The 55,015-nt window shown below is 71.5% G+C and carries 57 protein-coding genes, 1 tRNA gene and 1 pseudogene (1 of these 59 cut by a window edge); 26 read left to right on the top strand and 33 right to left on the bottom strand.

The genetic code is table 11. The features are described 5' to 3' along the window. Nucleotides 1–405, bottom strand: partial view of a CarD family transcriptional regulator gene (locus tag J7E94_RS18740; protein ID WP_003953493.1) — the 5' portion only. 78 nt of this gene lie to the left of the window's left edge; the window shows 405 of its 483 coding nt (coding positions 1–405); the start codon lies at nt 403–405; its stop codon lies off the left edge, out of view. Between the two features lie 589 nt (nt 406–994). Between J7E94_RS18740 and J7E94_RS18735 the strand changes: the two genes are divergently transcribed. Further along, nucleotides 995–1,660 carry a copper chaperone PCu(A)C gene (locus tag J7E94_RS18735; protein WP_215016797.1) on the top strand — a complete coding sequence of 222 codons (666 nt, stop codon included), beginning with the start codon at nt 995–997 and terminating at the stop codon, nt 1,658–1,660. 74 nt (nt 1,661–1,734) lie between these two features. Here the strand turns inward: J7E94_RS18735 and J7E94_RS18730 are convergent, their stop codons facing one another. Together J7E94_RS18730 and J7E94_RS18725 are read right to left on the bottom strand one after the other, a co-directional pair. Further along, on the bottom strand, nt 1,735–2,415 hold the full coding sequence (locus tag J7E94_RS18730; protein WP_030387286.1) for a response regulator transcription factor: 681 nt from the start codon (nt 2,413–2,415) through the stop codon (nt 1,735–1,737). Continuing rightward, nucleotides 2,412–3,656 carry a cell wall metabolism sensor histidine kinase WalK gene (locus J7E94_RS18725; protein ID WP_215016796.1) on the bottom strand — a complete coding sequence of 415 codons (1,245 nt, stop codon included), beginning with the start codon at nt 3,654–3,656 and terminating at the stop codon, nt 2,412–2,414. Before J7E94_RS18725 ends, J7E94_RS18730 begins: the two co-directional genes overlap by 4 nt. Nucleotides 3,657–3,876: 220 nt before the next feature. Between J7E94_RS18725 and phoU the strand changes: the two genes are divergently transcribed. The 3 genes from phoU (at nt 3,877) to J7E94_RS18710 (ending at nt 4,990) form a co-directional block, all read left to right on the top strand. Continuing rightward, nucleotides 3,877–4,554, top strand: a complete 678-nt coding sequence (phoU, locus tag J7E94_RS18720) for a phosphate signaling complex protein PhoU (RefSeq protein ID WP_215016794.1) — start codon at nt 3,877–3,879, stop codon at nt 4,552–4,554. A 103-nt stretch (nt 4,555–4,657) separates the two neighbouring features. After that, nucleotides 4,658–4,807: a hypothetical protein gene (locus tag J7E94_RS18715; protein ID WP_167344738.1), complete on the top strand. Its 150-nt coding sequence runs from the start codon at nt 4,658–4,660 to the stop codon at nt 4,805–4,807. A 108-nt stretch (nt 4,808–4,915) separates the two neighbouring features. After that, nucleotides 4,916–4,990, top strand: a tRNA-Trp gene (locus J7E94_RS18710). A gap of 84 nt (nt 4,991–5,074) precedes the next feature. Here the strand turns inward: J7E94_RS18710 and J7E94_RS18705 are convergent. Beyond that, nucleotides 5,075–5,833: a phosphoglyceromutase gene (locus tag J7E94_RS18705; RefSeq protein ID WP_215016792.1), complete on the bottom strand. Its 759-nt coding sequence runs from the start codon at nt 5,831–5,833 to the stop codon at nt 5,075–5,077. Between the two features lie 151 nt (nt 5,834–5,984). On the opposite strand from J7E94_RS18705, the gene J7E94_RS18700 reads away from it, so the two are divergent. After that, nucleotides 5,985–7,271, top strand: coding sequence for an MFS transporter (locus J7E94_RS18700; RefSeq protein WP_215016790.1), 1,287 nt, complete (start codon nt 5,985–5,987; stop codon nt 7,269–7,271). A gap of 93 nt (nt 7,272–7,364) precedes the next feature. On the opposite strand, the gene J7E94_RS18695 is transcribed toward J7E94_RS18700, so the two are convergent. Together J7E94_RS18695 and mshA are read right to left on the bottom strand one after the other, a co-directional pair. Continuing rightward, nucleotides 7,365–7,862 (bottom strand): YbjN domain-containing protein, encoded by a 498-nt coding sequence (locus J7E94_RS18695; protein ID WP_215016788.1) that lies wholly within the window; start codon nt 7,860–7,862, stop codon nt 7,365–7,367. Next, a complete protein-coding gene (gene mshA / locus J7E94_RS18690; RefSeq protein ID WP_374224464.1) occupies nt 7,855–9,237 on the bottom strand; it encodes a D-inositol-3-phosphate glycosyltransferase in 1,383 nt (460 codons plus the stop codon). The genes J7E94_RS18695 and mshA overlap by 8 nt, the downstream gene beginning before the upstream one ends. Before the next feature lie 239 nt (nt 9,238–9,476). Between mshA and J7E94_RS18685 the strand changes: the two genes are divergently transcribed. The 3 genes from J7E94_RS18685 (at nt 9,477) to J7E94_RS18675 (ending at nt 13,697) form a co-directional block, all read left to right on the top strand. Next, the gene (locus J7E94_RS18685) at nt 9,477–10,298 is read left to right on the top strand and encodes a class I SAM-dependent methyltransferase (RefSeq protein WP_215016786.1); all 822 of its coding nucleotides are present in this window, start codon (nt 9,477–9,479) and stop codon (nt 10,296–10,298) included. A gap of 324 nt (nt 10,299–10,622) precedes the next feature. Next, a complete protein-coding gene (locus J7E94_RS18680) occupies nt 10,623–11,672 on the top strand; it encodes a C40 family peptidase (RefSeq protein ID WP_251056863.1) in 1,050 nt (349 codons plus the stop codon). A 702-nt stretch (nt 11,673–12,374) separates the two neighbouring features. Continuing rightward, entirely contained in the window at nt 12,375–13,697 is a 1,323-nt protein-coding gene (locus J7E94_RS18675; RefSeq protein WP_215016782.1) for a PP2C family protein-serine/threonine phosphatase, read from the top strand. 29 nt (nt 13,698–13,726) lie between these two features. Here J7E94_RS18675 and J7E94_RS18670 read toward each other — a convergent pair whose 3' ends face one another. The 6 genes from J7E94_RS18670 to J7E94_RS18645 all read right to left on the bottom strand — a co-directional run bounded on the left by J7E94_RS18670 (nt 13,727) and on the right by J7E94_RS18645 (nt 18,188). Next, complete coding sequence (locus tag J7E94_RS18670; protein WP_215016780.1) at nt 13,727–14,065, bottom strand: DUF2516 family protein; 339 nt, start codon at nt 14,063–14,065, stop codon at nt 13,727–13,729. Nucleotides 14,066–14,155: 90 nt separating this feature from the next. Next, the gene (locus tag J7E94_RS18665; protein WP_215016778.1) at nt 14,156–14,755 is read right to left on the bottom strand and encodes a hypothetical protein; all 600 of its coding nucleotides are present in this window, start codon (nt 14,753–14,755) and stop codon (nt 14,156–14,158) included. Nucleotides 14,756–14,772: 17 nt separating this feature from the next. Then, nucleotides 14,773–15,231 carry a helix-turn-helix domain-containing protein gene (locus J7E94_RS18660; protein ID WP_215016776.1) on the bottom strand — a complete coding sequence of 153 codons (459 nt, stop codon included), beginning with the start codon at nt 15,229–15,231 and terminating at the stop codon, nt 14,773–14,775. Between the two features lie 247 nt (nt 15,232–15,478). Next, nucleotides 15,479–16,240: a putative protein N(5)-glutamine methyltransferase gene (locus J7E94_RS18655; protein WP_374224463.1), complete on the bottom strand. Its 762-nt coding sequence runs from the start codon at nt 16,238–16,240 to the stop codon at nt 15,479–15,481. A gap of 59 nt (nt 16,241–16,299) precedes the next feature. Beyond that, entirely contained in the window at nt 16,300–17,544 is a 1,245-nt protein-coding gene (locus J7E94_RS18650; protein ID WP_215016775.1) for a GNAT family N-acetyltransferase, read from the bottom strand. 104 nt (nt 17,545–17,648) lie between these two features. Then, nucleotides 17,649–18,188: an ABC transporter substrate-binding protein gene (locus tag J7E94_RS18645; RefSeq protein WP_374224462.1), complete on the bottom strand. Its 540-nt coding sequence runs from the start codon at nt 18,186–18,188 to the stop codon at nt 17,649–17,651. Nucleotides 18,189–18,375: 187 nt separating this feature from the next. Between J7E94_RS18645 and dtd the strand changes: the two genes are divergently transcribed. Continuing rightward, nucleotides 18,376–18,801 carry a D-aminoacyl-tRNA deacylase gene (gene dtd, locus J7E94_RS18640; RefSeq protein WP_215016771.1) on the top strand — a complete coding sequence of 142 codons (426 nt, stop codon included), beginning with the start codon at nt 18,376–18,378 and terminating at the stop codon, nt 18,799–18,801. Nucleotides 18,802–18,823: 22 nt separating this feature from the next. On the opposite strand, the gene J7E94_RS18635 is transcribed toward dtd, so the two are convergent. From J7E94_RS18635 to J7E94_RS18580, 13 genes are all read right to left on the bottom strand, one after another. Then, nucleotides 18,824–19,792, bottom strand: a complete 969-nt coding sequence (locus J7E94_RS18635) for a folate-binding protein YgfZ (protein WP_215016770.1) — start codon at nt 19,790–19,792, stop codon at nt 18,824–18,826. Between the two features lie 10 nt (nt 19,793–19,802). After that, the gene (locus J7E94_RS18630; RefSeq protein ID WP_308345286.1) at nt 19,803–20,270 is read right to left on the bottom strand and encodes a Fur family transcriptional regulator; all 468 of its coding nucleotides are present in this window, start codon (nt 20,268–20,270) and stop codon (nt 19,803–19,805) included. 91 nt (nt 20,271–20,361) lie between these two features. Beyond that, nucleotides 20,362–20,934 carry an FABP family protein gene (locus tag J7E94_RS18625; protein ID WP_215016768.1) on the bottom strand — a complete coding sequence of 191 codons (573 nt, stop codon included), beginning with the start codon at nt 20,932–20,934 and terminating at the stop codon, nt 20,362–20,364. A gap of 259 nt (nt 20,935–21,193) precedes the next feature. Further along, nucleotides 21,194–22,102 (bottom strand): hypothetical protein, encoded by a 909-nt coding sequence (locus tag J7E94_RS18620; RefSeq protein ID WP_308345283.1) that lies wholly within the window; start codon nt 22,100–22,102, stop codon nt 21,194–21,196. Next, nucleotides 22,099–22,977, bottom strand: coding sequence for a hypothetical protein (locus J7E94_RS18615; RefSeq protein ID WP_251056862.1), 879 nt, complete (start codon nt 22,975–22,977; stop codon nt 22,099–22,101). The genes J7E94_RS18620 and J7E94_RS18615 overlap by 4 nt, the downstream gene beginning before the upstream one ends. Next, complete coding sequence (locus J7E94_RS18610) at nt 22,974–23,828, bottom strand: hypothetical protein (RefSeq protein WP_251056861.1); 855 nt, start codon at nt 23,826–23,828, stop codon at nt 22,974–22,976. The genes J7E94_RS18615 and J7E94_RS18610 overlap by 4 nt, the downstream gene beginning before the upstream one ends. A gap of 113 nt (nt 23,829–23,941) precedes the next feature. Continuing rightward, nucleotides 23,942–24,274 (bottom strand): DUF3099 domain-containing protein, encoded by a 333-nt coding sequence (locus J7E94_RS18605; protein ID WP_215016831.1) that lies wholly within the window; start codon nt 24,272–24,274, stop codon nt 23,942–23,944. Nucleotides 24,275–24,338: 64 nt separating this feature from the next. Next, nucleotides 24,339–24,629 carry a DUF1416 domain-containing protein gene (locus tag J7E94_RS18600; RefSeq protein WP_215016764.1) on the bottom strand — a complete coding sequence of 97 codons (291 nt, stop codon included), beginning with the start codon at nt 24,627–24,629 and terminating at the stop codon, nt 24,339–24,341. 56 nt (nt 24,630–24,685) lie between these two features. After that, nucleotides 24,686–25,531 (bottom strand): sulfurtransferase, encoded by an 846-nt coding sequence (locus tag J7E94_RS18595; protein ID WP_215016762.1) that lies wholly within the window; start codon nt 25,529–25,531, stop codon nt 24,686–24,688. A gap of 195 nt (nt 25,532–25,726) precedes the next feature. Continuing rightward, nucleotides 25,727–25,810, bottom strand: a complete 84-nt coding sequence (locus tag J7E94_RS35970) for a putative leader peptide (RefSeq protein WP_350206375.1) — start codon at nt 25,808–25,810, stop codon at nt 25,727–25,729. Between the two features lie 161 nt (nt 25,811–25,971). Next, nucleotides 25,972–26,688, bottom strand: a complete 717-nt coding sequence (locus J7E94_RS18590; RefSeq protein ID WP_215016760.1) for a DUF2993 domain-containing protein — start codon at nt 26,686–26,688, stop codon at nt 25,972–25,974. A gap of 87 nt (nt 26,689–26,775) precedes the next feature. Next, nucleotides 26,776–28,149 carry a hypothetical protein gene (locus tag J7E94_RS18585; protein WP_215016758.1) on the bottom strand — a complete coding sequence of 458 codons (1,374 nt, stop codon included), beginning with the start codon at nt 28,147–28,149 and terminating at the stop codon, nt 26,776–26,778. A 10-nt stretch (nt 28,150–28,159) separates the two neighbouring features. Continuing rightward, on the bottom strand, nt 28,160–28,414 hold the full coding sequence (locus J7E94_RS18580) for a MoaD/ThiS family protein (RefSeq protein WP_030718384.1): 255 nt from the start codon (nt 28,412–28,414) through the stop codon (nt 28,160–28,162). Nucleotides 28,415–28,882: 468 nt separating this feature from the next. Here J7E94_RS18580 and J7E94_RS18575 point away from each other — a divergent pair, with 468 nt between their 5' ends. From J7E94_RS18575 to J7E94_RS18555, 5 genes are all read left to right on the top strand, one after another. Further along, nucleotides 28,883–29,665 (top strand): response regulator transcription factor, encoded by a 783-nt coding sequence (locus J7E94_RS18575; RefSeq protein ID WP_215016756.1) that lies wholly within the window; start codon nt 28,883–28,885, stop codon nt 29,663–29,665. A gap of 69 nt (nt 29,666–29,734) precedes the next feature. Next, on the top strand, nt 29,735–30,757 hold the full coding sequence (locus J7E94_RS18570) for a LacI family DNA-binding transcriptional regulator (protein ID WP_215016754.1): 1,023 nt from the start codon (nt 29,735–29,737) through the stop codon (nt 30,755–30,757). Between the two features lie 507 nt (nt 30,758–31,264). Next, nucleotides 31,265–32,485: a S1C family serine protease gene (locus J7E94_RS18565; RefSeq protein WP_215016752.1), complete on the top strand. Its 1,221-nt coding sequence runs from the start codon at nt 31,265–31,267 to the stop codon at nt 32,483–32,485. Between the two features lie 55 nt (nt 32,486–32,540). Next, nucleotides 32,541–33,275, top strand: coding sequence for a response regulator transcription factor (locus J7E94_RS18560; protein WP_215016750.1), 735 nt, complete (start codon nt 32,541–32,543; stop codon nt 33,273–33,275). Further along, nucleotides 33,272–34,753, top strand: a complete 1,482-nt coding sequence (locus J7E94_RS18555; RefSeq protein WP_215016748.1) for a cell wall metabolism sensor histidine kinase WalK — start codon at nt 33,272–33,274, stop codon at nt 34,751–34,753. The genes J7E94_RS18560 and J7E94_RS18555 overlap by 4 nt, the downstream gene beginning before the upstream one ends. Here J7E94_RS18555 and J7E94_RS18550 read toward each other — a convergent pair. Beyond that, nucleotides 34,733–35,752 carry a phosphatidylinositol-specific phospholipase C gene (locus J7E94_RS18550; protein WP_215016746.1) on the bottom strand — a complete coding sequence of 340 codons (1,020 nt, stop codon included), beginning with the start codon at nt 35,750–35,752 and terminating at the stop codon, nt 34,733–34,735. The two genes, J7E94_RS18555 and J7E94_RS18550, sit on opposite strands and share 21 nt — an antisense overlap. A gap of 77 nt (nt 35,753–35,829) precedes the next feature. Continuing rightward, complete coding sequence (locus J7E94_RS18545) at nt 35,830–36,399, bottom strand: TetR/AcrR family transcriptional regulator (RefSeq protein WP_215016744.1); 570 nt, start codon at nt 36,397–36,399, stop codon at nt 35,830–35,832. A 141-nt stretch (nt 36,400–36,540) separates the two neighbouring features. On the opposite strand from J7E94_RS18545, the gene J7E94_RS18540 reads away from it, so the two are divergent. Further along, nucleotides 36,541–37,323 carry an alpha/beta fold hydrolase gene (locus tag J7E94_RS18540; RefSeq protein ID WP_215016742.1) on the top strand — a complete coding sequence of 261 codons (783 nt, stop codon included), beginning with the start codon at nt 36,541–36,543 and terminating at the stop codon, nt 37,321–37,323. A gap of 58 nt (nt 37,324–37,381) precedes the next feature. Here J7E94_RS18540 and J7E94_RS35965 read toward each other — a convergent pair whose 3' ends face one another. After that, nucleotides 37,382–38,011, bottom strand: a complete 630-nt coding sequence (locus J7E94_RS35965; protein WP_374224465.1) for a 5'-nucleotidase C-terminal domain-containing protein — start codon at nt 38,009–38,011, stop codon at nt 37,382–37,384. Between the two features lie 122 nt (nt 38,012–38,133). Between J7E94_RS35965 and J7E94_RS35960 the strand changes: the two are divergent. The 8 genes and pseudogenes from J7E94_RS35960 to pstB all read left to right on the top strand — a co-directional run. Then, nucleotides 38,134–38,184, top strand: a pseudogene (locus J7E94_RS35960) (hypothetical protein); the annotation flags it as partial. A gap of 1,180 nt (nt 38,185–39,364) precedes the next feature. Beyond that, a complete protein-coding gene (mshD, locus tag J7E94_RS18530; protein ID WP_215016737.1) occupies nt 39,365–40,291 on the top strand; it encodes a mycothiol synthase in 927 nt (308 codons plus the stop codon). Nucleotides 40,292–40,892: 601 nt separating this feature from the next. Next, nucleotides 40,893–43,157: an RNA degradosome polyphosphate kinase gene (locus J7E94_RS18525; protein WP_215016735.1), complete on the top strand. Its 2,265-nt coding sequence runs from the start codon at nt 40,893–40,895 to the stop codon at nt 43,155–43,157. Continuing rightward, nucleotides 43,138–44,100, top strand: a complete 963-nt coding sequence (locus tag J7E94_RS18520; RefSeq protein ID WP_215016733.1) for a CHAD domain-containing protein — start codon at nt 43,138–43,140, stop codon at nt 44,098–44,100. The genes J7E94_RS18525 and J7E94_RS18520 overlap by 20 nt, the downstream gene beginning before the upstream one ends. A gap of 244 nt (nt 44,101–44,344) precedes the next feature. Beyond that, nucleotides 44,345–45,481, top strand: coding sequence for a phosphate ABC transporter substrate-binding protein PstS (gene pstS / locus J7E94_RS18515; protein WP_215016731.1), 1,137 nt, complete (start codon nt 44,345–44,347; stop codon nt 45,479–45,481). Between the two features lie 130 nt (nt 45,482–45,611). Continuing rightward, nucleotides 45,612–46,601: a phosphate ABC transporter permease subunit PstC gene (gene pstC / locus J7E94_RS18510; protein ID WP_215016729.1), complete on the top strand. Its 990-nt coding sequence runs from the start codon at nt 45,612–45,614 to the stop codon at nt 46,599–46,601. Then, on the top strand, nt 46,601–47,683 hold the full coding sequence (gene pstA / locus J7E94_RS18505; protein WP_215016727.1) for a phosphate ABC transporter permease PstA: 1,083 nt from the start codon (nt 46,601–46,603) through the stop codon (nt 47,681–47,683). The genes pstC and pstA overlap by 1 nt, the downstream gene beginning before the upstream one ends. A 29-nt stretch (nt 47,684–47,712) precedes the next feature. Further along, nucleotides 47,713–48,489: a phosphate ABC transporter ATP-binding protein PstB gene (pstB, locus tag J7E94_RS18500; protein WP_215016725.1), complete on the top strand. Its 777-nt coding sequence runs from the start codon at nt 47,713–47,715 to the stop codon at nt 48,487–48,489. A gap of 159 nt (nt 48,490–48,648) precedes the next feature. Here the strand turns inward: pstB and J7E94_RS18495 are convergent, their stop codons facing one another. After that, nucleotides 48,649–49,647, bottom strand: coding sequence for an inorganic phosphate transporter (locus J7E94_RS18495; RefSeq protein ID WP_215016723.1), 999 nt, complete (start codon nt 49,645–49,647; stop codon nt 48,649–48,651). A 5-nt stretch (nt 49,648–49,652) separates the two neighbouring features. Further along, entirely contained in the window at nt 49,653–50,273 is a 621-nt protein-coding gene (locus J7E94_RS18490; protein ID WP_215016721.1) for a DUF47 domain-containing protein, read from the bottom strand. 202 nt (nt 50,274–50,475) lie between these two features. Between J7E94_RS18490 and J7E94_RS18485 the strand changes: the two genes are divergently transcribed. Further along, nucleotides 50,476–50,790: a metal-sensitive transcriptional regulator gene (locus J7E94_RS18485; RefSeq protein ID WP_030009310.1), complete on the top strand. Its 315-nt coding sequence runs from the start codon at nt 50,476–50,478 to the stop codon at nt 50,788–50,790. 595 nt (nt 50,791–51,385) lie between these two features. Here J7E94_RS18485 and J7E94_RS18480 read toward each other — a convergent pair. Beyond that, entirely contained in the window at nt 51,386–52,171 is a 786-nt protein-coding gene (locus J7E94_RS18480; protein ID WP_251056864.1) for a hypothetical protein, read from the bottom strand. 183 nt (nt 52,172–52,354) lie between these two features. Here J7E94_RS18480 and J7E94_RS18475 point away from each other — a divergent pair, with 183 nt between their 5' ends. After that, nucleotides 52,355–52,570, top strand: coding sequence for a hypothetical protein (locus tag J7E94_RS18475; protein WP_215016843.1), 216 nt, complete (start codon nt 52,355–52,357; stop codon nt 52,568–52,570). Nucleotides 52,571–52,634: 64 nt separating this feature from the next. Then, complete coding sequence (locus J7E94_RS18470; RefSeq protein ID WP_215016717.1) at nt 52,635–52,826, top strand: hypothetical protein; 192 nt, start codon at nt 52,635–52,637, stop codon at nt 52,824–52,826. A 154-nt stretch (nt 52,827–52,980) separates the two neighbouring features. Here J7E94_RS18470 and J7E94_RS18465 read toward each other — a convergent pair whose 3' ends face one another. Then, complete coding sequence (locus J7E94_RS18465; protein WP_215016715.1) at nt 52,981–53,709, bottom strand: phosphatase PAP2 family protein; 729 nt, start codon at nt 53,707–53,709, stop codon at nt 52,981–52,983. 160 nt (nt 53,710–53,869) lie between these two features. Next, nucleotides 53,870–54,877, bottom strand: a complete 1,008-nt coding sequence (locus tag J7E94_RS18460; RefSeq protein ID WP_215016829.1) for a bifunctional lytic transglycosylase/C40 family peptidase — start codon at nt 54,875–54,877, stop codon at nt 53,870–53,872. Nucleotides 54,878–55,015 lie beyond the last annotated feature (138 nt).

Here is a 55,015-nt window from a genome sequence, read left to right as displayed (position 1 = left end):
CAGGATCTGGCGCGCCTTCGCGAGCATGCGCTTCTCACCCGCGGAAAGCCCGCGCTCACGCTCACGACGCCACAGGTCACGCACCACTTCGGCGACCTTGATGACATCGCCAGAAGCGAGCTTCTCCAGATTTGCCTTGTAGCGCCGGGACCAGTTCGTCGGCTCTTCTGCATACGGTGCGCGGAGCACCTCGAAGACCCGGTCCAGCCCGTCCTGGCCGACTACGTCGCGAACGCCGACGAACTCCGCATTGTCCGCAGGCACACGAACCGTCAGGTCGCCCTGGGCGACCTTGAGCACCAAGTAGGTCTTGTCCACGCCTTTGATCTGGCGAGTCTCAATGGCCTCGATCAGCGCGGCCCCGTGATGGGGATAGACCACGGTGTCGCCAACCTTGAACGTCATGTGACAGGTACCCCTTCCGTGGCTATCCAGGGTAACACGAGAACTGACTGTTATGAATGGCGTTTTCGCAGGTCAGAGCACATCTCAGGGCTTGACAACAGCAACGGGAACGTGCTGCGAAGGGCTTGCGGAAGGGGGTATTCGCAGGTCGGGGGCGCTGTGCGGACCGGGCGAATGGGCCACGCTACACCTGCCCGGCACCCTCGCCAGTGTGACGTACGTCCCGTTTTGCCGGGTTCGGCGCCGAGAAACCGAACTACTCCGTTCGACTGGCGGGCGCCCGTACGGATCCAGTTCCGGCCCAATCGGTAATTGATCACGAAGCGGCGTTCGGGGGAATCCGGGAATTGATCACCGCGGGCGCGGCGGACGGAATGCGGGCGCCCCGCGATCGGCGCGGCGCCACCCGCGCGCGAATGCAAGATCGCGGGTGGCGCCGAGGGCGGCCGCCGCGCTGCGGAGGGTCGGGTGCGGGGGCAGGGCGGCGGCTCGGTAACCTAAGCGCGCTGACACACCCTTCGAGCGGCTTTACCTCGGCCGTTCCGAGAGCCCCCCGCCCGTTCCGTACGTCCAAGGAGTTGCCGCCGCCGTGAGCCGCAGCCTTCGACGCGGCGCCCTCGCCGCCACCGCCGTCGTGTTCTCGATCGCCTCGCTGGCCGCATGCGGTGCGGGCAGCGATGCGCAGACCCTTCAGATCAAGCCGGACAACGCCGCCGTCACCAAGGGCGAGATCAAGATCCAGAACGCACTGGTGATCACCCAGGGCGGCAAGGAGAAGAAGGGCCCGGCCGCCGTCTCGGCGACCGTCTTCAACTCCGGCACCAAGGCGCAGACCCTCGACGGCATCACCCTCGGGGGCGGCAAGGGCAAGGTCACCCTGAAGCCGGCCGAGGGCTCGGGCAAGATCACCGTGCCGGCCGGCGGCTCCCTCGTGCTGGGCGGCAAGGGCAACGCCTCGGCCGTGATCGAGGACGGCGCCGAGGCCGCCAAGGACGGCGACGTCCAGGACGTCACCTTCCAGCTGAGCAGCACGGGCGACGTCGAGCTGGAGGCCCTTGTGGTCCCGGCCACCGGCATGTACGCGGGCTACGGCCCGACGGCGGCCCCGGCCGCCGGCCCCGCCGTCTCCGGCAGCCCCGCGGCGACCCCGTCGGGCACCCCGTCCGGGGCCCCGTCGGGCGCCGCCACCGGCGCGGCCGCGGGCACCCCGTCCGGGACCCCGTCGGGCAGCGCCTCGCACGCCGCGGGCCACTGAGGCGCGGAGCGGCGTAGACACAAGGGAAGGGCCCCGGTCGCATCGGCGACCGGGGCCCTCCTCGTACAGCCGGTTTACGGCTCGAACTTGTAGCCGAGGCCGCGGACCGTGACCAGGTAGCGCGGCGCGCCCGGGTCGGGCTCGATCTTGGCGCGCAGACGCTTCACGTGGACATCGAGGGTCTTGGTGTCGCCGACGTAGTCGGCGCCCCAGACCCGGTCGATCAGCTGCATACGGGTCAGCACGCGGCCCGCGTTGCGCAGCAGCATCTCCAGCAGGTCGAACTCCTTCAGCGGGAGGTCCACCTTCCCGCCGGCGACGGTGACCACGTGGCGGTCGACGTCCATCCGTACGGGGCCCGCCTCCAGGGCCGCCGGGGTGACCTCCTCCGGCTCGCCGCGGCGGCGCAGGACCGCGCGGATGCGGGCGACCAGCTCGCGCGAGGAGAAGGGCTTCGTGACGTAGTCGTCGGCTCCTATCTCCAGCCCGACGACCTTGTCGATCTCGCTGTCCTTGGCGGTCACCATGATCACGGGGACGTTGGAGCGGCCGCGCAGCTGCCGGCAGACCTCCGTGCCGGGCAGTCCGGGGAGCATCAGGTCGAGGAGGACGAGGTCGGCGCCGTTGCGCTCGAACTCGTCGAGCCCGTCGGGCCCCGTCGCGGCGATCGCGACCTCGAAGCCCTCCTTGCGGAGCATGTAGGACAGGGCGTCGCTGAAGGATTCCTCATCCTCGACGACGAGCACTCGGGTCACGGAAGGACCTCCGGGGCAGGTTTGGCTGGTGCTGTTTCGGTTTCAGGCAGGGGTCGGGCGGGTGCGGGGCCCGTCACCGGGGCCGATGCGGCCGCTTCGGGAAGGCGCAGGGTGAACGTGGAGCCCTGGCCCTCGGAGCTCCAGACCGACACCTCCCCGCCGTGCGAGGCCGCCACGTGCTTCACGATCGCAAGGCCGAGGCCGGTGCCTCCCGTGGCGCGGGAGCGGGCCGGGTCCACGCGGTAGAAGCGCTCGAAGATGCGCTCGCGGTCCTTTTCCGGGATGCCGATGCCCTGGTCGGTCACGGCGATCTCGATCAAGTCTCCCCCAGGTGCCGCCACCCTGCGCCCGGCTATGCCGACACGGGTGCGGGCGGGGCTGTAGTTGACGGCGTTCTCGACCAGATTTCCGAGGGCTGCGGCGAGCTGCCCGCGGTTGCCCCAGACGCGCAGCTCGGCGGTGCCTCCCGCGGCCATGGTGATCTGCTTGGAGGAGGCCGTGTGGCGGCAGCGGTCGATCGCCTCCGCGACCAGCGTGTCCACGCGTACGGGCTCGGCGTCCTCCAGCGGGTCGTCGTTCTGGACCCGGGAGAGGTCGATGAGCTCCTGTACGAGGTTGATGAGCCGGGTGGACTCGATCTGCATGCGGCCCGCGAAGCGGCTGACCGCCTCGGGGTCGTCGGCCGCGTCCATGACGGCTTCGGAGAGCAGGGAGATCGCGCCGACCGGCGTCTTCAGCTCGTGCGACACGTTGGCGACGAAGTCGCGGCGTACGGCCTCGATGCGGCGGGCCTCGGTGAGGTCCTCGACCAGGAGGAGCACCAGGCGGGAGCCGAGCGGGGCCACGCGCGCCGACACGGCGAGGGCCTCGCCTCGGCCGGTGCCGCGCCGGGGCAGGTCGAGCTCGACCTGGCGTATCTCCCCGTCGCGGCGGGTGTCGCGGGCCATGTGGAGCATGGGTTCCACGGCGAGCTTGCCGCCGCGTACGAGCCCGAGGGCGTAGGCGGCGGAGCTGGCCTTGACGACCGCGTCCCCCTCGTCCAGTACGACGGCGGAGGAGCGGAGCACGGAGAGGACGGTGTCCACGCCGGGCGGGAGCACCGCGTTGATGTCGGGGCGCATGGAGCTCCGGGTGGGGCGGGCCTGGTCGCGCTCGCTCCAGCGGAACGCCAGCATGGCGATCACACCGGTGCACAGACCGGCGATCGCTGCAGCTGCGGCGACCGCCGCGTTCACGTCCATGCATCCAGGTTAAGCAGGCACGACGACACTTCCACAGCCGTTCGGGTGGCACCTCGAACAGTCGTCGCCCAGAGTTCACCCTGACGACGGGGCTGATTCACTTGTGGTGCCGGAGTCGGACGCGTTCGCGGCTCACCGTGTCACCGTGGGGCCGATGGCCGCCCCGGCCCGCCCCCGGGCAGTACCGCAGTAGTAGTAGGTCGAGAGAGGGACACGAGACATGCGCGACGCGTACCACGAGGAACTGGACTCGATCGGAGAAAGCCTGGTCGAGATGGCCCGGCTCGTCGGTTCCGCGATCGGGCGGGCCACGACGTCCATGCTCGACGCCGACCTGAAGCTCGCCGAGAGCGTCATCGCCGCCGACCAGAAGGTCGACGACCTGCAGCACGACCTGGAGGCCCGCGCCATCGCCCTGCTGGCCCGCCAGCAGCCGGTCGCCACCGACCTGCGCATCGTGGTCACCTCGCTGCGCATGAGCGCCGACCTGGAGCGCAGCGGCGACCTGGCCCAGCACGTGGCGAAGCTCGCCCGGCTGCGCTTCCCGGCCACGGCGGTCCCGCGGGACCTGCACGCCACGATGCTGGAGATGGGGCAGCTGGCACAGCGCCTGATGGCGAAGGCGGCGGAGGTCATCATCACCAAGGACGTCGACCTGGCGCTCCAGCTGGAGCAGGACGACGACGAGATGGACCAGCTGCACCGCACGCTGTTCCAGCACCTGATGGACGACCGCTGGAAGCACGGCATCGAGACGGCCGTCGACGTGACGCTGCTGGGCCGCTACTACGAGCGCTTCGCGGACCACGCGGTGTCGGTCGCCAAGCGCGTCGTCTACCTGGTGACGGGCGAGCACGCGGACGAGCTCCAGCAGCCGACTCAGGTCGAGGGCGCCTGAGCACTGCCGCGAGCCCCAATGCGCCGTTGACGCGCCGGTGGCCCTGGGCATGAATGGGGCGAAGGCAAGTACAACTCCCTGTACCCGCCTGCGAGGAGGAACCATGCCCGATTCCCCCGTCCCCATCACCCCGGAGCAGGAGCAGCCGCCGAGGCCGGAGCCCCTGCGCCTCCCGCTGCTCGCAGCCTGCGGCTGCGGCTCGGGCTGCGGCTGCGGCTGCCAGTCCGGCGCCCCCTGCCAGTGCGGCGGCTGACCCCGCCCACCCCGGCTCGACGCACGCGAAGGCCCCGACCCGGAACACCCCGGGCCGGGGCCTTCGCGTGTCCGGCTGACCGGCACCCTCTACGATGCCTGCGGGGGCGGGGCCGTAGCGCAGAGGTCGTCGCGCGCGGTCTCCAAAACCGCGAGGACGCCGGTTCGATCCCGGCCGGCTCCGTCCCCGCCACCCCGCCCCTCAGACAGCGAAAAGCCCCCTCCCGGCGGGGAAACCGCAGGCAGGGGGCTTTTCCGTGCGTGTGAGCTACTTCTTGCCCTGGTTCTTGACGGCCTCGATGGCGGCCGCGGCGGCGTCCGGGTCGAGGTAGGTGCCGCCCGGGTTGACCGGCTTGAAGTCGGCGTCCAGCTCGTAGGAGAGCGGGATGCCGGTCGGGATGTTCAGCCCCGCGATGTCGGCGTCGGAGATGCCGTCCAGGTGCTTGACCAGGGCGCGCAGGGAGTTGCCGTGCGCAGCGACCAGCACCGTGTGGCCGTCCAGCAGGTCCGGGACGATCGAGTCGTACCAGTACGGGAGCATGCGGACGACGACGTCCTTGAGGCACTCCGTGCGCGGGCGCAGCTCCGGCGGGATGGAGGCGTAGCGCGGGTCCTCGGACTGCGAGAACTCCGTACCGTCCTCGAGGGCCGGCGGCGGGGTGTCGTACGAGCGGCGCCACAGCATGAACTGCTCCTCGCCGAACTCGGCGAGGGTCTGGGCCTTGTCCTTGCCCTGGAGGGCGCCGTAGTGGCGCTCGTTCAGGCGCCAGGAGCGGTGGACCGGGATCCAGTGGCGGTCGGCGGCCTCGAGCGCCAGCTGCGCGGTGCGGATCGCGCGCTTCTGGAGCGAGGTGTGCACGACGTCGGGGAGCAGGCCGGCGTCCTTGAGCAGCTCACCGCCGCGGACCGCCTCCTTCTCGCCCTTCTCGTTGAGGTTGACGTCCACCCAGCCGGTGAACAGGTTCTTCGCGTTCCACTCGCTCTCGCCGTGGCGGAGGAGGATCAGCTTGTACGGTGCGTCGGCCATGCGTACGAGCCTAATGGACGCCCCGGACCGGCCGCGCGCGGTGTCCGCCCCTGCCGATTGACGGCGCTCGTCAATTGAGTGGCGCCGGAAGGCGCCCGCTCGTAACGTGCGGGAAGCCAGAGAGGCACTTACGCATCCGGGGGGATTCCTTATGTCCGTTGCCAGTCTGAGACGGGCCGCCCGGGAGAGCGTGTCGGGGCTGCCCCGCGCGTTCTGGTGGCTGTGGACGAGCACGCTCGTCAACCGGCTCGGGGCCTTCGTCGCCACGTTCATGACCTTGTACCTGACGGTCAACCGCGGCTACTCGGCCTCCTTCGCGGGACTTGTCGTCGCCCTCCACGGGCTCGGCGGTGTGATCTCCTCCCTGGTCGCCGGGGTGATGACCGACCGGCTCGGACGCCGGCCCACGCTGATGGCCGCGCAGGCCTCGACCGCCTTGTCCGTCGCGCTGCTCGGCTTCATGGAACATCCGGCGGCGATCGCGGCGGTCGCGCTGCTGGTCGGCATGACCTCGAACGCGTCGCGGCCCGCGGTGCAGGCGATGATGGCGGACATCGTCCGGCCCGAGGACCGGGTCCGGGCCTTCGCGCTCAACTACTGGGCGATCAACCTCGGCTTCGCCGTCTCGGCGACGGTGGCCGGGTTCGTGGCCCAGTACAGCTACCTGGCCGGCTTCCTGGGCGAGGCCGCGCTCACGCTGGTCTGCGCGGTGCTCGTGTACGTGAAGCTGCCCGAGTCCCGGCCCGAGAAGGGCGATGCGGCGCAGGTGGCCGCCGAGGCGGAGATCAGCCTGGGCACGGTGCTGCGCGACGGGCGCTACATGGGGGTGGTCGGGCTGTCGTTCCTGATCTCGCTGATCTTCATGCAGGGCTCGTTCGGGCTCCCGCTGGCGATGGGCTCCGCGGGTTTCTCGGCCGGGGACTACGGCTTGGTCGTCGCCGTCAACGGGGTCCTGATCGTGCTGCTCCAGATCCCGGTCACCCGGTTCATCGAGCACCGCGAACCGCAGAAGCTGCTGGTGATCTCGGCGCTGCTGGCGGGGTACGGATTCGGGCTCACGGCCTTCGGCGGCTCGATCGGGGTCCTCGCCCTGACCGTCTGCGTCTGGACCCTGGCCGAGATCATCAACTCGCCGACCCAGATGAGCCTGGTCGTCCGCCTCTCCCCGCTGCACGGGCGCGGCCGCTACCAGGGCATGTACACGATGTCGTGGGCGGTGGCCTCCCTGGTGGCCCCCCTGCTGGCGGGCACGGTCATCGACCGGTTCGGCGCGGGCTGGCTGTGGGGCACGACGGCGGCCCTGGGCACGGTCGCGGGCGCCGGCTACTGGCTCCTGATGCGAACCCTGCCGGAGGCCGCGGGCGCGGGCCAGGCCCTGAAGCCCACCACGGCTGCCGCCCCGGGCGCCGCGCCGCTCCCGGCCGCTGCCGAGGCGTAGCCACCCCAGCCCCGCCGGGGACACCCCCGGCCTCGCCGGCGAGTGAGGCGCGGGGCGCGGGCGGAGCCCCGGCAACGGCGCCGCGCCGGTATGTCAGGACGGCTGCGTCAGGTGCTTGAACGCGTCCAGGTTCCGGGTGGATTCGCCACGGGACACCCGCCACTCGTACTCCCGCCGGATCGCGCTCGCGAAGCCCAGCTCCAGCAGGGTGTTGAACGCCCCGTCCGCCGCCTCCAGGGCGGTGCCGAGCAACCGGTCCAGCTCCTCCGGGTTCACCACCGAGAGGGGCAGGCGGCCGGTGAGGTAGATGTCCCCGAGGCGGTCCACGGCGTAGCTGAGGCCGTACAGCTTCAGGTTCCGCTCCAGCAGCCACCGGTGGACCCCGGCCTCGTTCTCGTCGGGGTGCCGGATCACGAACGCGTTGACCGACAGCGCATGCCGGCCGACCCGGAGCGAGCAGGTGGTGCTCAGCTTGCGGGTGCCGGGGAGCTGGACGACGTACGAGCCCGGCTCGGGGCTCTCCCAGCTCAGTTCCGAACCGGTCAGGACGCCCTCGATGATCGCGGCGGTGTCGGTGTCAGCGTCAGCCATGGTGGGAGCGTACGCGACGGCGATGATCATGCATGGCGGCGGTGTAGACGTCCGCCGTGCCGCTCGCGGCGGTGTCCCAGCCGAAGAACTGCGCGTGCCGCGCGGCCTCGGCGCCCATCCGGTCCGCGAGCCCCGGCTCGTCCACGAAACGCCGTAGCTGGCGCGCGTAGTCCACCGGGTCGTGCCCGGGTACGAGGATCCCCGTGACCCCGTCGTTCACGGCGACGGGCAGCCCGCCGACCTCGGCGGCGAGCACCGGCGTACCGCTGGCCTGGGCCTCTATCGCGACGAGCCCGAAGGACTCGCTGTACGAGGGCATGACCAGCACGGACGCCGCCCGGAACCAGTCCGCGAGCCGGTCCTGCGCCACCGGCGGGTGGAAGTGCACGAGATCGGCGATGCCGAGCTTCGCGGCGAGCTTCTGCAGGCCCTCCGGCTTGGCGAGGCCACTGCCGCTGGGCCCGCCGACGACGGGGACGAAGAGGCGTCCGCGCAGCGAGGGGTCCTGGTCGACGAGGACGGCGACGGCGCGCAGCAGGATGTCGGGGGCCTTGAGGGGCTGGATCCGCCCGGCGAAGAGCGGGATGACAGCGTCCTGCGGCAGCCCGAGCCGGGCGCGGGCGGCGGCGCGGCCGTCGCCCGCCGTGAAGCGGTCGAGGTTCACACCGGGGTGGACTACGGCCACCTTGCCCGGGTCGGCCTCGTAGTAGCGGACGAGTTCGTCGGCTTCCTCGGCGGTGTTCGCGATGAGCCGGTCGGCGGCGGCCACGATCTGGGTCTCGCCGATGACGCGGGCGGTCGGCTCAGGCGTGTCGCCCTCGGCGAGCGCGGCGTTCTTGACCTTCGCCATGGTGTGCATGGCGTGCACGAGCGGGACGCCCCAGCGCTCGGCGGCGAGCCAGCCGACGTGTCCGGAGAGCCAGTAGTGGGAGTGGACGAGGTCGTAGTAGCCGGGGCGGTGGCCGGCCCAGGCCTGCATCACGCCGTGGGTGAAGGCGCACAGCTGGGCCGGGAGCTCCTCCTTGGCGAGGCCTTCGTACGGGCCCGCGTCCACGTGCCGTACGAGGACGCCGGGCGCCAGCTCGACCGCGGGCGGCAGCCCGCCGGTGGTGGCCCGGGTGAAGATCTCGACCTCGATGTTGATCGCGGCGAGGCGCTTGGCCAGCTCCACGATGTAGACGTTCATCCCGCCGGCGTCGCCGGTGCCGGGCTGGTGCAGCGGTGAGGTGTGCACGCTGAGCATGGCCACGCGGCGGGGTTTGCGGTGGTGGCCCACGGCGGGCAGGCGCAGCCGCGGCGGCTCGTGGCGGGTGGCGCGGGCGGCGGCGAGCCGGCCGCTGATGCTGCCGCCGAAGCGGGACACGTACTGGCTCAAGGGAGCAGTTCCTCTCGCTCGGACAAGCCGCTCGGACCGGCCGCGCGGACACTGGCGGGCCGTCGGGGAGGCCGGAACGCCGTGCAGAGCACAGACGCACGACATGCCGACAGGAGCGCGGTCGGCGCCCTGCAAGGAGTGCAACCCGGATGGCCGTCCCCCGCATTCCAGGGTGGCCGGTTTTCTCCTCCGTTTGCCGGATTTTTATCCGGCGCGGGCCCTCCGCTTACCCTCGGCACATGGCCTCCCGCAGCACCCCGACCCCGAGCCGCGCCTCCGTGCGCCCCGTGGGCTCGGTGACGCGCGGGACGACGAACCCGAACCGCCTGCGCCGCATGGACCGCTGGATCGCCGCCACGCACGGGGCGGCGCTGCGGCGCGCGCAGGCGCCGGTCGCGGTGGACCTCGGCTACGGGGCGGCCCCCTGGACCGCGGTCGAGCTGCTGGCGCGGCTGCGGGAGGCGGCTCCGCGGGTGCGGGTGGTCGGCATCGAGATCGAGCCGGCGCGGGTCGCGGGGGCGAAGCCGTACGAGCGGGACGGGCTGAGCTTCCGGCACGGCGGCTTCGAGGTGCCCTTGGACGGCGGCGTCCGCCCGGCGCTCATCCGCGCGGCGAACGTACTGCGCCAGTACGACGAGGAGCAGGTCGCGGAGGTGTGGGCGCGGCTGTGCGCGCGTCTGGCCCCGGACGGGCTGCTGGTGGAGGGGACCTGCGACGAGATCGGGCGGCGGCACGTGTGGGTGGCGCTGGGGCCGGAGGGGGCGCGCACGGTGACCTTCGCGACCCGGCTGGGCTCCCTTGAGCGCCCCTCGGACCTGGCGGAGCGGCTGCCGAAGGCGCTGATCCACCGGAACGTGCCGGGCGAGCCGGTGCATGCCTTCCTACGGGACTTCGACCGGGCGTGGGCGGCGGCGGCTCCCTACGCCTCGTACGGGGCGCGGCAGCGCTGGATCCGCACGGCGCGGGCCCTGTCCGGGGATTGGCCGCTGGCGGACGGGCCGGGGCGGTGGCGTCAGGGGGAACTGACGGTGCGCTGGGAGGCGTTGCGCCCGTCGGGGTGAACGGGGCGCGGCGGGGAACCGGTGGCGGGGGGCGGCCCGTTGGGTCGTGAGGGTGGGGCAGCGGGGCCGATGAGTTTCCGGACTCCCGATGAGCTTCCTGATGAGTGATCCGGTGGCGTCCGATGGGGCGGACAAGATCGGCAGGATATCCACAAGGGTGTTGGAATTCATCGACTCGTGGCACCATCCCGAAAGCGAAGACAAGTTACTGATGAATAGTCAGATCTGATGCGGAGCGTTGGGGTCTGACGCGGGATGGCTGGGGGAACCATGGGGGCCGATAGGCGACGGCGGGGTGCAAGTGCTCTCGTGCTGCTGTGCGCGATGGCGATACTGACGGCACCCGGCCTTGCTGCGGGCATCGCACACGCGGCGCCGGGCGCGCCGGCGGCACCGGGCGCGCCTGCAGCGCCCGCCGCGCCCGCGCCGGAGCCGGGCGCCAAGTCCCTGGAGCAGGTCCGCAAGGAAATAGAGGACCTCTACCGCCAGGCGGGCGCCGCCACCGACGCCTACAACCTCGCCGAAGCCGAGGTGAAGGCCCAGTCGGAGAAGATCGTCGCGATCGCCAACCTGGTCGTCGCGGGCCAGGAGCGGATCACCGCCCTGAAGAGCCGCGCGGGCGCCGCCGCGCGCGCCCAGTACCGCTCGGGCGGGCTGCCGGCGGGCGCGAAGCTGGCGCTGAGCGAGGATCCGGGTCAGTTCCTCGACGGGGCCGGCCGGTTGCGCCAGGGCGAGAAGGCCGCCTCGGACCTGCTGACCGAACTGGACCGTACGCAGAACGACTTGAAGCGGTACGCGCAGGACGCGAGCGCCCACTGGGCGACGCTGGAGGCCAATCGCGTCAAGCAGGAGGACGCGAAGAACCAGATCGAGCAGAAGATCAAGACCGCGGAGGAGCTGGAGAACAAGCTGGAGGCCGAGGAGAAGGCCCGGCTGATCCAGCTGGAGCAGGAAGCGCAGTACAAGGCCCAGACGGCGTGGCTGTCGACGGGCGCGATGAAGGACGTCAACGGCGCGGCGACGGAAGCCGGGAAGCGGGCCGTGCAGTACGCCACCGCGCAGATGGGCAAGCCGTACGTCTGGGGCGCCGAGGGCCCGAAGGCGTTCGACTGCTCCGGCCTGACCTCCCAGGCCTGGCTGGCGGCGGGCCGGACCATCCCGCGCACCTCGCAGGAGCAGCTGCGGCTGCTGCCGAAGGTCGCGCTCAAGGACATGCGGCCGGGCGACCTGATCATCTACTTCGACGACGCGAGCCACGTCGCCATGTACGTGGGCGACGGCGCGATGGTCCACGCCCCGCGGCCCGGCCGGAACGTGACGATGGCGGGCGCGGGCTCGATGCCGATCAAGGCGGTGGTCCGCCCCGACGCGTAGCCCCTGCGGGGTCGCTCGACGTACCCCTGGGCGGCGCCGCTCACCGTGCCCTTGGGGTGCGGAGGTGCCTGCCCAGGCGCGGCGCCGCTGCCCTGCCCTTGGGGTGCGGGGGTGCCTGCCCAGGCGCGGCGCCGCTGCCCTGCCCTTGGGGTGCGGGGGTGCCTGCCCAGGCGCGGCGCCGCTGCCCTGCCCTTGGGGTGCGGGGGTGCCTGCCCAGGCGCGGCGCCGCTGCCGGGGCTCCGCCCCGGGCCCCCGTACGTGCGCTGCGCGCCCGTACCCTCAATCGCCGGGCGGGCTGAAATTGCGCTCCGCGCAATCCAGCCCAGGGTGCCCCAGGCCTCGCCGGACATCTCCAGCCCCGCCGGCGTTTGAGGCGCGGGGACCGGGGCGGAGCCCCGAATCTTTGAGCCGCGCCGGCGACCGGCCCGCACCCACCCAGCCCCGCCGACGATTGAGGCGCGGGGGCCGGAGGCCGAGTGAGAAGGGCGCCGGAGGCAACCGAAAGGGCGCGCCGGACGTCTCGCTAGGCGGGACGCGCGGCGCCCCCGCCGTGACGTTGGTCATCAGTAAGGCCGATTTTCCCCCGCGATAAGGGCATATGACGGAGGCCATGGCCGGCCACGGCATTCCGCTCCCCTGCCCAGGACCGCTAGGGTCGCCCGGACGAGCGCACCCTCGGGGGGAGGGAAGGAACCGGAGACGATGCCCGTACCCGTACCGCGGCAGAGGGACACCCCGGCCACGGAGAGCGGTGAGGCCGTTCTGCACACCGCCGCACCGCCCACCGCAGCGGCGCCCGCCGCGCCCCACACCACCCCGCTGACCCTCCTCGTCATCGAGGACGACCCCGCGGGCGGCCTCACCGTCCCCGAGATCCTCGACACCGACGGCCACCGCATCCGGCTCCGCACCGCCCGCAACCTCACCGAGGCCGAGCGGCTGCTCACCCCCGACGTGCACTGCATCCTGCTCGACCTCTCGCTCCCGGACGCGAGCCCCCGCACCCCCGCCGCCGCCACGGCCGCGGCCATGGCCACGGCCACCGCCGTGGACCAGCTCGCCAACCTCCGCCAAGTCCTCCGCATCGCCCCCCGCCACGCCGTCCTCGTCCTCACCGCCGAGGCCGACGCCGAACGCGCCGCCGAAGCCGTTCGGGTCGGCGCCCAGGACTTCCTCTTCCGCGACGAGCTGGACGGCCGCCTCCTCAGCCGCGCCATCCGCTACGCCGTGGAGAGAAAGCGGGCCGACATCGCCCAGTACAAGCTTGCAGAATCGAAACTGCGGGCCCAGGAGAACGCCCGCCTGGAACGCGGACTGCTCCCGAACCCCCTCCTGGAGGGCTCCGACCTCCGCTTCGCCGCCCGCTACCGCCCCGGCCGCAGCCGGGCCCTGCTCGGCGGGGACTTCTACGACACCGTCCGCACCCCCGACGGCACCGTCCACGCCATGATCGGCGACGTCTGCGGCCACGGCCCCGACGAGGCCGCCCTCGGCGTCGAGCTCCGCATCGCCTGGCGCGCCCTGACCCTGGCCGGCCTGTGTGGCGACGACCTGTTGTCCACGCTCCAGCAAGTCCTGGAGGTCGAGCGCCCCTGCGAGGAGATCTTCGCGACGCTGTGCACGGTCGACATCTCCCCCGACGGCCGGCGCGCGGGCCTGTGCCTGGCCGGCCACCCGGCGCCGCTGATCTCCAGGCCGGGGCGCCCCGCGCGCCTGCTCCCGTACGAGAACAGCGGCCCGGCACTGGGACTGCTGCCCCGCGCCCGCTGGCCCCGCCGCCAGGTCGAGCTCGGCGGCACGTGGAGCCTGATGCTCTACACGGACGGCCTGATCGAGGGCCGGATCGGCGAGGGCAAGGAGCGACTCGGGCAGGACGGCATGGTCGAGATGATCAACCGCCACCTGGACCGCGGCCTGAGCGGCGAGAGCCTGCTGGAGGCCTCCGTCACCGAGGCCCGCCGCCTCAACGGCGGCGAACTCACCGACGACGTGGCCGTGGTCCTGCTCTCCCGCGCGGAGGGCTGACGGGGAGCAGGTCCGGAGGTGCGGGAGGGTTACCGTCCGCCGTTGTAGGGCCCGTACGGACCGTCGCTGCTGCTGCCGCCGCGGCGCCGACCGCCGCCCGAGGCCTGCTTGATGGCGGGGCGTACGTCGACGAAGAACACGATGGTCGCGACCAGACCGGCGATCTGCAGGAAGAGCATCCCCAGGAAGGCGTCGACCAGGACGGTGATGCCGAGGATGACCAGCCAGAAGGTCTTGGTCTGCTTGTCGGCCGCCCGGTACGCGTCCTCGCGCGCCAGCACCGCGAACACGAAGGCCACGACGGCGAGCGCCAGCACGGCGAACCCGAGCAACGGGAGCACCCCGTTATCGAACCCGTTCATCAGCATCGCTTCGACCGCCTTCTCATCTTCCGCTGTGCTTCCACGCTACCGGGCCGGACCCACAAAGGGTGCCCGGCCCGGCGGTGCTCATGCGGTTCAGCTCTCGCCACCCGGCGTGGCGGCGGCCTTCTTGGCCGTGCTCTTGCGCGCGGTGGTCTTCCTGGCGGCCGGCTTCTCCTCGGCGGCGGCCTCGGACTCGGCGGCAGCCTCGGGCTCGGCCTCCGACTCGTCCTTGGCCTCCGTCCGCGCCTCGGGCTCGACCGCGACGGCGATCTCGACGATCTCCTCGGAGACCTCGCCCCGCCAGGCCCGCACGGCCTGCTCGCCGTGCTCGGCGACCTTGTCGTACGTCTCCTTGGCGCGGACCGCGTACTCCGCGGCCACACCCACGCCGCGCAGCGCCAGGTCCTGCGCGGTCTCCCCGAGCTTCTTCGGGTCGATCGCGCCGAGCACCTCGGCGACCTTGGCGGTGACCGCCTCCTGCGCCTCCTTGGCCGCTTCCCTGGCCTTCTCCTGCACGACCTTCGGGTCGGTGTTCTTCACGGCCTCGATGCGCGCGGGGGCCTCGGCGCGCAGCTGCTCGATGAGCCCCGGCACCTTCTTGGCCTGCTGCACGGCCAAGTCGGCGGTGCCGGCGGCGAAGTAGAGCGGCGTGGGGTCGGTGAGGGTCTTCTTCAGGTCATCGGCGATGGCCATGTGCTGGTCCTCCCGGATCAAATTCGGTTCGTCGTCTTCGGCGGCGTCTCGTCGGCGGGCGCGCCGGGTGCCTCGGTTGCGTCAGGTGCCTCAGGTGCTTCAGGTGCCTCAGGTGCTGCGACAGGTGCGTCGAGTGCGTTCTCCTTGCGGAACGACTCGTAGATCTGGAGCAGCACCTGCTTCTGCCGCTCGTTGATGGACGGGTCGGCGAGGATGACGGCCCGCGTCTCCACCTCGTCCCGGTCCCGCTCATCCAGGATCCCGGCCTGCACGTACAGCGTCTCCGCGGAGATCCGCAGCGCCTTGGCCAGCTGCTGGAGGATGTCCGCGCTCGGCTTGCGCAGCCCGCGCTCGATCTGGCTCAGGTACGGATTCGACACTCCCGCCGCGTCGGCCAGCTGCCGCAGCGAAAGCTGGGCCTGCCGACGCTGCTCACGGAGGTATTCGCCGAGGTTTCCGACGTTGAGCGTTGCCATGGCTCCATCCTGCCCAACCTTGCTAACTATTGCAAGCAGGGCGCTAGCGGCATCTCCCACCCGCGGTCCCGTCCGCCACCCTCGCACCTCCCGCGAGCGTTTCCGCTCCGCCTCGCCGGGACACCTGCCGACATGTAAGGGGACAACAAATCAGGGGGGAAGGCACGCCGGTTGAGCGCACCCCGGCCGCCGGCCGACCGGGCCGCGCTGAACAGCCCGGCTGCGCCCCGGCGCCGGCTCCGGCCCGTCAGGCCGCCGCGATCACCACCGTCGCGTAGTACTCCTCCGAGGTGGCCACCCGGGTCTTCAGGCCCCCCGAGGTCAGGGCCGCGGCCGTCGACGGGCACTGGCGGGCGCTCGTCTCGATCAGCAGGTGGCCGCCCGGGGCCAGCCAGGGCAGGGCGCCCGCCGCGACCCGGCGGTGGATGTCCAGCCCGTCCGCGCCGCCGTCCAGCGAGACGAGCGGCTCGTGGTCCCGGGCCTCCGACGGCATGAAGCCGATCTCCTCCGTCGGGACGTACGGGGCGTTGACCACCAGCACGTCCACCCGGCCCCGGAGGGACTCGGGGAGCGGCCCGTACAGGTCGCCCTCCCACACGCTGCCGCCGTACGGGGCCACGTTGCGCCGCGCGTACGCCAGCGCCGCCGGGTCGATGTCCGCCGCGTGCAGCTCCACCCCGCCCGGCACCCGCGCCGCCACCGCCGCACCCAGGGCGCCGACCCCGCAGCACAGGTCCAGTACGACGGCCCCCGGCCGGGCCAGCGCCACCGCCTCCCGCACCAGGAACTCCGTACGCCGGCGCGGTACGAAGGCCCCCGCGCCCACTTCCATGCGCAACCCGCAGAACTCCGCCCAGCCCACCACGTGTTCCAGCGGTTCACCGCCGACCCGGCGGGCCGCCAGCTCCGCCAGGTGGCCGCCGTCGCGCGCGGCCGCGGCGAGGAGGTCCGCCTCCTCCTCCGCGAAGACGCAGCCCGCCGCGCGCAGTTGTTCCACAAGAGTCGTCAAATACCTCAGTCCTCGGTTCTTTGAACAGGTGAAGCCCCAGGCCAGTCAACCGGACCGGATCAGAAGACGTCCGGGCACCACGGCCTGCGCACGGTACGGAACACCGCGTCGGCCAGCGCGACCGCCCCCGGCCGCTCCTCCGCCACCCGGCCCAGCGCGGCCAGCCGCACCGCCGACTCGTCGCCGAGATACAGGGCGCCCAGCGCCGACACGTCCAGCCGCAGATCGGCCGGCTCCTCCGTCCGCACGCACTGCGCGGTGCCCGCGTCCAGCCGGTAGCGGCCGCCCGCCAGGCCCGCCGCGTCGGTCACCTCCAGGACGAGCACGCCGGGTACGGCGTACGTCCGCGCCCGCAGGGCCCGTACGACATCCAGCAGCCGCACCCACAGGAAGTCCGCGGCGGCCAGCGGCCTGGCGGCGCGCGGGTCCGGGAGCAGCTGCGCGACGAGGTCGTCGGGGGCGCGGTAGCCGGTGCGCACCTTCAGCACCCAGTCGATGGAGCACAGGAACTGCCACAGCGCCCGCTGCGCCTCGGGGGTGACCGCGATCAGGTCCCTGACCTGCACGGTGTTCAGCGGAACCTTCGCGTCCGTCCAGTGGTCGTCGGCGACGTAGGCGGCCAGGCCGGCCACCTCGCCCGCCGCCGTCCGGTACACGGCGTGGAACTTCTCCTTGTACGGGCGGTGGGACATCTCCTCCAGGCCGGTCGTCAGGCTCCACCAGCGCGCGTCCCGGTTCACCGCCCCGGGCGTGACCGCCCGCAGCCGTTCGTGCAGCTCCGGGCCCACCCGGCGCACCTCGGCCACGTCCACCAGGTCGATCCGGCCGCCGTCCACGGGCCCCGACAGGCGCCGGTCCAGTCCGGTGCGCGGTACGTCGATCTCCCATTCCGAGACCGAGGCGGCGGGCCCGTACCCGAAGCGCCCGTAGATCGGGTACTCGGCGGCGATCAGCGTCGACAGCACGTCCCCGCGCGCTTGCGCGGCGGCGAGTTCGACGGCCATCATCCGGGTCAGCAGGCCCTGGCGGCGGTGGGTGGGCAGCACCGTCACGTTCGAGACGGCGCTGGAGGGGACGGCCGTCCCGCCCGGCACGGTCAGCTCCTGCGCGAAGGAGCGGAAGGTCGCCACGCAGCGGCCGGTGTCGGTGTCGAAGGCGCCCTGGATGCGGGCGAGGTCGCTGTACTTGGCCCGCTGGGCACCATCGGATCCGGTTGCCCGGCCCGGGGTCAGGAACCCTGCGTTCAGGGCCTCCAGCCACTCGGGGAGTTCGGATTCGGCGATCGGCCGGACGTCAGCACTCATAACGGGCCACGCTAATCGCCCGGTCCGGCCGAGTCCCGCGATTTTCCGCGCCGTACGGCGGGGTGGGGTGGAGTGGAGTGGGGTGGGGTGGGGTGGGGGCGAGCTCAGGCCAGCAGGTCGTCCACCTGCGCCTCGCCGTCCCGGTACCGCCGGGTGATCTCCGCGGTGCACTCGTCCACCGTGCGCTGCAACTGCTGCCGGCGCCGCGAGACCTGCTCCTCGTACCGGATCAGCCGGCCCATCCCCTCGTACAGCTCCCCGTCCGTTCTGGCGCCCAGGTCCGAGAGCTCCACGTCTGCCAGCATCTCCGCCGCCAGCAGCCGGTACTCCTCCCCGTGCGGGGTCCCGAGCGTCACGTGCCGCGCGGAGGCGCTCCGGCTGGAGGGCGCGTCGGCAAGGATCTCCGAGAGCCGGTCCACCACCCGCGCCTCCGGATCGGTCCGCCGGGCGAGCTCGGCCCGCAGGATGTCGATGCGCCCCTGGAGCAGCCGGCGCACATAGCTCAGATCGGCCTCGTCGCGCTGCGCGTCCCGGCGCAGCGCGCGCAGCTCGGGCAGCCCGAGCGCCCCGGCCGGCGTCGGCGTGCCCTGGGCGTCGGCGGTGCGCTGCGCGGGCGGTCGTACCGCGGCAGCGGCTGCGGACATGGACGACGTGGAAGCGGGTGATGCAGGTACGGAGGTACCAGAAGTATTCATACGAACGAGTCCGTCCCCTCGACCGGTGCGGCGCACCCGCACCGCCTGCGTGCATCGTGCCACTCTCCGTGGTCCCGGTGCAGTCCCACTCCACCCGATCGGCCCCGGACGGGTGCAGTCCTGGTACACAGGTGGTATGCGAGCAGTGGTGCAGAGGGTGGACGGCGCGAGCGTCGTCGTGGGCGGCGAGACCGTGGGCGAGATCGTCGGCGAGGGACTGTGCGTGCTGGTGGGGGTGACCCACGACGACACACCGGAGAAGGCGGCGCTCCTGGCGCGCAAGCTGTGGTCCGTGCGGATCCTGGAGGGCGAGAAGTCCTGCAGCGACAACGGCGCGCCGCTGCTGGTGGTCTCCCAGTTCACGCTGTACGGAGACGCGCGCAAGGGCCGCCGGCCCACGTGGAACGCGGCCGCGGGCGGGGCGGTCGCCGAGCCGCTGGTCGACGAGGTCGTGGCGCAGCTGCGCGAGCTGGGCGCGACGGTGGAGACGGGCCGGTTCGGAGCCGACATGCGGGTCGCGCTGACCAACCACGGCCCGTTCACCATCGTCATCGACATGTAGCGCCGCCGTCAGCGCTACGGGGCTACGGGGCTACGACGACCTCCTGGGCGGCGGCCGTCCCGCCGGCCAGCAGCGGGGCGTCGACCGGAACGTTTCGCTTGACCAGCGCGAGGGCGATCGGGCCCAGTTCGTGGTGGCGTACGGCGGTGGTGACGAAGCCCAGCTGGCGGCCCTCCTCCCCGTCGGCGGCGAGGCGGACGGGGGCGCCGTGCGCCGGGAGCAGCACCTCGGAGCCGTCCAGGTGCAGGAAGACCAGGCGGCGCGGGGGCTTCCCCAGGTTGTGGACGCGGGCCACCGTCTCCTGGCCGCGGTAGCAGCCCTTCTGGAGATGCACGGCGGTGCCGATCCAGCCCAGTTCGTGCGGGATGGTGCGGTGGTCGGTCTCCAGGCCGAGCCGCGGCCGGTGCGCCTCGACGCGCAGCGCCTCGTAGGCGAGGAGGCCGGCGGCCGGGCCGTGCGAGGCGGCGAAGGCCTCCAGTTCGGCGCGGGGCAGGAAGACGTCGCGGCCGTAGGCGGTCTCCCGTACGACGAGCTCCTTGGCGACCTCGGCGATGGAACCGGCCGGCAGGTACACGACCGCGAACTCCTCGGTGCGGTCGGCGACTTCGACGCGGTAGAAGAACTTCATGGACTCCAGGTAGGCGATCAACTCCCCCTGGGCGCCCGGCTCCACGTGCGCCCACGTGGTCTCGCCGTCGTCGACGAGGTAGAGCGCGTGCTCGATGTGGCCGTTCGCGGAGAGGATCAGCGCCTCGGTGGCCTGCCCGGCCGGCAGCTCGGTGAGGTGCTGGGTGAGCAGCAGGTGCAGCCAGCTCAGCCGCTCCGGCCCGGTGACGGTGACGACTCCGCGGTGCGAGAGGTCGACGAAGCCGCGGCCGTCCGCGAGGACGCGCTGTTCGCCGTACAGCTCTCCGTAATGGGCGGCGACGCCCTCGTCACGGCCTTCGGCCGCTACGGCGCCGGGGAGATGGAGCAAAGGGCTGCTGGTCATGCGACCAAGCCTACGACCCTGCCAGGGGGTGAGCGGCACGGTGTTTGGCGGCGCACTTCTTGCACAGGCCGAAGATCGCGAAGTGCTTCATGTCGGTCTCGAACCCGAAGGTCGTACGGAGCTTCGCGGTGAACTCGGCCGCGATGTCGACATCCGCCTCGATGACGTCGGAGCAGTCGCGGCACACCAGGTGGATGTGGTGGTGCCGGTCGGCGAGGTGGTAGGTGGGGGCCCCGTGCCCGAGGTGCGCGTGCGAGACGAGCCCCAGCTCCTCCAGCAGCTCCAGCGTCCGGTAGACGGTGGAGATGTTGACCCCGGAGGCGGTCTTGCGCACCTGGGCGAGGATCTCGTCCGGGGTGGCGTGCTCCAGGGTGTCGACCGCTTCCAGCACGAGCTGGCGCTGCGGTGTCAGCCGGTATCCGCGCTGCCGCAGGTCGCTCTTCCAGTCGACGCTCTCGGTGTCTCCGCTGCTCACCACCCGGCCAGTGTAAGCGCGCGAAGGGAACCGCGGGTGCTCCCGCGATCCCCTTCTCACACGGCGTGCGGAACGTCTGGAGCGTGCGCGCGGATCAGCGGAAGAAGGCGATGCCGTCGTCCGGCATGTCCGGGAGGTTGCGCGCCATCTCCGCGACCTCCTCCGGGGTGACGACCTTCTTCAGCTGGGCCGACATGTACGGGCGCAGCTCGACCTCCGGGGTGGCCTTCTCGCCGACCCACATCAGGTCGCTCTTGACGTAGCCGTAGAGCCGCTTGCCGCCGCTGTACGGGCCGGAGGCCGCGGTGCGGGCGACCGCGTCCGTGACCAGGTCGATCTGGGGCTTCTGGTCGGCGAGCTCCCCGTACCAGACCTCGATGACGCCCTGGTCGCGGACCATGACGATCTCGACCTTGCGGTCCGTGTCGATGCGCCAGTAGCCCGACTCGGATTCGAGCGGCCGCACCTTGTTGCCCTCGCTGTCGAGGACCCAGGTGCGGGAGGTGTACTCCAGGAAGTCCCGGCCGTCGTGGCTGAAGACGACCTCCTGGCCGAAGTTGCACTTCTCCTCACCCGGGAAGTCGAAGACGCCCGCGCCCTCCCAGTTTCCGAGGAGGAAGGCGAGGGGGACGAGGCCCGGGTTCAGGTCGGACGGGATCTGGATCATGTGTGGCTGCTCAGGCGATCTGTGGGAGGGGTTCCGGTGCGGTCGGCTGGGCGGATGCTCAGCGCTGACCCTGGTACAGCTTCTTGACGGCCAGGCCGGTGAAGGCGAGGACGCCGACGCAGACCAGGACCAGCAGGGAGGTGAAGACTGCCTCAAGCACGGGGTGCTCCTCGGATGTGTTCTCGGGCGGTACGGGGCCGGTCCCCAAGCCTACTGGCCCGGGGACCGGTGCACTCTGTGAGGTCGGCCGTACCGCCGATCAGTGCAGCAGCTGGTTCTGCAGGATCACCGTCTGGTGGAAGGGAACACTCGCCACCTGGCCCTTGCGGGTCTGGAAGACGGCGGCCCGGATGTCACCGGCCTGGACGCACCCGACCTTCACCTGCTCGTCGCCGACCGGGGGCACCTCTTCCAGCACGGTGAGGTCGCTGAGGTCCGGGGTGGACTGGGCGGCCTTGGCCTTGCTCCACGCGTCGTCGGCCGTCAGGCGGTTGACCCCGTTGACGTTCATGTTGATGTCGCAGCCCTCGAAGGCGTCCGCGAAGCCGGATGCATGGAAGCGCAGCAGGTAGATCCGGGTGCGGGTGCCGTCGGGCATGGTCCAGCCGCGGGCCACGATCTGGCGCAGCCCGTCGTTCGTGAAGCCCAGCTTCAGCTTCTCGCGCACGGTGGGCTCGTACTCCTCCAGGAAGGCGTCCACGGAGACCACGGAGTCCTTCTCCAGCTTCAGCGTGGAGTCCGGCGTCGATCCCTGCGGGGCGGGCAGGAGCAGCTGGGTCAGACCGGCGTAGTGGATGCCGTCCGGGTTGTCCTCGGCGAAGGGCTGCGCGGCGCCGGGGGCCAGCGTGGGCTTGGCCAGCGCCGGGAAGGCCCAGCGGCCGTCGCCCTCGGTGGACAGGCCGGGGATGTCGGCGCGCTCGGGCTGGGTGATCCCGTACGCGACACCCGTGCCGACGGCGCCGAAGACGAGGACGGCGGCCGTCCAGCGCAGGGCGGCGAACAGCTTGCGGCGGTCCTTGGGCGCGGGTGCGGGTGCCGCCTCCGCCGGGGTCGCCCACACGGCGTCGGTCCCGGGCGCGGGCTGGGGCTGGGGCTGGGGCCCGGGGGCCACGGCGGCTTCGGGCGCGGCGGTCTCCGGGGCCGCTCCAGTGGTGGTCTGCTCGGTCACGCGGACTCCCCGGGGGACTTCAGGTGGGACAGCTGGTTCTTGAAGAACGCCGCAGCGTCGGAGCTGGAGAAGGGCTTGGGCCCGTAGGCGCGGAAGTTGACCAGCACGTCGCCCTGGACCGCCACGCAGTCGAGCGAGTCGATCTTCTCCTCCTCCTTCTCTCCGATGGCGAGGAGCGAGCACTTGGCGTCCGGGTAGCCGTCGATCTTCGGGGCGTCACGCCCTTCACCGATGAGGCCGAGGAGCTTCTTGCCGACCTCCGAGAACTTGCCGAGTGCCTGCGGGTCGGCCTGCATGATGCGGACCTCCACCACCATCTGGCCGCCGCCCTTGGTGTAGCTGCGCCCGGCCAGGCCCTTGAGCTTCAGCTCGGCCAGCGCCTCGTCGCGCTGCTTGCGCTCGGTGCTGGAGAGGCCCTTGCGGCCCTCCTTGAATCCCTGGACGGCGCTTTCGCCGGAGACGAAGAAGTTGTTGCCGTCGTCGGCCAGGTCGGGGCCCAGCGAGAAGGTGCCCGGCAGCGGCAGCAGCTTGGCCGAGAGGTCGTTCAGCGGCACGGCAGCCGGCTTCTCGGGCTGTGCGGGGTGCTCGTCCGCGGCGCTCCAGTAGCGGGTCGGGGCGGTCCGGTCGGCGTCTGCGATCGCGGAGGCGCCCCAGACGCCGCTTCCCACGAGGACGCCGGCCGCCACACCCGCGGCCACGAGGGCGGCCTTCTTGCGGTTGACCGTGCGCGCTGGCTTCGCCGGCGCCTCGGCGCCGACGGGCGCCGGAGCATCGTCCGCCGGGGTCTCGGCCGGGACCTGGGCCGCCGGGGCCGGGACCTGGGCCGCGTCCGCCGGGGTCTCCACCGGGGTCGTCTCGTTCTGCGGCTCGGTCACAGTCGCTCCAGCTGTCGCTTGGCCAGGTCGATGACGTCGCTCTCGGAGACCTTGCCCCGGTTCTCGACGTAGAAGATCTCCATGACGATGTCGCCGCGACGGGCGATCGCCCGCCCCTGCCGGACCGGGTAGTACCCGGGCTCCTCGTCGAGTTCCGAATCCACCCAGACGTGCCCGAGCCCCGAAGGGACGCCCGGGATGGTCACGCCGTCGTTGCCCGCGTACTTCTTCCCGGGCATGTAGGCGGCCTGGCCCTTCTGGTAGTCGTCCGCCTCCTTGAAATCGTTGAACTGCACCAGGTGGACGTCGACGAAGACCCGGTCGTCCACCACCCACGCCGTCGAGGCGAGTCGGCGGACGTTGCCGTTCGCAAGGAAGCGGAAGGCCCGGTCCGGCTCCTCGAAGGCCGCCGAATAGAAGTCGAGCGATTCGTACCCCGCACCGGCGACCTTCGCCCCGCCCGGCGCCTCGATCAGCAGCTTGCTGAGGTCGTCGTCGGTCTTGTGCCAGCGGTTGGCGTTGATCGTCTTGTTCGTCGTGGCGTCGTCCGGCGCGAGCGCCTTGGGCGTCACCAGCTTCTGCTGGGCGAGCGGCGCCAGCGGGGTGGGCTCGCGGTGGTACTGGACCGCGTAGCCGGTGACCGTACCGGCGAGGACTCCGAGCACCGCCGCACCCGCGATCAGGAGCGTCGTACGCCCCCGGCGGCGGCGCGGTGCGGCATCGGCGGCGGGAGCGACACCCGCGTCGGCGTCGGCGTCGGCGTCGGCAACGGGATCCAGGTCCAGAGTGTCCGGTTCCGGTGCCGTCTCCCCCTCTTTCCGCTGCTCGGGAAGGGTCTGTTCGTGTTCCAAAGGAGTCCCCCACAGGACTGGAGGCACGGGCTGGCTTGCCCGCGCGTACCCATGACACGTGCCGGGGGGAAGCAGTTGTATGAATGCTTATTACATTCTTATCTCGCCGGGTTTCATTCCTCGTGACGCCGCTTTCCGTCCAGTTCGTCCCACCACTCGTCGGACTTCGGATCGCCCGAGGGGTCGTCCCACCAGCGGTCGTCCGGGCCCCGCCGGTTTGCGATCACCGCGGCGACGGGCGGGATGACCATGGCGACCACGCACAGGGCCACGGCCGCCTCCACCGAGAACAGCCGCACGAAGGACCAGGCGGAGACGAAGAGGAACAGGCATCCGCCCATCAGCAGGAAATACGCGCGCCGGCGCCGGGCGTACATGCCTCCAGGGTAGAACCGCGCCCCGCGGATGACAGCCCGTACGGCACGAAGGGCCGCACCCCGATCCAGTGGCGTCCAACCCCCGGGGGTGCGGCCCTTCGGCCGTTCGATCAGGCAATCACACGGTCGGAGCTCAGACCGCGATCGCCACGTCCGTCACACCGCCGGCCTCGGCGACCACGACGGCACGGTCCGCCTGGGCACCCGGGACGAGCGCCCGCAGCGTCCAGGAGCCGGTGGCGGCGTAGAAGCGGAACTGGCCGGTCGCCGAAGTCGGAACCTCGGCGGTGAACTCGCCGGTCGAGTCCAGCAGGCGGACGTAGCCGGACACCGGCTCGCCATCCTTGGTGATCTGACCCTGGATAGCGGTCTCACCGGGCTTGAGCGTCGCGAGGTCGGGCCCGCCGATCGGTGCTCCACACATGTTCTCTGTCCTGTCCTAGAGAGGTTCAGCTGCTACGGGGCGTCGCGTGCCCGGGATTACTTGTTGGGGCCGAGCTCGATCGGCACGCCGACGAGCGAGCCGTACTCGGTCCAGGAGCCGTCGTAGTTCTTGACGTTCTCCTGGCCCAGGAGCTCGTGCAGCACGAACCACGTGAGCGCGGAGCGCTCACCGATGCGGCAGTAGGCGATGGTGTCCTTCGACAGGTCGACCTGCTCGGCCTGGTAGAGGGCGGTCAGCTCCTCGTCGGACTTGAAGGTGCCGTCGTCGTTGGCGTTCTTCGACCACGGGATGTTGCGGGCGCTCGGGATGTGACCCGGACGCTGCGACTGCTCCTGCGGGAGGTGCGCCGGGGCGAGCAGCTTGCCGCTGAACTCGTCGGGCGAACGGACGTCGACCAGGTTCTTCGTGCCGATCGCGGCGACCGCGTCGTCGCGGAAGGCGCGGATGGACGTGTCCTGGGGCTTGGCCTTGTACTGGGTGGCCGGGCGGTTCGGGACGTCCTTGCCGTCGACCAGGTCGCGGGAGTCGAGCTCCCACTTCTTGCGGCCGCCGTCGAGCAGGCGGACGTCCTGGTGGCCGTAGAGCTTGAAGTACCAGTAGGCGTAGGACGCGAACCAGTTGTTGTTGCCGCCGTAGAGGACGACGGTGTCGTCGTTGGAGATGCCCTTGGCGGAGAGCAGCTTCTCGAAGCCCTCCTGGTCCACGAAGTCGCGGCGGACCGGGTCCTGGAGGTCCTGCTTCCAGTCGATCCGGACGGCGTTGGTGATGTGGTTCTTGTCGTAGGCGGACGTGTCCTCGTCCACCTCGACGATGACGACGTTGGCGTCGTTCAGGTGGGCCTCGACCCAGTCGGCGTCTACAAGGACGTCGCTGCGGCTCATGGTGTTCTCCTCCGGGGCAGTGTGCGGCGGGGCTGTGCTGGTGCAGCTGGCGGGTGCTGGGTGCTGCGGGTTCTGCGTGCGTGCGTCCGGGTGCGCTCACAGGTCCTGCGCGGGGAGGCGTCAGGGATCAGGAGGCGGGTGGGGTCACGCGGGGAAAGGCCGTCGTCCGGCTGATGGAGCGGATGCGCTCACGCGTCACATGGATCGACAGAGCATGGCGGCGACGCGACACAGGTCTACTGCCCGCCGCTTCGTGAGGTCCGCCTGCTGATGCTTCATAGGCATGGATCGTAGGGACGAATCGGCCGCCCTGTCACCGGCGTGTCATATTCCGAGACAGGATCGTCCGCATAATGGGATCGAGGCCCCGCGGACGGCCGCCGCGCCGCTCCCCGGAGCCCCCGTACGGCCCGTCCTTCTGCGGATCGGACCGCACCGTCTCACGATCCGGCCATCACCACGTTCGAGCCGTCCAGCGTGAGGTGGATGCCGGCCTCGTCCGAGGTCAGGCCGGAGAGGTGGAGCCCGGCCGGCAGCCCGCTGTCGAGGTTGCGGTCGAAGTCGGTCTTCTTGCGCACCAGCTTCTCGATCCCGGGGATGCCCTCACCCGGCACCTCGTCGGCGCGCACGCGGACGGTCTTGCCGCCCTTGCCGTCGCTCGCGTCCTCGAGGGTGATGGTCGACACCACGCTGCGCGTCAGCGTCTTGCCGAGCACGTCCACGCCCGCCGTGACCTTCACCTTGCCGGGCGCCCCGCCGTAGGAGAGGGTCGCGCCGGTCTGCGAGGCCGCGGTCAGGTCCGCGTACGTGATGAGCCCGGTGCCGGTGGCGTTCTTGGCGGTGCCGCGGCTGTAGTCCCCGTTCAGCTGCACGCCGCGGAAACTCGCGTCGAGCTCGGAGAGCCGCGTCTTGCGGCCGTCCGCCATCACCTCGACGCCCCGCAGCTTGAGGTCGACGCGGTCGAGGTCGTGGCTGAGCGCCTGCGTCAGGAACGGGAACCCGTGGATCTCCACCTCCGAGCTCCCGGCCAGCCCCTGCCGGGCCTGGATCCTGTCGGCCAGCCGGTTCTCCGCATAGCCGGCCGCCCAGCGGTCGACTCCGACGAAGATCCCTCCCAGCACCACTCCGATGATCAGAACGACACGCAGGAAACGCACGTGCCCCCACCCCCTACTAATCGGTACGTGCCACCCAGTGGACCATGGACCGCCGTCAAGGGGCCGTCAGCCCACCGCCGGACCGCCTCAGCCCACCACCCGGCCGATGAGGTAGACGGCGGGGGCGGCCGCCGCCAGCGGCAGCGCGACACCGGCCGTCATGTGGACGAACTTCGACGGGTAGTCGTACGCCGCCACGCGCAGCCCGATCAGCGCGCACACCCCGGCGACGAACCCGATCAGCGCCCCGCCCACGCCGACGCCGGCCAGCCCGCCGACGGCGATGCCCGCACCGGCGGCCGCGGCCAGCGAGACGCCGACCGAGGCGGCGGGCGGCAGCGGCAGCGCGCGGGCGAAGACGGCGACGGCCACCGAGGCCGCGCCGACGCTGACGGCGCCGGTGTCCGCGGCCAGGTAGCCGGCGCACACGATGGCGAGGGCGGCGGAGGCCACCGAGGCCATCAGCCCGTACATCCGCTCGTCGGGGTCGGCGTGGCTGCGCAGCTGGAGCACGAGGGTCAGCAGCACCCAGGCGCCGAGCGTGCCGATGATCGCGCCGGGGCCGTAGGCGTCCTCCACGGCGAGCACGGCGACATCGGCGACGAGGGCTCCGGCGAAGGCGAGCGCGATGCCCTGGCGGGCCGGCCACATGCCGTTGAGGCGGAACCAGCCGGCCGCGGTGAGCCCCTGGAGGGCGACCAGCGGCACGACGAGCGCGAGCTGCCCGAGCACCGCGGCCAGGGCGAGCAGGACCCCGAGGGCGGCGGTCAGTATCGCCGGCTGCGGACCGGGGTCGATGATCGGCGACCGGCCCTCGGCGCGGGCCTGGGCCGGATCGACGGCGCGCAGGGTGTTGCCGGCGAGGGTGGGCGGCGAGTACGCGGGCTCCTCCTCGGCGTCGGGCTCGGGGGCCGCGGCCGCCTGGGGCGGGAGATAGGCGGTCTGCTCGGCCGGTGCCTCGGCGCGGAACCAGCCGTCCGGGGCCGCAGGTGCGTCCGGAGCGGGTACCGGCTCCTGGTACGGCGGCAGGTAGGCCGTCTGCTCGGCGGCCGGAGCCGGATGCGACCAGTCCTGGGCGGGGGCCGGAGCCGGAGCCTGGGCCTCGTCCCGGAACCAGCCCTCCGGAACCGCGGCCGGGGCCGGGCCCGGGGCCTGCTCCTGGTACGGCGGCAGGTAGGCCGTCTGCTCGGCGGCCGGAGCCGGGTGCGACCAGTCCTGCGCCGGAGCCTGGACCTCGTCCCGGAACCACCCGTCGGGCGCGACCGGCTGCCCCGGCACCCCGCCCAGCGGCGGCTGCACCGGCTGGTAGCCGGTGTCCCAGGTGTCGGACTGCCAGGTCTGGGTCCCGTACGGATCCTGGGTCCCGTACGGATCCTGGTTCTGGTTCTGGTTCTGGTGCTGCTCGTACTGCTGCTGCTGTTGCTGCAGGTACTGCTGCTGCTGTTCCTCGGGTGTGCTCATCGGCTCCCGCTCACCCGCCCGCGAACGGCGGGAGCACCTCTACGGTGCCCCCCTCGGTCAGCAGGACGGCATCGTGCGGGCGCTTGCCCACAGGCTCGTCGTTCACGAGGAAGGAGCAGCGCAGCAGGACCCGGGTCAGCTCCCCGGGGTGGCGCTCCCGCACGGCGTCGAGCGCCTCGGCCAGTGTCCGCGCCGAGTACGGCTCCTCCGCCGTCTTGGCCGCGGCCTTGGCCGCCGCCCAGTAGCGGATGGTTCCGGTTGCCACTGCAGCTCCTATCGTCGGCTCTCTACCGTCGGCCTCCATGATGACCCCTCCCACCCCCCACTCCGGCGTGCCTCCGCGCGCCCCGTATGCGCCCGAGCGGGCCGGCGGCACCGCTCGGCGGGCCGCCGATCGCATGAAACCGGGGCATACGCTGGACATGCGCGTGGCAGGAACCACAGAAGTGGGAGCGGAAGAAGCCTCGGCCGGGAAAGGGCCCGTGGGCTATTCTGCTGCGAAGAGGATCCGGGCAACGTTGCCCCCGGGTCCTTTTGTGCTTTCAGCACGTTGAACGAACCGAGAACAGTGGTATCCATCCGGACCTCAGGGCGCGGGGACCGGGCGGAGGCCACGCACCACACGTACGAAGCAGAACCGCGCATGTCCTCGACGGGACCGAGGAGGAACCGACGTGATGGACCAGCGAACCGTGTTCGACCTGCCGACCGGAACCGGGCGGGGTGGTCGGGCATGAGCTCTCTCCTGCTGCTGACCAACGCCCTGCAGCCGTCCACCGAGGTGCTGCCCGCCCTCGGCCTGCTGCTGCACAACGTGCGGGTGGCCCCCGCCGAGGGGCCGGCGCTCGTGGACACCCCGGGTGCCGACGTCATCCTCGTGGACGGCCGCCGCGACCTGCCGCAGGTGCGGTCGCTGTGCCAGCTGCTCCGGTCCACCGGGCCCGGCTGCCCGCTCCTCCTCGTCGTCACCGAAGGCGGCCTCGCGGCCGTCACCGCCGACTGGGGCATCGACGACGTCCTCCTCGACACCGCGGGCCCGGCGGAGGTCGAGGCCCGGCTGCGGCTGGCCACGGGCCGCCAGCAGCTCGGCTCGGACGACTCCCCGATGGAGATCCGCAACGGCGACCTGTCGGTCGACGAGGCGACGTACAGCGCGAAGCTGAAGGGCCGGGTCCTGGACCTGACCTTCAAGGAGTTCGAGCTGCTCAAATACCTCGCGCAGCACCCGGGCCGGGTCTTCACCCGCGCCCAGCTGCTCCAGGAGGTCTGGGGGTACGACTACTTCGGCGGCACCCGGACGGTGGACGTCCACGTACGGCGGCTGCGCGCCAAGCTCGGCCCCGAGCACGAGTCGCTGATCGGCACGGTCCGCAACGTCGGCTACCGCTTCGTCACGCCGGAGAAGGTCGAGCGGGCGGCGGCGGAAGCCGCGGCCCAGGCGGCCGCGCAGGCGGCGGCACAGGCTTCGGTACCGGCTTCGGCACCGGCGGCCGCGGCCGTCACCCGCCCGGCGTAAGACCCTGTGAGCATCCACTCCGCAGGACGCCCTGCCCAGAGGTAGGTCACCCCGCGTAGACTGCCGCGCGTGGCCAAGGTGACGCGGGATGACGTGGCGCGACTTGCGGGTACCTCTACCGCCGTCGTGAGCTACGTCATCAACAACGGACCCCGGCCGGTTGCCCCGGCCACGCGCGAGCGTGTCCTCGCCGCGATCAAGGAGCTGGGCTACCGCCCGGACCGGGTCGCCCAGGCGATGGCCTCACGGCGCACCGACCTCATAGGCATGATCGTCCCCGATGCCCGCCAGCCGTTCTTCGCGGAAATGGCGCACGCGGTCGAGCAGGCCGCCGCCGAGCGCGGAAAGATGGTGCTGGTCGGGAACTCCGACTACCGGGACGAGCGCGAGGTCCACTACCTGCGGGCCTTCCTGGGCATGCGGGTCTCGGGCCTGATCCTGGTCAGCCAGGGCATGAGTGAGCGCGCGGCCTCGGAGATCGAGGCCTGGGACGCACGGGTGGTCCTCCTCCACGAGCGCCCGGAGGCGATCGACGACGTCGCCGTGGTCACGGACGACATCGGCGGCGCCCAGCTCGCCACCCGCCACCTGCTCGAACACGGGCACGCGTACGTCGCGTGCATCGGCGGCGTCGAGAACACCCCGTCCGTCGGCGACCCGGTCGCCGACCACGTCGAGGGCTGGCGCCGCGCCATGCAGGAGTCCGGCCGCTCGACCGAGGGGCGCCTGTTCGAGGCCCCGTACAACCGCTACGACGCCTACCGTGTCGCGCTGGAGGTCCTCGCCGGCCCGGACCGCCCGCCGGCCATCTTCTGCGCTACGGACGACCAGGCCATCGGCGTGCTCCGGGCCGCCCGCGAACTGCGCATCGACGTCCCCGGCGAGCTGGCGGTGGCCGGCTTCGACGACGTCAAGGAGGCGGCCCTGACGGACCCGCCCCTGACCACCATTGCCTCGGACCGCCCGGCGATGGCCCGCGCGGCGGTGGACCTCGTCCTGGACGACGCCCTCCGCGTGGCCGGCTCCCGCCGCGAACGCCTCCGCCAGTTCCCGTCGGCCCTGGTGATCCGCCGCTCGTGCGGCTGCCGCTAGCCGTCCGGCGGTCACCGGGGCCACCCGCCCCCACCACGGCCGGCCCCGGCCTGCGGCCCCGCCCCGGCCTGCGGCCCCGCCCCCCTGGGGCTCCGCCCCAGACCTCGGCCTCGTACCGGGGCCGACCTCTCGCCTGCGGCCCGTCGTCCTGGGGCTCCGCCCCAGACCCCGCGCCTCAAACGCCGGCGGGGCTGAGTGTGCCCTGCGGGCACCTCCGCCCGTAGGGCATGCCTGCCGGCGACATCCCAAAAAACCAGCCTCGCCGGCGTTTGAGGCGCGGGGTGCGGGGCGGAGCCCCGGTCTTTCAGCCTCGCCGACGTTTCAGGCGCGGGGGTGCGGGGCGGAACCCCGGTCTTTCAGCCTCGCCGGCGTTTGAGGCGCGGGGGTCCGGGGGCTGGTTCCCGGCAACGGTGCCGTACCGGCTCTTATATCGGGCATACGCGGTTCTGTCGGGCTTCTCAGGTCAGACTCAGGAAGCTCTCATCATCGGCGCGGAGAGTCGTAGCCATGACCGAGAGCTTCCGCCGCGAAGGCGAGTACCCGCAGGAGAACCGCCCGGCCCAGCCCGCCCCCTGGGGGGAGGACTGGCAGACGGGGCGCGACCGGCTCGCGCAGGATGCCGGGGCCGGGGGGTATCCGCCGGCGCCCGCGTACCCGCCCGCCGCGCCCGGCTGGCACGAGGCGCACCAGCCTCCGGTGATCCAGGGCGAGACCGTCCCGTCCGCCCATGCGGCAGGCGACGGCGGCGGACCGCAGCGCCCCGCCCACGCGGCCGCGCCCGCCCCTCGCGCCAAGAGGCCGGTCGCGCTGCTCGCCGCCGTCGCCCTCGCGGCGGCCGTGGTCGGCGGCGGCACCGCGGCGGCCGTCCAGCAGCTGATGGGCGGCAACGGTGCGACCGGGTCCGCAGGCGGCTTCCACGGCACCAACGTCTCGCAGTCCAGCAATAGCACCGTCTCCGGCGTGGCCGAGCAGAACAGCCCCTCCGTGGTCCGCATCGACACCCGCACCGGCTCCGGCCAGGGCACGGGCTCCGGCATCGTGGTCACCGGCGACGGCGAGATCGTCACCAACAACCACGTCGTCGCGGGCGCCTCCGAGATCCAGGTGACGATGAGCGACGGCAAGAAGTACACGGCCAAGGTCCTCGGCACGGACTCCGACAAGGACTTGGCGCTCATCAAGCTCGAAGGGGCGAGCGGCCTCAAGGCCGCCAAGCTCGGCGACTCCGACGGCGTGAAGGTCGGCGACGAGGTCGTCGCCATCGGCTCCCCCGACCGCCTCACCGGCACCGTCACCAGCGGCATCGTCTCCGCGCTGAACCGCGAGGTGAACGTACAGAAGCCGGAGACGCAGCAGTCCCCGCAGCGCGGAGGCGACGGCGGCTGGCCGTTCTCCTTCAACGGTCAGCAGTTCAACGGGAACACCGGCAGCGACACCGCCTCCTACAAGGCCATCCAGACCGACGCCTCCCTCAACCCGGGCAACTCCGGCGGCGCCCTGTTCAACATGAACGGCGAAGTCGTGGGCATGCCCTCCGCGATCTACTCCCCCTCCAACGGCAGCGCCGGCGCGGGCAGCGTAGGCCTCGGCTTCGCCATCCCGGTGAACACGATCAAGGCGGACCTGGACTCCCTGCGCAAGGGCGGTCCCAGCGGCACGGGCTCCGACAACGGCAACGGCAACGGCAATAGCGACAGCAGCGACAACGGCTTCGGCACCTCGTTCTGACCGGCGGCCGTGCGAGGCTGAAGGGAACGTCACGACCACCATGGAGGACCCGTCCATGCATCCCGCCGAAGGCGACCCGCAGCGTATCCTCGTCGTCGACGACGAGCCGGCCGTCCGTGAGGCCCTGCGCCGCAGCCTCGCCTTCGAGGGGTACGCCGTACAGACCGCGGTCGACGGGCTCGACGCCCTCGACAAGGCGGCCTCGTACGCTCCCGACCTGATCGTCCTCGACATCCAGATGCCCCGGATGGACGGCCTGACGGCGGCCCGGCGGCTGCGCTCCGCGGGCAACGTCACGCCGGTCCTGATGCTCACCGCCCGCGACACCGTCGGCGACCGCGTCACCGGCCTCGACGCGGGCGCCGACGACTACCTCGTCAAGCCCTTCGAGCTGGACGAGCTCTTCGCCCGCGTCCGCGCGCTGCTGCGCCGCAGCTCCTACGCCGCACCGCGGACCGGCGTCGAGGGCCACGAGGACGTGCTGACCTTCGGCGATCTGCGCATGGACCTCGCCACCCGCGAGGTCACCCGGGGCGGGCGCACGGTGGAACTGACCCGGACCGAGTTCACGCTGCTGGAGATGTTCCTCGCGCACCCGCGCCAGGTCCTGACCCGCGAGCAGATCCTCAAGACCGTCTGGGGCTTCGACTTCGAGCCCAGTTCCAACTCCCTGGACGTGTACGTGATGTACCTGCGCCGCAAGACCGAGGCGGGCGGCGAGCCCCGCCTGGTCCACACCGTGCGCGGGGTGGGCTACGTCCTGCGCGCCGGCGAGAGCGGGCCCGAGTGAGCCCGGCCGCCAGATTCCGCACCCTCCCGCTGCGCTCGCGCCTCGCGCTGCTGGTAACCACCGCCGTGGCCCTGGCCGTGGCCAGCGTGTCCGCGGTGTCCTGGGTGATGGTGCGGGCCCAGCTGGACAACCAGCTGAACCAGTCCCTGATGGCCACCAACCCGACCACGCAGGTGCTGGACCGGCTGAACCAGCCGAGCTGTCCGGCCTTCCCGCCTGCCCAGGTCCAGCAGGACATCGCCGAGAAGCTGAACGCGACGGTCCAGATCGTCACCGCGGACGGCAACCACTGCTGGGTGAGCGGGCAGACCGACCTGCCGGTGACCGACACCGACAAGGAGGTCGCGGCGGGCCGCAGGGCCAAGGCCCTGCACGACGCGACCACCGCCAACGGCGTCGCCATGCGCGTCTACACCTTCGCGGCGCAGACCCGGCCCGGCGTCACGATCTTCGCGGTCTCCGTTGCCCGGCCCCTGAGCGACATCGACAAGCCCCTGGCCACCCTGGCCTGGGTGCTGCTCCTCGTCTCCGGCATCGGGGTCGTCGGCGCCGGCGCCGCCGGGCTGTGGGTGGCCCGTACGGGCCTTCGCCCCGTCGACGAACTCACCGGCGCCGTCGAGCACATCGCCCGCACCGAGGACCTCACCGTCCGGATCCCCGACGAGGGCGACGACGAGATCGCCCGCCTGTCGCGGTCCTTCAACTCCATGACGGCCGCCCTCGCCTCCTCCCAGGAACGCCAGGCGCAGCTGATCGCCGACGCCGGGCACGAGCTGCGCACCCCGCTCACCTCCCTCCGTACGAACATCGAGCTGCTCTCGCGCAGCGAGGAGACCGGCCGGGCCATCCCGCCCCAGGACCGCAAGGAGCTGCTGGCCTCGGTCAAGGCGCAGATGACGGAGCTGGCCGCGCTGATCGGGGACCTCCAGGAGCTGTCCCGCCCGGACGCCGTCTCCCCTGGCCCGCTCGGGGTGGTGGCCCTGCACGAGATCGCCGCGAGCGCACTGTCCCGGGCCCGGCTGCGCGGACCCGAGCTGGACTTCACCGCCGATCTGGCGCCCTGGTACGTACGGGGCGAGGCGGCGGCCCTGGAGCGGGCGGTGGTCAACGTCCTGGACAACGCGGTGAAGTTCAGCCCGCCCGGCGGCGCGGTCGCGGTGACGCTGCGGGCGGGCGAGCTGGCCGTACGGGACCACGGTCCGGGCATCCCGGCCGAGGAACTCCCGCACGTCTTCGAGCGGTTCTGGCGCTCTCCGTCGGCCCGCGGCCTGCCCGGCAGCGGCCTGGGCCTGTCCATCGTGGCCCGTACGGTGCAGCGCGCGGGCGGCAGCGCCGAGCTGCGGGCGGCGGCCGGCGGCGGTCCGGGGACGGAGGCGGTGCTCCGCTTCCCGGGGGCGCCGACCCCGCCGCCCGCCCCGCTGCCGACCGGGCCGCCGACCGGGCCGCCGACCGGACCGTCAGTTGTGCCGGATCAGTGAGGCGACCAGGCCGGAGCGGGTGTTCGGGAAGTCCATGGGGACGATCCCGAGCCCGGTCCGGCCGGACAGCTCCCCGCCGTCGACGAAGGCGTGCACCTGCGGGCCCAGCCGGTCGGAGTTCCAGCGCGGCGGCATGTACGCCGCGGTGCTGGTGTAGTTCATGAACAGCTTGCCGGGCTGCTGGACGGCCCGGCGGAACTGGTTCTCGATCTTGCCGCGCTTGGCGAAGGGCTCGGCGTTGTAGTCGTCCTGGATGTCGAAGACGGTGCCGTCCCCGTACCGCAGACCGGGCAGCCCGCCGTTGTCGGCGAGCAGGACCACCTTGCCGCGGGCCTGCCCGAGGGCGGGCAGGGTGTCGGCGATCCGGAACAGCGGCCGCCAGCCCCGGTTGTCGAGGTAGTCGTCGAAGACGGCCCGGAAGGCCGCGTCGCTGTCCGTGGAGTACTCCTGCTTGACCCGCATCAGGACGGTCTCGGACGGGTGCGCGGCGAGGAAGTTCCAGCAGGCCACCAGCACGTCGCCGAACATCAGGTCCTGGTAGAAGGCGCCGTGGTGGATGGCGAAGGACCCCCCGGTGACCCGGCACCGCACGTCCAGGAAGCGGATCCCGGAGTCGAGCTGCTCGGCGATCGAGGTGTTCTGGCAGGCGACGTAGAGCCCGCCCTGGCGGGCGCCGGAGTCGTGGGTGCCGGGGATGGTCATGCGCTGGAGGGCGGTGGAGTCGGCGAGGCCGGCCATCCAGTCCTGGGTGCCGAGGGCCGTGGCGGAGGCGCGCCCGGCCGTCCCCAGTCCCACGGCGGCGGAGGCCGCCAGCGCTGCCGCCCCGGTCAGGAACCCCCGGCGGCCCAGCTCCGCGCCCGCGCCTCTACCTGCTTCCGTGCCCGTACCGGTGCCCGTGCCCGTACCGGTGCCCGTGCCCGTACCGGTGCCCGTGCCCGTACCGGTGCCCGTGCCCGTACCGGTGCCCGTGCCCGTGCCCGCAGCCGATGCCACGCCCATGCCCGCCCCTTTGCCGACCCAGTGGTGGGACGGGATTATGGCGTGCGGGACCCGCCTTTGCTACCCGTCGGTAGCGGTCAGCTTTCGAGCAACTCGACCATCGTGCGCAACCCTTGGAGGATTTCGCGGCCGTTCGGCGCCTCCTCCGGGTCGGTCAGGGCCTGCACCATCACCCCGCCCAGCAGCGCGATGTGCAGCGAACCGAGGGACCGTACGTCCTCCTCCGCGACCTCGCTCTCGGGCACCCCGCGCAGCGCGGCGGCCACCATCCGGCGGTTGCGGCGCTGCCCCTCGGCGAGGGCGGCGAGCAGCTCGGGCGAGGACCGCGCGTGCACGAAGGCCTCCACGGAGGCCAGCCACAGCCAGCGCATCTCGCCGAAGTCCCGGATCTTGCGGTCCCAGGTGTCGGCGTACCGCTCCCCGGCGGTGTCACCCTGCCCGGTGAGCCGGCCGGATCCCGTGGCCCACTCGTCCATGGCGGCGAACAGCGCCTGGTTGAGCAGGGCCTCCCGCGATCCGAAGTGGTAGCCGATCGCGGCCATGCTCACCTTCGACGCCGAGGCGATGTCGCGCACGGTCGTGCGCAGGTACCCCTTCTCCTCCAGGCAGCGGCGCGCTCCGGCCAGCAGGTCCTCTCGATTTCCCATGCCGGGATCGTATCCGCGCCCCTTTTTGTGCAAGCGCCCTACACGAACGTATTGCACACTTGCCCAAATCCTGACAGCCTTCAGTCACCGGCAAGACCCGAGAACGTGCACGCGACCTGCCACACACGGGGAGACGAAACCATGCGCCACGCGCTGAAGATCGACGACCGCACCCTGTCCTACCTGGACTTCGGCGGCCCCGGCCGCCCCCTGCTCGCCCTGCACGGCGGACTCTCCGAAGCTGCCCACTTCACCGGCCTGGCCACCGCCCTCGGCGACGGGTGGCGGGTCATCGCCCCCGACCAGCGCGGCCACGGCGACTCCGACCGCGCCGCCGAGTACAGCCGCGAGGGCTACGTCGGCGACGCCGCCGCGCTCCTGGAGCACCTCGGCCTCGCGGAGCCGGCGGTCGTCCTCGGCTTCTCCCTGGGCGGGTTCAACGCCTATCACCTGGCCGCTGCCCGCCCCGACCTGGTCTCGGCGCTCGTCAATGTCGACGCCACGGTGGAGATCCCGGGCGGGGAGCGCCTGGACTTCTTCGACCTCCTCCACGCCCTCCCGTACACCGCGCCGACCCGCGAGGAGCTGATCGCCGCCTGCGGCCCGCTCGGCGAGGGGATCGGCCCGTTCCTGCGCCCGCTGCCCGACGGGCCCGGCTGGCGGCTGCCGTTCCACCCGCAGGACACCCTCGACACCGTCGCGGCGGCCTTCGGCGACCACTGGGACGTCTGGCTCGCCAGCCGCTGCCCGGCGCTGCTGATCCACGGCCTGCGCAGCGAGGCGCTCCGCCAGGAGACGGCCGACGCGATGGTCTCCCGGCGGCCCGGGACGGCGTACGCGGCCCTCGACACCGAGCACTACGTGCCCTTCCAGGACCCGGAGGGCTTCCACCAGGCCGTCCGCACCTTCCTCGCCGGGCTCTGACAACGCCGAAGGGGCGGCGGGCCGCCCAGGCCCACCGCCCCTTCGGCGCTTGCGGGAGCTACTTGACGACCGTGATCCGGTCCGCCGCCGGCGGCGCGATCGGGCTCGCGGCCGTCGACTTGCCCAGGTAGGCGTTGAAGCAGTCCAGGTCGGACGCGCCCACCAGCTTGTGCTTGTGCTCCTTCAGGACGGTGAAGCCGTCACCGCCGCCCGCGAGGAACTCGTTCATCGCGACCCGGTAGGTCTTGGCGGGGTCGATCGCCGCGCCGTTCAGCTTCACCGAGTCCACCACGATGCGGTCGGCACCCGTCTTCGTCAGGTCGAGGGTGTAGGCGAACCCCTTCGACACCTGGAGGATCTTCGGGCTCGCGCCGTTGACCGGGCCGCTGACCTGCTGCTGCAGCGCGGTGATCAGCTGCGCGCCGGTCAGGTCCACGATGTTCATCATGTTGGTGAACGGCTGGACCGTGTAGGACTCGCCGTACGTCACCACGCCGTCGCCCTCGGAACCCGCGGCCTTGTAGGCCAGGTCGGCACGGATGCCGCCCGGGTTCATGATGGCCAGCTGCGCGCCGCCCTTGTCGGCCGGGGCCAGGGCCTCCAGCTGCGCGTCGGCGATCAGGTCGCCCAGCGGCTTCTCCGGCGCCTCCCAGCCGCGGCCCGGGATGTCCGCCGAGATGAAGCCCATCGGACGGCTGGCGACCGGGGCGGCGAGGGCGTTCCAACGGGTGATCAGCTCGGTCATGTCCGGGGCCTTGGGCTGGTCCCGGGTGACGACCTTGTTGACCGGCTTCGGCGCGGAGACCGCGGTGCGGACGATGTCCTTGGTCTGGCGGTCATACGTCAGCGTGGTGTCCGTGAACAGGCGGCCGTACGAGGCGGCCGAGGTCACCATGCGCGGGTTGCCCGCCGGGTCCGGGATGTTGCAGGCGTAGGCCTGGTGCGTGTGGCCGGTCACCAGCGCGTCGACCTTCGGGTCCACGTTCTTGGCGATGTCCACGATCGCGCCCGAGATACCGGCGCCGGCGCCCGGGACGTCGCAGTCGTAGTTGTACGCGCCGCTCGCGGGCAGTCCGCCCTCGTGGATCAGCGCGACGATCGACTTCACGCCCTGCTTGTTCAGCTCGGCCGCGTACTTGTTGATCGTCTCGACCTCGTCGCCGAACTTCAGGCCCTTGACGCCCTCGGCGGTGACGACGTCCGGCGTGCCCTCCAGGGTGACGCCGATGAAGCCGATCTTCACGTCCCCCTTCTTCCAGATGAAGGTGGGCGACATCATCGGACGCTTGGTCTTCTCGTCCGTGACGTTGGCGGCGAGGAACGGGAACTCGGAGCCCGTGAACTCCTTGCCGTACTCGAAGCAGCCGTCGACCGGGTGGCAGCCGCCGTACGCCATGCGGCGCAGCTCGGCCCTGCCCTCGTCGAACTCGTGGTTGCCGACGCTGGTGACGTCCAGGTCGAGCTTGTTCAGCGCCTCGATGCTCGGCTCGTCGTGGAACAGGCCGGACAGCATCGGGCTGCCGCCGATCATGTCACCGGCTGCGGCGGTGACGGAGTACTCGTGGCCCTTGCGGGCCTCGCGCAGGCTGGTCGCGAGGTATTCGACACCGCCCGCGGGTATGGCTTTGGTGGTGCCGTCGGCCTGACGCTCGCTCACATTGCCCGAGGAACCCTGCGGGGGCTCCAGCGTGCCGTGGAAGTCGTTGAACGACAGCATCTGCACATCGACGGTCCGGCTCTTGGCGGCACCGCCACCACTCGCGGCCCCGGCCGGCAGTGCGGCGGCGACCATCGCCCCGGCCCCGGCCGTGACGGCGAGGGCGGTGTAGGTCAACCGGAGGGCTCGGCGGTGCCGTTGTGGCGTCGCTGACATTTAATCCCCTTTGTGGACAGCGATACTGCTCGGGAGGTCCGACGAAGCCTATGGTCAACGCGCGTAGCACGACAGGGGGGAGCGGGTATCGAGCTGGTTACGCGCAGAAGACGGACCGAGCCCGCGCCCGCCCCCGCAGGCCGCCCGCGACGGTCGTAGGCTCTTGGCATGACTGACGCAGCAGCGGCCCTGGAGCCGGGACGGCAGATTCAGACCCTCGACGAGCTGACGGAGGAACAGGCCGACTCCGTCCTCGCCCTGATCGAGGAAGCGGCGCGCACCGACGGCACCACCGCCGTCTCCGAGCAGGGACGGCTCCAGCTGCGCGGCGGGCCGCGCGAGGGCATCCGGCACTTCCTGCTCACCGAGGGCGGCCGGCTCGCCGGATACGGGCAACTGGAAGACACCGACCCGGTGGAGGCCCCGGCCGCCGAGCTGGTCATCCACCCGGCGCTGCGCGGGCGCGGCCACGGGCGGGCGCTGGGCACGACCCTGCTGGCCGCCTCCGGCAAGCGGATCCGGGTGTGGGCACACGGGGGCAAATCGGCCGCCCGCCACCTCGCCCAGGTCCTCGGCCTGACCCTCTTCCGCGAACTGCGCCAGCTCCGCAGGCCGCTGTTCGAGGGGGACCCGCTCCCCGAACCACTGCTCCCGCCCGGGGTGACGATCCGCACGTTCGTCCCCGGCGCGGACGACGCGGCCTGGCTCGCGGCGAACGCGGCCGCCTTCGCGCACCACCCCGAGCAGGGCGCGCTGACCCAGCGCGACCTCAACGACCGGATCGCGCAGCCGTGGTTCGACCCGAAGGGCTTCTTCCTCGCGGAGCGGGAGGGCGAGCTGGTCGGCTTCCACTGGACCAAGGTCCACCGGGCGGAGCAGCTGGGCGAGGTCTACGTCCTGGGTGTCCGCCCGGGCGCCCAGGGCGGCGGCCTCGGCAAGGCCCTCACGGCCGTCGGCCTGCGCCACCTGGCGGAGGCCGGCCTCCCGACGGCGATGCTGTACGTCGACGCCGACAACCCGGCGGCCCTGGCGGTATACGAGGGCCTCGGCTTCACCACCCACGAGGTGGACCTGATGTACCGCACAGAAAGCTGACCGCCCGCCGCCGGCGAGGCTGGATGTAGTGCCGCTGACTGGGCCGGCCGCACCCGGCGCCGCCCCGGGGCTCCACCCCGCACCCCGGGCGGAGCCCCGATCCTGTACCCGCACCCACCCACCCAGCCGGGCCCCAATCCAGCCCCGCCAGGCCACACCCAGCCCCGCCGGGGCACATTCAGCCTCGCCGGCGTTTGAGGCGCGGGGTCTGGGGCGGAGCCCCGATCCTTGAGCCGCACCGGCCCACCCAGCCGGGCCCCAATCCAGCCCCGCCGGGGCACATTCAGCCTCGCCGGCGTTTGAGGCGCGGGGTCCGGGGCGGAGCCCCGGGCATGAAGGCGCGCGGGCCCACCCGGCCGCACCACACCCCAGCCCCGCCGGCGCTTGAGGCGCGGGGGTGCGGGGGCGGAGCCCCGGCGGCGGTGCCGGGTCCGCCCGGCCGCACACTCGTGCGCCGGCCAGACCCGGGAAGCCACACGCCATTCACCACGCATTAACACGCGCTTGCGACTCTCCCCCCATGCAGCCCCGGCCGCCCCGCCCCCGCCTGACGGCAAACACTTCCGACGCGCCTGTCCTCCCCGCGCGGAAGAATGGAGTCATGAGCCACCAGCCCAGCGCCGGCCCCACCGAGGTCCCCGCCCAGCACCCGTCTCACACCCCGGCCCCCGCGGCAGCGAACGGCACCAGTACGCCCCCCGCCCTCATCGGGTCCATCTCCGCGCACCGCCCCCACCTCGACCTCGACCCCGACCTCGACGCCGATCTGGACGCCTACGAGGACAAGGACGGCAGCGAGCTCCCCCCGGGCCGCTTCCTCGACCGGGAGCGCAGCTGGCTCGCCTTCAACGAGCGCGTCCTGGAGCTCGCCGAGGACCCCACCACCCCGCTCCTCGAGCGCGCCAACTTCCTGGCGATCTTCGCGAGCAACCTCGACGAGTTCTTCATGGTCCGCGTGGCCGGCCTCAAGCGTCGTATCGCGACCGGTGTCGCCACCCGTTCGGCCTCCGGCCTGCAGCCCCGCGAGGTGCTGGAGCTCATCTGGACGCGCTCGCGCGAGCTCATGGCCCGCCACGCCGCCTGCTTCCAGCAGGACATCTCCCCCGCGCTCGCGGAGGAAGGCGTGCACCTCATCCGCTGGCCCGACCTCACCGAGAAGGAGCAGGCCCGCCTCTTCACGCTGTTCCGGAACCAGATCTTCCCGGTGCTGACCCCGCTGGCCGTGGACCCCGCGCACCCCTTCCCGTACATCTCGGGCCTCTCCCTCAACCTGGCCGTCGTCGTCCGCAACCCCGCCAGCGGCCACCGCCACTTCGCCCGCGTCAAGGTCCCGCCCCTCCTCTCCCGCTTCCTGGAGGCCTCCCCGCACCGCTACGTCCCGCTGGAGGACGTCATCGCCGCGCACCTGGAGGAGCTGTTCCCCGGCATGGAGGTGCTGGCGCACCACATGTTCCGCGTGACCCGCAACGAGGACCTCGAGGTGGAGGAGGACGACGCCGAGAACCTCCTCCAGGCCCTGGAGAAGGAGCTCATGCGGCGCCGCTTCGGCCCGCCCGTCCGCCTGGAGGTCGAGGAGTCCATCGACCCCGGCGTCCTGGACCTCCTCGTCCAGGAGCTGAAGGTCAACGCCGCCGAGGTGTATCCGCTGCCCGGCCTGCTGGACCTGACCGCCCTCTTCGGGATCGCCTCCCTGGACCGGCCGGAGCTGAAGTACCCGAAGTTCATCGCCGGCACCCACCGGGACCTCGCCGAGGTCGAGACCGCCCACGCGCCCGACATCTTCGCCGCCCTGCGCGAGCGCGACGTCCTGCTGCACCACCCGTACGACTCCTTCTCCACCTCGGTGCAGGCCTTCCTGGAGCAGGCCGCCGCCGACCCGGACGTCCTCGCGATCAAGCAGACGCTCTACCGCACCTCCGGCGACTCCCCGATCGTGGACGCCCTGATCGACGCCGCCGAATCCGGCAAGCAGGTCCTCGTACTCGTCGAGATCAAGGCCCGCTTCGACGAACAGGCCAACATCAAGTGGGCGCGCAAGCTGGAGGAGTCCGGCTGCCACGTCGTCTACGGGCTCGTCGGCCTCAAGACCCACTGCAAGCTGTCGCTCGTCGTGCGCCAGGAAGGCGACCTGTTGCGCCGCTACGCCCACGTCGGCACCGGCAACTACCACCCCAAGACGGCCCGCCTCTACGAGGACCTCGGCTTGCTCACCGCCGACCCGCAGGTCGGCGCGGACCTCTCCGACCTCTTCAACCGGCTGTCCGGCTACTCGCGCCGCGAGACCTACCGCCGCCTGATGGTGGCGCCGCGCTCGCTGCGCGACGGCCTGATAGCGCGCATCGACAAGGAGGCCGACCACCACCGGGCCGGCCGCCCCGCCTCCGTGCGCCTGAAGATGAACTCGATCGTCGACGAGGTGCTCATCGACTCGCTCTACCGGGCCTCCCAGGCGGGGGTCCCCATCGACATCTGGGTCCGCGGGATCTGCGCGGTGCGCCCCGGAGTCCCCGGGCTCTCGGAGAACATCCGGGTCCGTTCGATCCTCGGCCGCTTCCTGGAGCACTCCCGGGTCTTCGCCTTCGGCAACGGCGGCGAGCCCGAGGTGTGGATCGGCAGCGCCGACATGATGCACCGCAACCTCGACCGCCGTATCGAAGCACTGGTCAGGGTCGCCGACCCGGCCCACCGCGCGGCTCTGGACCGGATGCTGGAAACCGGGATGTCCGACCTCACCTCCTCCTGGCACCTGGGCCCGGACGGCGAATGGACCCGGCACAGCACGGACGCGGACGGCCAGCCGCTGCGGCACCTACAGGAGATGCTCATAGACGCCCGGAGGCGCCGGCGTGGCTCAGCCAAACCATGACCTGACGGCCCGGGGGGACGCGGGTGACGTGCTCGGCGCGTACCTGCGCTCCCAGGCCACCGCTTTCCTGCGCGCGCTGCGCCTCCACGCCGAGAACGCGGGGAGCGGGGCCGATGCCGCGGAAGGAAATGATGCGGCGCGCAGCCTGCGGGGGGCTGCGCGCCGCATCAGCGGATCCCTGGTCACCTTCCGGGGGGTGACCGAGCCGTCCTGGGCGGACGGGCTGCGCACCGAGCTGGTGTGGCTGTCCTCGACCCTGGCCGACGAGCACGCGTACGCCGCCCGGCTGGTGCGGCTGCTGGACGCGCTGCACCGGCTGTCGGGGGCGCCCGAGGTCCCGTCGCCGCGCGGCGGCGCCGGCGCACTCACCGTGGGCTCGGCCCGGGCGGGCGCCCTGCTGGAGCGGCAGCTGACCCTGGCGCGGACCCGCGCCCACTCGGCGACGCTCCAGGCGCTCGGCTCCGCCCGTTTCCACGCGGTGGCGGACGCCGTGGCGGTGCTGGCCTCGGAGGTGCCGCTGGACGCGGTCGCGGCCCGGGGGCAGGTCGCGGAAGTCCTCGTACCGCTGGCAGAGGTGGCCGGAACCCGCCTGTCGGCGGCGGTCGCGGCGCTGCCGCCCGCCGAGGACGAGCACCCGTACAACGCGGACCACGACGGGCTCTGGCATGAGGTACGCCGCCTCCTGCGGGTCCACCGGTACGCCCGGGAGGCGCTGGGCGGGAACGTGGCCCGGCTGCACATCGCCGGTGAGGCCCTGGACCGCCACCGCGACGCCGCCGAGGCCGCCGCGGCCTCGGCGGCCGCGGCCCGCACCCCCCGCATCGCCCCCGCCACGGCCTACGCCCTCGGCGTGCTGCACGCCGACCAGCGCCACGAGGTCGAGGCCGCCCGCCTCGCCTTCCGGCACGTCTGGCTCCCCGAGCCGGCGGTCACGTCGAGATAACGGCCGGATAACGGATGGTTACGCCTGCGCGCGGACCCGCCGCACCGCACCGGGTCGTCCGCCACGGTTCACCGTCCGTTCACTCTCCCCGGTCGGCCGCTTCACCTGTCCTGCCTAATTTGAGTGGTGCACGGAGCGCGTCGCCGGCCAGAACCAGCGGCTCACCCGGGCGCCGACGTAGTCCTCTTCGCACGCCGCCCCGATACAGAAAGCGGCCGGCGGCTTCTGGAAGGAACACCCGAAAGTGAAGCTTCAGCGCAAGAACATGCTTCGTGCCTCCGCCCTCGGGGCGCTCGTCGTGTCCGGCGCCCTGGTCCTCACGGCGTGCGGCTCGGACGACAACACCAAGACCGCCGACGGCACGACGAAGCCCTCCACGGCCGCCGCGGGCGACATCAAGTGCGACGACGCCAAGGGCAAGCTCCTCGCCTCGGGCTCTTCCGCGCAGAAGAACGCGGTCGAGCTGTGGGTGAAGAACTACATGGCCGCATGTTCCGGCGTCGAGGTGAACTACAAGTCGTCCTCCTCCGGTGAGGGCATCGTCGCCTTCAACCAGGGCACCGTCGGTTTCGCCGGCTCCGACTCGGCGCTGAAGCCGGAGCAAGTCGAGGAGTCCAAGAAGATCTGCACCGGTGGCCAGGGCATCAACCTGCCGATGGTCGGCGGCCCCGTCGCCCTCGGCTTCAACGTCGCCGGCGTGGACAAGCTGAACCTCGACGCCGCCACGGTCGCCAACATCTTCAACGACAAGATCAAGAAGTGGGACGACGAGGCGATCAAGAAGCTGAACCCGGGCGTCACGCTTCCCTCCACCGCCATCCAGGCCTTCCACCGCTCCGACGACTCGGGCACCACCGAGAACGTCACCAAGTACCTCAAGACCGCCGCTCCCGACGCCTGGCCGCACGAGGCCGCGAAGAAGTGGGCCGCCCCGGGCGGCCAGGCCGCCTCCGGCTCCGCCGGTGTCGCCGCCCAGGTCAAGCAGGTCGACGGTGCGATCGGCTACTTCGAGCTCTCCTTCGCCGGCTCGCAGAACATCAAGACGGTCGACCTGAACACGGGCGCCGCCGCCCCGGTGAAGGCCACCGGTGAGAACGCCTCCAAGGCCATCGCCGCCGCCAAGATCGCCGGCACCGGCTCGGACCTGGCCCTGAAGCTCGACTACACCACCAAGGCCGAGGGCGCCTACCCGCTGGTCCTGGTCACGTACGAGGTCGTCTGCGACAAGGGCAACAAGGCCGAGACGCTCCCGACCGTGAAGTCCTTCCTGAACTACGCCGCCTCGGACGCGGGCCAGAAGGTCCTCCTGGAGAACGGCTACGCGCCGATCCCCGCCGAGATCAACGCCAAGGTCCGCGAAGCCATCAAGACGCTGGGCTGAATCCTGACCCCCGAGGTGTCGGCCGCCCCCGTCCGGGCACCGCCACCTCGGGGGAACCTTCCCCTCCACCCAGGGGAAATCCGGTGCACCGCCGCCAGGGGGCCTGCCCCCCAAACAGACCGGAAAGACCATGGTTTCCACCACACCCACCCAGATTGACACGGCTCCGCCCGTCTCCAAGAGCGAGAGGTCCACCGGCCGCGCCGGTGACAAGGTCTTCGCCGGGCTCTCCAAGGGATCCGGCATCCTGCTCCTGGTGATCATGGCGTCGATCGCCGCCTTCCTCACCTACCGGGCCTCGATCGCCCTGTCGAAGAACGAGGGGAACTTCCTCACCACCTTCGACTGGAACGCCTCGGCCAACCCCCCTGTCTTCGGCATCGCCGTCCTGCTCTTCGGCACCGTCGTCAGCTCGATCATCGCGATGGCCATCGCGGTTCCGATCGCCGTCGGCATCGCCCTCTTCATCTCGCACTACGCGCCGCGCAAGCTGGCCGCCCCCCTCGCCTACGTGGTCGACCTGCTGGCCGCCGTGCCGTCGATCGTCTACGGCATCTGGGGCGCCCTCTTCCTCGTCCCGCAGCTGAACGGCCTGAACCTCTGGCTGGACGAGTACCTGGGCTGGACCTACCTCTTCGACAAGACCCAGGTCGGCGTCGCCCGCTCGCTCTTCACCGTCGGCATCCTGCTCGCGATCATGATCCTGCCGATCGTGACCAGCGTCAGCCGCGAGGTCTTCCTCCAGGTCCCGCGCATGAACGAGGAGGCCGCCCTGGCCCTCGGCGCGACCCGCTGGGAGGTCATCCGGATGTCGGTGCTGCCCTTCGGCCGCTCCGGCGTCATCTCCGCCTCGATGCTCGGCCTGGGCCGCGCCCTCGGCGAGACCATGGCCGTGGCGACCGTCCTCTCCCCGAGCTTCCTGATCTCGTCGCACGTCCTCAACCCGGGCGGCGGCACCTTCGCACAGAACATCGCCGCGAAGTTCGACGAGGCCAACGAGTTCGGCCGGGACGCGCTGATCGCCTCCGGTCTGGTCCTCTTCCTGCTCACCCTGCTGGTCAACGGTGCAGCTCGGCTGATCATCGCTCGCCGCAAGGACTTCTCGGGGGCGAACGCCTGATGAGCCACGTACTCCAGGACCAGCGGCCCGCCCGGGCCCCCCGGTCCGTCGCCCCCGCCGGCCTGACCCGCGGCGGCCTGCCCCGGTGGGCCCCGGCCGGCATCGCGGTTGTCTCCATCGCCCTCGGCAGCGGCATCGGCCTCGCCTTCGGCCTCCAGAGCAAGATCCAGTGGGGCCTGCTCGCGGCCCTCCTGTTCGTCGGCATCACCTACACCGCCAGCGCGGTCATCGAGAACCGCCGCCAGGCCAAGGACCGCGTCGCGACCTCCGTCGTATGGGTCTGCTTCGTCCTCGCGGTCCTCCCGCTGCTCTCGCTGATGTGGACCACGATCAGCCGCGGTGTGAAGCTCCTCGACGGGAACTTCCTCAGCCACTCCATGAACGGCGTGACCAGCTTCGACCAGGGCGGCGGCGTCTACCACGCGCTGCTCGGCACGATCGAGCAGGTCGGCCTGGCCACCGCGCTCGCGGCCCCCATCGGCCTGCTGACCGCCGTCTACCTGGTCGAGTACGGGCGGGGCTCGCTCGCCAAGGCCGTGACCTTCTTCGTCGACGTCATGACCGGCATCCCCTCCATCGTCGCGGGCCTCTTCATCCTGACGACCTGGAACCTGATGCTCGGCTTCGGCCCCTCCGGCTTCGCCGGCGCCATGGCCCTGTCGATCCTGATGATGCCCGTCGTGGTCCGCTCCACCGAGGAGATGCTCAAGCTCGTCCCGAACGAGCTGCGCGAGGCCGCGCTGGCCCTCGGTGTGCCGAAGTGGCGCATGATCCTCAAGGTCGTGCTCCCCACCGCCATCGGCGGCATCTCCACCGGTGTCATGCTGGCTGTAGCCCGTATCGCCGGCGAGACCGCGCCGATCATGCTGCTGGTCTTCGGCTCCCAGCTGATCAACGGAAACCCCTTCGAAGGCGCCCAGTCCTCACTCCCCCTCTACATCTGGGAGCAGTACAAGGTCGGCAGTGAAGCCTCCTACGACCGGGCATGGGCCGCAGCGCTCGTCCTGATCGCCTTCGTCATGATCCTCAATCTGGTGGCTCGCGGCATCGCCCGCTGGAAGGCCCCGAAGACCGGTCGCTGACGCGACCTCCTGAAAGCGAAGTGACCCTCATGGCCAAGCGAATCGACGTCAGCGGCCTCTCCGCCTTCTACGGCAGCCACAAGGCCATCGATGACATCTCGATGACCGTGGAGCCGCGCTCCGTGACCGCCTTCATCGGCCCCTCCGGCTGCGGCAAGTCCACCTTCCTGCGCACCCTGAACCGCATGCACGAGGTCACCCCCGGCGGCCGCGTCGAGGGCAAGGTGCTGCTGGACGACGAGAACCTCTACGGCCCCGGCGTGGACCCGGTCGCGGTCCGCCGCACGGTCGGCATGGTCTTCCAGCGCCCGAACCCCTTCCCCACCATGTCGATCTTCGACAACGTGGCGGCGGGCCTGCGGCTGAACGGCTCCTTCAAGAAGTCCGAGCTCCAGGACATCGTCGAGAAGTCCCTCCAGGGCGCCAACCTCTGGAACGAGGTCAAGGACCGCCTGGGCAAGCCCGGCTCCGGCCTCTCCGGCGGCCAGCAGCAGCGTCTGTGCATCGCCCGCGCCATCGCGGTCGAGCCCCAGGTCCTGCTGATGGACGAGCCCTGCTCTGCCCTCGACCCGATCTCCACCCTCGCCATCGAGGACCTGATCGGCGAGCTGAAGGAACGCTTCACGATCGTCATCGTGACGCACAACATGCAGCAGGCGGCCCGCGTCTCGGACCGCACCGCCTTCTTCAACCTCGCCGCCGTCGGCCAGCCCGGCAAGCTCGTCGAGATCGACGACACGGACCGGATCTTCTCCAACCCCTCCGTGCAGGCGACCGAGGACTACATCTCGGGCCGCTTCGGCTAGACCGACGAGACACCATGCGGCTCCGCCGCGTGGTCCCAGGCGTCCTGCGGTGCTGCATGGCGGTGCCACCGCAAGGCGAAGAAAGAAAAGGGCCGGCTCCCCCTGGGTGGGAGGAGCCGGCCCGCTTTCCGTACGTACGTACGTCCGCGCGTCTGGCCGCTAACCGACGGCCAGGTTCACGATCCAGAAACTGACCGCTGCGACCAGGCCCGCGGCCGGCATGGTGATGAACCAGCCCAGGATGATGTTCTTGGCGACGCCCCAGCGGACCGCGTTCACCCGCTTCGTCGCGCCCACACCCATGATCGCCGAGGTGATGACGTGGGTGGTGGAGATCGGCGCCTGGTACAGGTAGGACGCGGTGTACATGATCGACGCGCCCGTCGTCTCGGCGGCGAAGCCCTGCGGCGGGTCGAGCTCGATGATCTTGCGGCCCAGGGTGCGCATGATGCGCCAGCCGCCCGCGTACGTACCCAGCGAGAGCATCACCGCGCACGCGACCTTGACCCATACGGGAATCGGGTCGCCGGAGCCCTGGACATCGGCGATGACCAGGGCCATCACCACGATGCCCATGGTCTTCTGGGCGTCCTGGAGGCCGTGCCCGAGGGCCATGGCGGCCGCCGACACGGTCTGGGCGATCCGGAAGCCGCGCTTGGCCTTGTGCGGGTTGGACCTGCGGAACATCCACATGATCGCGACCATCACCAGGTAGCCGACGACCAGGCCGACGATCGGCGACAGGAACATCGGGATGACGACCTTCTCCAGCACCCCGTGCCAGATGACGCCGATCCCGCCCGCCAGCGCCGCTCCCACCATGCCTCCGAAGAGCGCGTGCGAGGAGGACGAGGGCAGGCCGAAGTACCAGGTGATCAGGTTCCAGACGATCGCCCCGACCAGCGCGGCGAAGAGGATCCACATCCCCTTGTCGCCGTGCGGGGTCTCGATGATGCCCTTGCTGACCGTCTTGGCGACCCCGCTGCCCAGGAAGGCACCTGCGAGGTTCATCACGGCGGCCATCGCCAGAGCGGCGCGCGGGGTCAGCGCCCGCGTCGAGACGGAGGTCGCGATCGCGTTCGCGGAGTCGTGAAAACCATTCGTATAGGTAAAGCCGAGCGCGACACCGATGGTCACGACCAGAGCGAAGGTGTCCACGAGGTTCAGGACTCCTTGACCGCGATGGTCTCCACCGTGTTCGCAACGTGCTCGAACGCGTCGGCCGCCTCTTCGAGCACGTCGACGATCTGCTTGAGCTTCAGCACCTCGATGGCGTCGTACTTGCCGTTGAAGAGCTGCGCGAGCAGCTTGCGGTGGATCTGGTCGGCCTGGTTCTCAAGACGGTTGACCTCGATCCAGTACTCGGTGAGGTTGTCCATCGTCCGCAGGTGCGGCATGGCCTCGGCGGTCAGCTCGGCCGCGCGCGCCAGCACCTCGATCTGCTGCTCGACGCCCTTGGGGAGCTCCTCCACGTTGTAGAGGACGACCAGGTCGACCGCCTCCTCCATGAAGTCCATGATGTCGTCGAGCTGGGAGGCCAGGTTGTAGATGTCCTCGCGGTCAAACGGCGTGATGAAAGAGGAGTTCAGCTGGTGGAAGATCGCGTGGGTGGCGTCGTCGCCCGCGTGTTCCGCCGCCCGCATCCGCTCCGCGATCTCGGCCCGGGCGGAGGAGTCCGCACCGAGCAGTTCCATCAGGAGCTTGGAGCCCGTGACGATGTTGTCCGCGGATGCGGCGAACATGTCGTAGAAGCTCGTCTCCCTGGGGGTCAGACGAAATCGCACGTGAGGTCCTCGGGGTGCATTGGATTCGGTCAGGCTGATGCTAGGCGCATCCCCCGGCCACGGCTAACCGGCCGTTCCCCAGTGTCCTCCATCAGGCAGAGTGAGGACCACGTACCCCTGTCCCTGCGGCGGCGGGCCGGTACCCTATACCCACGAGGGGTATACACCCCCCCATTCCGGACCACGAAGCACGGGAGGACGCATGACGACCATCGAGGCCGAGGGCTCCGGAGCCGTCCACGGCTACCACCACCAGAAGGACGAGCACCTCAAGCGACTGCGCCGGATCGAGGGCCAGATCCGCGGCCTCCAGCGGCTCGTCGACGAGGACGTGTACTGCATCGACATACTCACGCAGGTCTCGGCGAGCACGAAGGCCCTCCAGTCCTTCGCCCTCCAGCTGCTGGAGGAACACCTCCGCCACTGCGTAGCCGACGCGGCCGTCAAGGGCGGCACCGAAATCGACGCGAAGGTGGAAGAAGCCACCAAGGCCATCGCCCGCCTGCTCCGTACCTGACGGACGCGCCTTTCGCACGGCTCGGCCCTGGCGGGTCACTCCTTCGTCACGCGCCCCTCGCACCGCTCGGCCCTGGGGGGCCTCCCCGGCTTCGGGCCGCTGCGCCGGACTCCGTCCGTCGGTCCCCGGTCCGGAGCAACCGGGCAGCCACCTTGGCCGGGGCGATTTCGGCCTCGCAGGGAACATCTTCCGGCTGGCCGGGGGATCTTCAGCCTCATCGGCGTTTGAGGCGCGGGGGCTGGGGCAGAGCCTCAGGACACGGCGGGTCAGCCGCCCGCCAGCCCCAACAACACCTCGTCGATCCGATCGAGACTCAGCCGTTCCTCATCCGCCGCCGAAGCGGCAATGATCAGCTCACCGCACAGCTCGATCTCGGCGAGCGCCACGTGGTCCTGCACCGTCGTACCGCAAGCGGGAGTCACGCGTGTCACCTCAATCTGCCGTCATCGCTCGTCGGGCATCGGCCACCGGCCCTCACCATCGGCACTCGACTCCTCAGCGTAGGGAGCCCCCGGCCCGCCGCACATGACACGGATGGACCATTTCCGGATACCCCCCATGGCCCGATCGCGCCGGTTACCCCCGCCCACCGCCCCTAATCGGAGATCTTCCCCGCGTAAATGTCCGTACTTGCGGGCAATACAACCGTCACGGGCGTCCCGAACCCGTACAGCAGCGTGGTGGACGAGACATCGATCACGCCATTGTTGACGTACGTGAACCGGTGCCTGACCTTCCGCAGCCGCCCCTGCTCATCCAGATAGGCATCGAACGGCACGGTGTCCTTGCTGAACCCTTTCGCCGCCGCCTCCAGCGCCCCCCGCACCTCCGGCGACGCGCTCCCCGCCGCCCGCCCGATGTCGGTGGTCCCCCGGTAGTGCCGCACCTTGGTGCCCGCCACCTCGGTCTCCCCGACGTACGTGACCTCCTGCGCGCCCCGCAGCAGCTCCGCCGCGACCAGCGGATCGGTGGCCCCGCCCGTGACCAGGTTCCCGTCGGCCAGCGTCGTCGTGTCGACCCGGACCCACTTGTCGTCGGGGACGCCCGAGCCCCGGTTCTTCATGTAGAGCGCGCCCGGCACGAGCAGCTCGGTGATCGGCCGGTGCTCGGCCTTGCCCTTCACATCGGCCGGCAGCATCACCAGCAGCTGGCCCATGTGGTGCTTGAAGTCGACGCCGCCCTCGCCCCGGATGGTGACCCGGGTGCCGCCCGTGGCCATCTCCATGGCCGTACGGGCCTGCGCGCTGCCCGTCTTCACCAGCGCGTCGGCGGCCCCGCGGACCACCGCCGCCGGGTCCGCGGGAGGCTTGCCGTCGCTGCCGCCGGCGCCCGCGCAGCCGCCCGTGGCCGCGACCGCCAGGGCGACCCCGGCAGCGAGCATCATCACCTCACCCGCACGTCCGCGCCGCCGCCTGTGCTGGTGAACCACCATCGCCTGCCAACCCCCAACGCGTGACCGCTGTTTGCCCGAGGCCCCCACCCGCTCCGCTTAACGAGGTCCGGGGTTTCCCGTCACGGGCCACACACCTCCCCGGCCCGTCCCCGACCCCGGTACCGTGGAGCCGTGGAACCGCACGCGAAAGCGACCCCGACCCCTCCGCTTGTCTCCGTGCCCCTCCAGCGGCCGCAGCCACAGCCGCAGCCACCCGCCGGGCACACCACCTCCACCGCCGAACGCGGATCGTTCTGCCTGGCCGTCTGCACCTGCGGCTGGACCGGCCCGGCCCGCCGCTCCCGCGACCTGGCCCGCAGGGACGCCGCCCGGCACACCGTCGAGTAGCCGCCCCTAGCCCGTTCGGACGGCCCGGCTGGCCCGGCCCGTCCGGAGCGGATGCCCTTGACTCATGCCAGGACCCGCAGCCCGCCTCGCGGCCCTTCGCTGGGCCCTGCTCATCGCCGGCACCCCGGCCGCCGGCGCCTGGGCCCGGGCCCGGGCCGTGGGCACGGCAGACGGCCCCGCCGACGTGGCCCTGGCCGTCGGGCTGCGGCTGCGCTCCCGCTACCGCCGCGAGGGCGGCGAGCGGCGCGAACCGTGACGCCGCGCCCGCGCCCGACGGCGGTGCGCCTGTGCTTCGGGGCGGCGCTGCTGTGCCTGCTGGCGGCCGTCCTGATCGCCGTATGGGAGTCGTACGGAAGCCCGTAAGCGTGGGCCCTCAACGCCCTTTAACGCTCTCAGCGCTCTTACCGCCCTCAGGCGGCGAGGTCGCTCTCCTGCGTACGCTGCCCGGCCGGCGGGGTCTGCGGCTGCGCCAGGCCGACCGACCGCGGCAGCGCCCGCCCCTTGGCCCGCACCAGCCGCCCCACGCGCGGGGAGCCGGCCACCGCCCGCACCACCGGGTTCAGCACCGCCATGGCGAGCGGCGCGAGGACGAGGACGACGGCGGTGCCGAGCGCGAAGCCGCCGATCACATCGGTGGGGTAGTGGAGGCCCGCGTACACGCGGCACAGCCCCTCGGCGAGCGCCAGCCCGATGCCGATGAGCCCGAGCTTCCGGTTGGCCAGGAACAGGCCGACGCCCAGGGCCATCGCGAGGGTCGCGTGGTCGCTGACGAAGGAGAACTCCGACTTCACCAGGCCGATCCCGGGTCCGGGGTCCAGGACCTGGAGGCCTTCGTGCTGCATGAACGGCCGCTGCCGCCCGACGAATTCACGCAGCGGCGCGTTGACGAGCAGCGCCAGCCCGGCGCCGAGGGGGGCCCACACGAGCGCGGCGAAGGTCTCGGCGGCCGAGGCCTCGTCCTGCCGGCGCGCACCGCGCCAGCACCACAGGACCAGAAGCACCAGGGCCAGCAGGATCCCGTACTCGCCGGCCAGGCTCACGGCCCGGTCCAGCCGGCTCGGGGCCTGCCGGGCCAGTCCGTTGAGCTCGTACAGCAGGCTGACATCCACATTCGGCCCACCGGTCGTGAGTCCAGCCATGGTGATGCGGCCCCTTGCCCTTGCCCTTGCCGTGGTTCCCCTGCATCCATGGAACGCCCGTTCTGGCTACTACGTTCCACTCTCCACCGAATGATCACTCCAACGTTATCGAAGAGTGACTCATCATCGCAGCTCAGGGCCTTTGCCTTACGGAGAGTTGCTACGGCGCCGGGCTCACCGCGACGCGCTCCGGAAGAGCCTCCGCACCGTCCTTCGTCACGCGCGTCGCGCCGAAGTAGTCAGGCGTGTCGATCTTGTCGAAACGGATCACCGCACCCGTGTACGGGGCGTTGATCATGTACCCGCCGCCGACGTACAGCCCGACGTGCCGGATCTCCCGAGAGTTCGTCAGATCATCGGAGAAGAACACCAGGTCACCGGGGAGCAGTTGGTCACGCGAAGGATGTTCCCCCGCGTTGTACTGGTCATTCGCGACACGCGGCAGCTCGATACCCACCGTCTCGTACGCCGCCTTGGTCAACCCCGAGCAGTCGAACCGCCCGTTCTGATCGGGCGTTCCGTTGCCGCCCCACAGATACGGCGTCCCGAGCTGCTTCTGTGCGAAGTAAATGGCTCCCGCGGCCTGTTGCGAAGGCGCCACCCGTCCCACGGGCCTGGCGAAGCTCTTGGCCAGCGTGGTAATCGTCTTTACGTACCCCTGAGTCTCCTTGTAGGGCGGCACGCCCCCGTACTTGATGACCGCGTAGGCACCCGCGTTGTAGGCGGCCAGCATGTTCGACGCCGGGTCACCCGGCACGCCCGCCACGTCCTTGGCCAGCTCACAGTCGTACGAAGCCGCCGAGGGGATCGCGTCACTCGGATCCCAGATGTCCCGGTCGCCGTCCCCGTCCCCGTCGATGCCGTGGCCCGCCCACGTACCCGGGATGAACTGCGCGATACCGCGGGCGTCGGCCGGACTGACGGCGCTGGGGTTCCAGCCGCTCTCCGAGTACAGCTGGGCGGCGAGCAGCGCCGGGTTGATGGCCGGGCACAGGTTGCCCCACTTCTCCACCAGCGCCTGGTACTTCGCCGGCACCGCACCCTTGGCGAGCCCCACGACCCGGCCGCCCGCACCGGCCCCCACCAGGCCCGCGGCGGCCGAGTACGTCCCCACCACGAGCAGCACGACGAAGGTCAGACACAGCCCGATCCCGATTCCACCGGCCATCCAGAATCTGCGCACCCGTCAACCCTCCCCCATGGCCCTGCCATTCCGCCGCGATTCGCCCGTGTCGCCTGTCGTACTAGCCCACTTGCTCCACGCCCCGCCCCCACCCCATCCTCAACCCCCACCGAACCCCCGTCC

Source organism: Streptomyces sp. ISL-94 (assembly GCF_018614075.1).
Lineage (GTDB): Bacteria > Actinomycetota > Actinomycetes > Streptomycetales > Streptomycetaceae > Streptomyces.
Note: the sequence above shows the minus strand (reverse complement) of the source record. Positions and strands in the feature narration are given on the sequence as shown.

Excerpts from the sequence above, each read along its gene's own strand:
- J7E94_RS18460 (WP_215016829.1), bottom strand. The coding sequence starts at position 54,877 with ATGGCCGGTGGAATCGGGATCGGGCTGTGTCTGACCTTCGTCGTGCTG.
- pstC (WP_215016729.1), top strand. The coding sequence starts at position 45,612 with ATGGTTTCCACCACACCCACCCAGATTGACACGGCTCCGCCCGTCTCC.
- J7E94_RS18470 (WP_215016717.1), top strand. The coding sequence starts at position 52,635 with ATGCCAGGACCCGCAGCCCGCCTCGCGGCCCTTCGCTGGGCCCTGCTC.
- dtd (WP_215016771.1), top strand. The coding sequence starts at position 18,376 with ATGCGAGCAGTGGTGCAGAGGGTGGACGGCGCGAGCGTCGTCGTGGGC.
- J7E94_RS18675 (WP_215016782.1), top strand. The coding sequence starts at position 12,375 with ATGCCCGTACCCGTACCGCGGCAGAGGGACACCCCGGCCACGGAGAGC.
- J7E94_RS18670 (WP_215016780.1), bottom strand. The coding sequence starts at position 14,065 with ATGCTGATGAACGGGTTCGATAACGGGGTGCTCCCGTTGCTCGGGTTC.
- J7E94_RS18600 (WP_215016764.1), bottom strand. The coding sequence starts at position 24,629 with ATGTGTGGAGCACCGATCGGCGGGCCCGACCTCGCGACGCTCAAGCCC.
- J7E94_RS18695 (WP_215016788.1), bottom strand. The coding sequence starts at position 7,862 with ATGGCTGACGCTGACACCGACACCGCCGCGATCATCGAGGGCGTCCTG.
- J7E94_RS18650 (WP_215016775.1), bottom strand. The coding sequence starts at position 17,544 with ATGAGTGCTGACGTCCGGCCGATCGCCGAATCCGAACTCCCCGAGTGG.
- J7E94_RS18560 (WP_215016750.1), top strand. The coding sequence starts at position 32,541 with ATGCATCCCGCCGAAGGCGACCCGCAGCGTATCCTCGTCGTCGACGAC.
- J7E94_RS18680 (WP_251056863.1), top strand. The coding sequence starts at position 10,623 with ATGGCGATACTGACGGCACCCGGCCTTGCTGCGGGCATCGCACACGCG.
- J7E94_RS18485 (WP_030009310.1), top strand. The coding sequence starts at position 50,476 with ATGACGACCATCGAGGCCGAGGGCTCCGGAGCCGTCCACGGCTACCAC.
- J7E94_RS18685 (WP_215016786.1), top strand. The coding sequence starts at position 9,477 with ATGGCCTCCCGCAGCACCCCGACCCCGAGCCGCGCCTCCGTGCGCCCC.
- J7E94_RS18565 (WP_215016752.1), top strand. The coding sequence starts at position 31,265 with ATGACCGAGAGCTTCCGCCGCGAAGGCGAGTACCCGCAGGAGAACCGC.
- pstA (WP_215016727.1), top strand. The coding sequence starts at position 46,601 with ATGAGCCACGTACTCCAGGACCAGCGGCCCGCCCGGGCCCCCCGGTCC.
- J7E94_RS18545 (WP_215016744.1), bottom strand. The coding sequence starts at position 36,399 with ATGGGAAATCGAGAGGACCTGCTGGCCGGAGCGCGCCGCTGCCTGGAG.
- J7E94_RS18525 (WP_215016735.1), top strand. The coding sequence starts at position 40,893 with ATGAGCCACCAGCCCAGCGCCGGCCCCACCGAGGTCCCCGCCCAGCAC.
- pstB (WP_215016725.1), top strand. The coding sequence starts at position 47,713 with ATGGCCAAGCGAATCGACGTCAGCGGCCTCTCCGCCTTCTACGGCAGC.
- J7E94_RS18660 (WP_215016776.1), bottom strand. The coding sequence starts at position 15,231 with ATGGCAACGCTCAACGTCGGAAACCTCGGCGAATACCTCCGTGAGCAG.
- J7E94_RS18635 (WP_215016770.1), bottom strand. The coding sequence starts at position 19,792 with ATGACCAGCAGCCCTTTGCTCCATCTCCCCGGCGCCGTAGCGGCCGAA.
- J7E94_RS18715 (WP_167344738.1), top strand. The coding sequence starts at position 4,658 with ATGCCCGATTCCCCCGTCCCCATCACCCCGGAGCAGGAGCAGCCGCCG.
- J7E94_RS18595 (WP_215016762.1), bottom strand. The coding sequence starts at position 25,531 with ATGAGCCGCAGCGACGTCCTTGTAGACGCCGACTGGGTCGAGGCCCAC.
- J7E94_RS18705 (WP_215016792.1), bottom strand. The coding sequence starts at position 5,833 with ATGGCCGACGCACCGTACAAGCTGATCCTCCTCCGCCACGGCGAGAGC.
- J7E94_RS18665 (WP_215016778.1), bottom strand. The coding sequence starts at position 14,755 with ATGGCCATCGCCGATGACCTGAAGAAGACCCTCACCGACCCCACGCCG.
- J7E94_RS35965 (WP_374224465.1), bottom strand. The coding sequence starts at position 38,011 with ATGGGCTTCATCTCGGCGGACATCCCGGGCCGCGGCTGGGAGGCGCCG.
- J7E94_RS18480 (WP_251056864.1), bottom strand. The coding sequence starts at position 52,171 with ATGCTCGCTGCCGGGGTCGCCCTGGCGGTCGCGGCCACGGGCGGCTGC.
- J7E94_RS18575 (WP_215016756.1), top strand. The coding sequence starts at position 28,883 with ATGAGCTCTCTCCTGCTGCTGACCAACGCCCTGCAGCCGTCCACCGAG.
- J7E94_RS18585 (WP_215016758.1), bottom strand. The coding sequence starts at position 28,149 with ATGAGCACACCCGAGGAACAGCAGCAGCAGTACCTGCAGCAACAGCAG.
- J7E94_RS18625 (WP_215016768.1), bottom strand. The coding sequence starts at position 20,934 with ATGATCCAGATCCCGTCCGACCTGAACCCGGGCCTCGTCCCCCTCGCC.
- mshD (WP_215016737.1), top strand. The coding sequence starts at position 39,365 with ATGACTGACGCAGCAGCGGCCCTGGAGCCGGGACGGCAGATTCAGACC.
- J7E94_RS18465 (WP_215016715.1), bottom strand. The coding sequence starts at position 53,709 with ATGGCTGGACTCACGACCGGTGGGCCGAATGTGGATGTCAGCCTGCTG.
- J7E94_RS35970 (WP_350206375.1), bottom strand. The coding sequence starts at position 25,810 with ATGAAGCATCAGCAGGCGGACCTCACGAAGCGGCGGGCAGTAGACCTG.
- J7E94_RS18540 (WP_215016742.1), top strand. The coding sequence starts at position 36,541 with ATGCGCCACGCGCTGAAGATCGACGACCGCACCCTGTCCTACCTGGAC.
- J7E94_RS18725 (WP_215016796.1), bottom strand. The coding sequence starts at position 3,656 with ATGGACGTGAACGCGGCGGTCGCCGCAGCTGCAGCGATCGCCGGTCTG.
- phoU (WP_215016794.1), top strand. The coding sequence starts at position 3,877 with ATGCGCGACGCGTACCACGAGGAACTGGACTCGATCGGAGAAAGCCTG.
- J7E94_RS18700 (WP_215016790.1), top strand. The coding sequence starts at position 5,985 with ATGTCCGTTGCCAGTCTGAGACGGGCCGCCCGGGAGAGCGTGTCGGGG.
- J7E94_RS18645 (WP_374224462.1), bottom strand. The coding sequence starts at position 18,188 with ATGTCCGCAGCCGCTGCCGCGGTACGACCGCCCGCGCAGCGCACCGCC.
- J7E94_RS18550 (WP_215016746.1), bottom strand. The coding sequence starts at position 35,752 with ATGGGCGTGGCATCGGCTGCGGGCACGGGCACGGGCACCGGTACGGGC.